Consider the following 45,689-nt stretch of genomic DNA (forward strand, 5'->3'; position numbering starts at 1 on the left):
TTCTGATAAAGCTCCACTCTCTTCATCCTTCCACCTCCGCACAAAAGCGAAGGTCTAACAGGACTGGCCCTTTTTTATCCCGGTGCTCCGGTCCGGTCCGTGGCCCCTTTTATTCCCGGTGTTCTCAGGCAGGTTCGCTGCGCCCGGAGCACCGTCGTCGTGACAGCCGGAGCAGCCGTACCAGGAGAAGTAGCGACCGCCCTGGGCAACCTGATAGAGGTTGGCCTGATAGGCCGCTATGCGGGGGTCCGCGTTTCCTGTCGGTGCCGTTTGCGGCAGGCTCGGTCCAAGGTTCCGCGCCTCCCTGCTGCAGGCGGCGAGCGCGGGGAGGCTGGCCAGCGCCAGTATCAGTATCGTTGCGCCCCTCACGCGGACGATCAGGTCTCGATGCGAACCGGCACCGCCTTGGCCGCAGGCGTCTTGGACTGCTCGTCGTGATACCACAGCGGAATGAGGGGGTTCATCTCGGGATAGTAGGCACCGATACATCCGCGTGGCAGCAGGAAAGGCGTGACGGTAAGCCCGTCGACCTTTCGATGCACGCCGTCCTGTGCATCGCTGACAAGCGCCACGACCTGTCCGTTTTCGAGACCGGCGGCGGCGATGTCCTCGGGGTTCATGAGCACGACGTCGCGCGTTCCTTCGATCCCGCGCAGCCTGTCCGAATAGCCGTAGATCGTGGTGTTGAACTGATCGTTTGAGCGCAGGGTCACGAGCCGGTAGCGTCCTTCGGCAGCCGCGAAACCCACGGACGTCATTGTTTTGGGGACGGTAAATTCCGCCTTGCCGCTTTCGGTCTTCCAGACGCGCTCGCGCGCCGAGTTGCCGCGATAGAAGCCGCCCGGGGTGAAGACCCGCGCATTGAAGTCATGGAACTGCTCCGGGTAGGTCTCCTCGATCAGATCCCGGATTTTCGCATAGTCGGCGGTCCACTCGTCCCAACGCACCTTCGGGTTCGGCGGCAGCGTGGCCTTGGCGATGCCAGCAACGATCGCCACTTCGCTTTTCAGATGCTTGGAGGCGGGCTTGTTCTTGCCAAGCGAGCCATGGATGCAGGAGAGCGAATCCTCCATCGTCACGGCCTGCGCGCCGCTTTTCTGCACATCCTCTTCGGAGCGGCCGAGACAGGGCAGCAGATAGGCCACTTCGCCGTTGATGAGGTGGCTGCGGTTCAACTTCGTCGCAATCTGAACCGTCAGGCGCATCTTCTGCCAGGCGGCTTCCATCTTCTCGCGCTCGGGTATGGCGCGGACGAAGTTGCCGCCCAGCCCGATGAAGGCCTTCACTTCGCCGGACACGATCTTCTCGCAGGCCTTGACCGTGTTCAATCCTTCCTCGCGCGGCGGCTCGAAACCGTACTGCTCGGCGATCTTGTCCAGCGGCACGAGTTCCGGCTTCTCCGCGATGCCCACCGTGCGCTGACCCTGCACGTTGGAGTGGCCGCGCACCGGCGAGATGCCGGTGCCCTCCCGGCCGACGTTGCCCTTCAGAAGCCATAGGTTGGTGAGCGCTGCCAGGTTTTCGAATCCGTGGACGTGCTGGGTCAGGCCCATGCCGTACATCGCGATCGAGCGCTTGGCCTCTACGTAGATCTGCGCAGCCTCTTCGAGATCGGCGCGGGTAAGACCGCTTTCGCGTTCGATCTCCTCCCAGCTGGTCGCCTCGGCATGGGCCTTCATCGCCTCGAAGCCGCTGGTGTGCTGCTCTATGAAGTCAACGTCGAGGACGTGGAGCTTTTCCTCGGCCCACTTTTTCTCCTCTGCGGCCAGGACATGTTTGATCAGGCCGGTGATCGCGGCGATGTCGCCGCCCGCTTTCACCTGGAGGTAGAGCGTCGAGATCTGTGTCTCCTTGGGAGTCAGCATCTCCACGGGGCTCTGCGGATTCTTGAACACCTCCAGCCCTTTTTCGCGAATGGGGTTGAAAGTGACTATCTTGCAGCCGCGCTTCACCGCCTCCTGTAGCGGATGGAGGAGGCGAGGGCTGTTCGAGCCCGTGTTCTGGCCGAAGAAGAAGATCGCGTCGCATGAGTGGAAGTCCGAAAGAACGCAGGTTCCCACGGGCGAGCCGATCAGCTTCTTCAAGGCGACCGACGTGGTCTCGTGGCACATGTTCGAACTGTCGGGCAGATTGTTGTGCCCGTAGAGCCGGGCGAACAGGGCATAGAGGTAGCTCGTCTCAAGGCTCGCGCGGCCCGAGGAATAGAAGACTGTTGCGCCGGGATCGATCGCCTTCAGTTCCCGGCCGATGGCGGCGAAGGCTTCTTCCCAGTCGCAGGCCACATACTTGTCGGAGGCGCGATCGTAACGCATCGGGTGAGTGATGCGGCCGAGTTGCTCGAGATCATGATCCTTCCAGGTCTTGAGCTCGCTGACCGTGTGCGCCGCGAGAACTTCAGGCGTACAGCGCCGAGAAGTCAGTTCCCACAATGTCGCCTTTGCACCGTTCTCGCAAAACTCAAGGGGATGAGGCTGGGCAGGTTTGGTCCATGCGCAGGACACGCACATGAATCCCTTCACCTTGTTCTGGCGGCGAAGGGTATTCAGGACAGCCGGGGTCGGCTTTTCTCGCCAGGCGATTTCCGCCATGCCGCGAACGGAGCCCCAACCACCTTCGGCCCCTTCGTAGTGGACCGTATCCTCTTCCTCAGCCATCCCGATGCGCCTCCAGTGGGATCATAGACCGCTATTCGGGCAAGATGTTGCCTTACATCCAGCCCTGAAAATTCAGGAGCTGCAGTACGGCTGATACGTGCCCGGAACACGGCCGAACTGTAATAAAGCGCCGTCCGGATCGATGTTCCTGCAGTTTCAGGAGCTGGTCGATGGCTCCCCGGTTACCGGGATGGGGAAGGCCGCGGACGAGGACTACCGCGCATCCGTTGACACGGGTTGATTGTAAAACCCGCGCAGCCGCGCACTGCGCCCGTGGCGAAGCAGTGCGCGGCCTTGGCCGGTCAACTCCTGATGAAGGCGAGCAGATCGGTGTTCACGACGTCGGGATGGGTGGTGCACAAGCCGTGCGGCAGCCCCTGATAGGTCTTCAGGGTGGCGTTCTGGAGAAGCTTGGCGGAAAGCGGCGCCGAGTCCGCATAAGGTACGATCTGGTCGTCGTCGCCGTGCATGACCAGCGTCGGCACCTCCATCCGCTTCAGGTCGTCGCTGAAGTCGGTTTCGCTGAAGGCCTTGATGCAGTCGTAATGCGCTTTTGCGCCGCCCATCATTCCCTGTCGCCACCAGTTCTGGATGACACCCTGGTCCACCTTGGCGCCCGGCCGGTTGTAGCCGTAGAACGGGCCTGAAGGCACATCCAGGAAGAACTGGGCACGGTTGGCGACCAGCGCGTCGCGGAAGCCGTCAAACACCTCCAGCGGAAGCCCGCCCGGGTTCTTCTCCGATTTCACCATGACCGGCGGCACGGCACCGATCAGCACCGCCCGGGAGACGCGGCCGGGCTTCGCGCGGGCCACATAGCGCGCGACTTCGCCGCCTCCGGTCGAATGGCCGATGTGGATCGCGTCCTTCAGATCGAGCGCATCGGTAAGCGCCGCCACGTCGGCGGCGTAGGTGTCCATCTCGTTGCCGAGGAAGGTCTGCGTGGAGCGGCCGTGACCGCGGCGGTCGTGCGCGATGACGCGGTAGCCCTTCAGCAGGAAGAACATCATCTGGTTGTCCCAGTCATCGGCACTGAGCGGCCAGCCGTGATGGAACACGATCGGGGTCGCGTCCCTTGGCCCCCAGTCCTTGTAGAAGATCCGCGTGCCGTCGCTTGTCTCGATGTAGGTCATGCTGTCAGTCCCCTGTCGTCCAGTTGCTGGGAGAAGATGAGGAGTGTTTCCGGCGGCCCCGACGAGAGCTGCGCCCGCGCTTTTCCACCCTGCGACGGAGCGGCGCTTTCTACCATTCTCCCGGCCAGCCGAGAACCGCTAAATGTGCGCTTCTGCACACGAGGGGCCATCCTTCGCCTCCACCCGAATTTCTCCGGCGCGGAATGGACGCGGGCCTGCGGCTCAGCGGTCATCCCGGTGTCATCAAGGGCAAGTAACCGCCCTCCCGCCAGAACACCAACGTGAGGGAAAACCAAGTAAAATGGCAAACAAGAACGCCGTGAAATCCGGCTTTCGTCTGACCTGCGCGGTCGCTGCGCTGCTGATACCGGCGCACGTATTCGCGCAGGACCTCGCTGCGGCCGATCCGGCTTCGGGCGAGGGCCTCGGCGATATCGTGGTGACCGCAGAGCGCCGCACCGAGAGCCTGCAGAACGTTCCTGTCTCCGTCGGAGTCGTCAGTGGTGACCAGCTGCGCGGCCTGCAGGCCGGCGGCGACGACATTCTGTCGCTCTCGGGCCGCGTCCCGGGCCTTTACGCCGAGACCACCACCGGCCGCATCTTCCCGCGCTTCTACATCCGCGGCCTCGGCAACATCGACTTCTATCTTGGCGCCTCGCAGCCGGTCTCGATCATCCACGACGATATCGTGCTCGAACACGTCGTGCTGAAGTCGAATCCGGTCTACGACATGGACCAGGTGGAAGTGCTGCGCGGGCCGCAGGGTTCGCTGTTCGGCCGCAACACCACGGCAGGCATCATCAAGGTCGACACCATCCGGCCGTCGACCGATCGCTGGGCGGGCCGTGTCAACGCCAGCTACGGCGAGTACAACTCGGTCAACGTGGACGCGGGCGTCGGCGGGCCGCTGATTCAGGACACCCTCGCGGTGCGCGTCTCTGGGCTCTACCAGCGCCGAGACGATTGGGTGGACAACCTCTATGATGGCCCCAGCGCCGATGGCACCGTCTCGCCCAAGAAGAACGCCATGGGAGGCTTCGAGGAGCGCGACGGGCGCATCCAGCTGCTGCTGGAGCCGGTGGGCAGCAATTTCTCTATGCTGACCAGCTTCCACGCGCGCAGTTACGAGGGCACTTCGACGATCTTCCACCGCAACGCGCTCAAGAAGGGCTCGAACTCGGTCGAAGCCGAACCGCGCGACAAGATCGCCCTCGACGAGGCACACAACAACCCCCAGGCCTACGACACTTACGGCGCATCGAACCGCATCGCACTGGACTTCGGCCCGGTCACGCTGACCTCGATCACAGGCTGGGAAACCACCAAGGGGTACAGCCGTGGCGACACCGACGGTGGCGCGGGTGCGGACTACCCGGTAAACGGTGTAGCCAACGGCTTCGGCCAGTCGCAAGGCAACGTGCGCGACCTCGACCAGCTCACGCAGGAACTGCGCCTGGCGAGCAGCGGTGACACCCGCTTCAAGTGGCAGGTCGGCGCGATGTGGTTCGAAGAGCGCAACATCACCGACTTCTACCAACGCGCCTACTTCCTCGAAGGCGCCGCCCGCAATCCCAACAACTGGGTGCGCCTGCGCAACGAGAACACCAGCTGGGCGCTGTTTGGTCAGGCGAGCTACGAGCTGGCACCGGGCCTGACCGTGACCGCCGGTGGCCGCTACACTAACGACACCAAGAAGACCCGCCTGCTCAAGACCGCCGACCGCCCGGACGGCACCGTCACTTACACCGGTCGCCGCTACGTCCGCCTCTCGGATGAGAAGCCCAGCTGGGACGTGAGCGTGATGTATGAAGCCAGCCCCGAGGTCAGCGTCTACGCGCGCGTTGCCGAAGGGTTCCGTGGACCCACGATCCAGGGCCGCTCCGCGGTGTTCAACTCGGACTTCACGACGGCCGATTCCGAGACGATCCTGTCAGGCGAAGCGGGCATAAAGACGACGCTGTTCGACAACAAGGTGCGCTTCAACCTGTCGGGCTTCGCCTACCGGGTGAAGGACATCCAGCTCAACGGCAACGACAGCGACGGCAACGGTGTGCTGTTCAACGCCGACAAGGCCGAGGCCTACGGTCTGGAAGCCGAGCTGGAGGCGCGTCCGATCCCCAACCTCACGCTGACGGCGGGTCTCAGCCTGCTGCACACCGAGATCAAGGATCCCGACGTCTACGCGCAGGTCTGCGCTCTCAACGGCACCGTCGTCTGCACGGTGGAGGACCCGACGCTCACCAACGCCCGCGGCGTCTTCGCCCAGATCGACGGCAACCCGCTGCCCAACGCACCGAAGTACACCGCCAACCTCACCGCGCGCTACGACGTACCGCTGGGCAACGGCGGCACGCTCTTCGCGGCGACGGACTGGATGCTGCAGGGCTACACGAACTTCGTGCTCTACAAGACCAGGGAGTTCCACTCCGACGGCGACTTCGAAGGCGGCCTGCGCATCGGCTACACCGCTCCCGGCGGCCGCTACGAGATCGCGGCCTTCGCGCGCAACATCACGAACGAGAAGAACCTCAAGGGCGTGATCGAGAACTACATGGCCGCGGTGTTCAACGAACCCCGCGTCATCGGTGGCTCCATCTCGGCCAAGTACTGAGAGTGAGGACCGGACCGGCAGGCACGATGCCCGCCGGTCCGGTCACCGACGCGCCTGCATGGCGCCGGGCTGTCTTGAGGCAACTTGCCCAGGTGACATGTCGCCTGCTCGGCGCTACTGTCCTGGGTCGATGGAGACGCTCCGCACTTTCTTCAGGCAGCACAACGCGCTGGCTTTCGCGCTCATCGCGATCGCGCTGTGCCTGAAGATCATCGTGCCAAGCGGATACATGGTGGCGCAGGACACGCGCACCATCACCGTCCAGATCTGCCATGATGCAAGCGGGGAGGGGCCCGATCTCAAGATCGCGGTGCCCATGAAGGCGTCCCAGAACGAGGTGCCGGGCAAGCCTGCGAAGGGTGAATGCCCTTACGGCGCGCTCTCGATGGTCTCTCTGGGTGGGGCGCACCCGGTTCTGCTGGCGCTCGCCATGGCGTTTATCATGGCCCTGGGCTTCGCGCCCATCCGTTTCGCGCTCGCGGAGCACATCTCCAATCTGCGCCCGCCCTTGCGCGGCCCTCCGGTACTGATCTGACACGCTGAATCGTTTGTCGGAAACGGCCGGAAGCGCTGCGACGCGCTGTCCCGGCCCCTGCCGGAGCCGTATTTCATGTTGGTTCTTGCCTTGCGCTCCCGTGAGCGCGCCGGTTCGCAGTGCGCGCTGTCGATTTCTCCCGTCCCGCCGGGGCGTGCACGGTGATGGCCCGGCCGCGCGTGTTCGTCCGTCAGGTCCATCTGTGGCTTGGCCTCAGCCTCGGGCTGATCTTCGCCGTGCTGGGGCTGACCGGGTCGGCACTGGTCTTCTATGTCGAGATCGACAAGGCTCTGCACCCGAAGATCGAGCAGGTCTCCGCGGCACGCGCTCTCGATTGGAATTCCGCCGCGTGGGACCGCGCCCTCGCAACGGGCCGGGCGCACTGGAAGGATCAACGCGGCAGATGGTCCTTCGAAGCGACCGAAGAAGCCGGCGCCATTCCCGCCCGGTTCTATCCCGCCTCCGATCACGGCGACCACCACCATGCCGATCGCGAGATGGTGTGGTTTTCCGCCGACGGCTCCCGCGTCCTGCGCGCCGAGCCCTGGGGCGGATACCTCATGAGCTGGCTGTACCAGCTCCACATGGACCTGCTTGCGGGCGATCCCGGGCGTCAGGTCGTGGGCTGGTCCGGCTATGCCGTGTTCGTCCTGCTGATGACGGGCCTTGCCGTGTGGTGGCCGCGCGCAAGCTGGGGCAAGGCGCTGGCCTTCAGGCGCGGTGCCGCACCGTTGCGCCGGTTGAGGGACCTTCACAAGCTGAGTGGTCTCTGGAGCTTCATCCTGCTCCTCATCCTGTCCGGCACCGGAGCGCTCCTTGCGCTGCCCGAGGTCCGAACCTCCCTGCTTGCCGCTGCCGTGGCCAGGCCCGACGCGATGCCGCGCCCGGTCTCAGCCAGGATGTCGGGCGAACAGATTTCCATCGCACGGGCTCTTTTGGCAGCCCACCACGCACTGCCGGATGGTCGTCTTTCCTTCGTGGACGTACCGGAACCGGGATCCGAACCGTTCCGGGTCCGCCTCCAGGTCCCGGGTGATCCGCATCGCCGCTTCCCCGGCAGCTACGTTTTCATCGACCAGCATTCAGGAGCAGTCCTTGCCGTGCACGACGTGCGGCGCGGCAACGCATCCACGACCATCATCGCGTGGATACGGGTGCTGCACGACGGCACGATCGGTGGTCTTTCCACCCGCATCCTCGCCCTGATCGTCGGCCTCGTCCCCACGGTACTTTTCGTCACCGGCATCCTTCACTGGGGCCGCCGCACGCGGGCGCGCGCCACATCACTTGCAACACGGAGCAGATCTTGAAAGCATCACTCCTCGCCCTCTTTGCCGGGTTGGCGGCTACGCCTGCGTTTGCCGACGAGGCGCCCCGCAACCCCACGATCACGGTGACCGGCCATCGCGACCAGGTGAAGCTGGAACAGCGCAGCGACGCCGGCAGCCGGCTCGATCTCACCGTGATGGAAACTCCGGCCAGCATCGAGACCCTGACCCGGGCCGATCTGGAGTTCCGTGGACTAAGGACCGCACGCGAGGCCTTCGCCGACGTCCCCGGCGTCATAGCCGGCAACGTGCCCGGCAACCCTGCCGTCGTCAGCATGCGCGGCTTTGCAGGCAATGTCGTCTCGATCCTGCAGGATGGCGTGCGCATCTCCTCCTCCACCGTGGTCCAGCGCGACACCAACACCTGGCATTTCGACCGGATCGAAGTCATCAAGGGACCGGCGTCGGTGCTGTTCGGCGAAGGGGCGCTCGGCGGCGTCATCAACAAGGTGACGCGTAAGCCAGCCTTTGACGGCAATCACCTGGATGCGCTTCTGAGCTACGGCAGCTTCGACACGCTCTCGGCGGCGGGCGGCGTCAACTACCAGCTGTCGGACACGCTCGCCCTGCGCGCAGACGCCAGCTACCTCCATTCCGACAGCCTCTATGACGTCGACAACAACGAGACGCGATCGAGCGGCCTGACCGCCAGCCTGCTGTTCCAGCCTGCGGCCGACCTCTCCGTTCTGCTGGCGGTCGATCATTACAGCGACCTTTCGGACAGCGCGTATCAGGGAGCGGTGCTCATTCCACTGGCCTTTGCCCGCGATCCGGCGAGGGCGGTGTCCACGGCCAACGGCATGGTGATCGACAACGCCACGCGCCGCCGCAACTACACACCCCATGGCGGATACTCCGGCGCGGACGACACGACCATACGCTCCCGCATCGACCTGAAGCTTGGCGCCGGCTGGTCGCTGGGTACCGATCTGCTCTGGTACACTGCGGACCGTGCCTTCGTGAACAACGGCACGCGCACCTTCATCGCGCCCAGCCTCGGCTTTCCGAACGGCAGCATCCAGCGCGTTCTTACCCGCTTCTATCATGACCACGCGTTCTGGAACGTGCGCATGGCCCTGGCCAACGAAGGCAGGATCGCGGGGCTGCGCAACCGCTTCACGATCGGCGCCGAGTACAATCACACCGACCTCTCCAGCCTGCGGGAGACGAGCACCGGCACACTGGTTCCGCAGGTCGATCCTTTCGATCCGGCCGTCGGGACGTTCCCGGTGAACGGGACGCAGTATCGCGCATCGAACGTCAACTTCGATTCACGTCTGAGGACCGCTTCGATCTTTGCCGAGAACGCCCTGAACCTGACGGGGAAGTTGCTTCTGGTCGGCGGCATCCGGTACGATCACATGGATCTCGACCGCGCCTCGACGGATTATCTCGTCACGTCCAACCCCGTCACCCGCGCCAATCCCCGGTACGACCCGATTTCCTGGCGCGTGGGCAGCAGCTATGCGGTGATGCCGGGCCTCACGCTCTACGGGCAGTACACGACCGCCGTCAGCCCGGTGTCCTCGATCCTGCTGATGCCGCTGGCCAACACCCGGTTCAAGCTGACCAAGGGCTTTTCCTATGAGGCGGGTTTCAAGCTCCTGGCCTTCGACAAGCGCCTGACGGTGACCGGCGCTGCCTACAGGATCGTTCAGGATGACATCATTACCCGCGATCCGAATGATCCCACCCTTACCGTGCAGGGCGGAAGGCAGTCTTCACAAGGCGTGGAGCTGAGTCTGGACGCCGCCATTTCCGACACACTCTCGCTCGGCGGCAGCGTCAGCTATGCCGACGCTCGGTACGACGAGCTGATCGAGGCGGGCGGTATCGACCGGTCCGGCAACCGGCCGGTCAACGTCCCTTCGACGACTGCGGCGGCCAACGTGGCTTACACGCTGCCCGGCGTGCCCGTGACGCTGAGCGGGTTCGTTCGCCATGTCTCGGGCTTCTACACCGACACCGCGAACACCATTCTGGTCAAGGGCCGAACCACCTTCGACGCGGCAGTGTCCTGGAAGATCAACGATCAGGTTATTCTGGCGCTGCGTGGGCGCAATCTCACGGACGCGTTCTACGGCGAGTATTCCGGGTATGGCTCCAACGACATCTACGTCGGCGCGCCCCGCAGCGTGGAGGTGTCGCTGGCGACGCACTTCTGATGAGCCGGGTCGGTGCAACGGTCTGCAGAGCTATTCGTCTGCCGGCCGTACAACCAGGCCCAGCGCATCCTCATCAGCGGTTGCTGCCGCCATCTCGGCGCGGGCGGCAGCGATGCGGGCGAGAGCCTCGATCAGCTTCACCTGCGCGCTGGTCGCACTCTCCTCACGCTGGTTGACCAGGAAGAAGTCGCTCGATCCAAGATCGAAGCGGCGGCGTTCCGCGTTCCCGAGCCGCTCGGCCAGTGCGGTTTCGCGCTCAGTCGTCTCCACCAGCTGCCGGGCCGTTTCTACCTCGATGCCGATGGCGGCGACTTCAGCCCGGATCTTTTCGGCGAGCAGTTGCTGCTTGATGCTCAGCTCGTCGATCTTCGCCTGCGTCTCGGCCAGCTTGCCCTTCGCCTTGCGGTTCTGCAGCGGGATCTTGAAGGTGACGCCCACGATCATCTCCAGCGGTGTGCGGCTGTACCCGCCGAGCCCTTCGGGCCCGACGTCCTTGGCGACTTCGCCACGCACGTCCAGCCGTGGCTTCATGTCGTTACGCGCGAGTGCCAGCCTGACCGTCGCCTTGTCGATCTCCTCCAGAAGGATGGCGAAGTCCGGGCGGCCTTCCAGGTTGAAGGCGGGATCGATCCTCAGCCCGCCAAGGGCGCTCGTCTCCTCAGGCAGGCGCGTGTCCTCGACGATGACCGGCAGGCCCTGTTCGTCGCGATAATAGAGCGAGAGCTTGATGGCGGCCACGCGGAGAGCCTGCTGCGCCTCCACGACGAAGGCCTGTCGCCTGACCAGATTGGCTTCGTTCTCCGTCAGCAGAATGTCGGGCCTCGCCCCCAGCGCGACCTGGCGCTCGATGCCATGCGTGCGATCCTGCGCCAGCGCCAGCAGCGCCTGATACGCCTTGAGCTTCAGTCCGGCTGCCACCCACTTCTGGTAGGCGTCAATCGCCCGGGCCTGCACGCCTATGCTGGTCGCCTTGGTCTCGAACCGGGCGATGTCAATGTCGTTGGCCGCAAGCCGGAATTCGGATCGCCGCGCGTCGATCAGACGATCGCGCAGGAGAGCATAGAGCGCGCCGACCTTCACCTCGCCCAAACGGTTCGTATAAGCCTTGTCCTCATAGACCGGGAAGTCCCCGCGCGAAACGCGGTACTGGCCGTAGATGTAGCCGCCATTGTCCGGAAACGGCTGTTCGGCCTTTCCGGCGACTTCGGTGCCGTCATAGTAGCCTTCGACCCGGCTGCGCCCCTCGACCGCGAACACCGTGTCGAACGCCCCCTGCGCCGTCAGCGCCCGCGCCTCGGCCTGGCGATTGCGGGCAAGGGCGGCGATGATGTCGGGCGCGGAGCGGGCGGACGATCGCAGCACTTCATCCAGCGTCAGTGGGCCGCTGCGGGCCGGGGTGGTCGCCGCCGTTTCGCCGCCGCTGTTCTGCACCCCTGCCTGCGCCTGAGCGGCGGCTGCCGTCGCGGACCAGAGCAGCGCTACCGCACCGATCATGATGCGCATGGTCACTTCTTTTTCTTCTCGATCGAGCTTTTCCCGGCCTCGGCGTCTTCTTTCTGCGCCACCTGATCCTGACCGAAGTTGAGCGGGAAATCGTTGAGCTGGCGCCACAGTTCATAGCCCACCGTCACGTTGTTACCCTGGATCCAGCCGAGCACCTTGCTGCCCTGGCGGACGAAGCGGCGTTCGGGCCAGGCGGGCTTGCCGGGGCGGGGCTCAACAAGCACGCGGAACAGGCCATCTGCGCGCGGGGTCGGGTCGACGGAGCGGACCTGCCCGTCATAGATCCCTGCTGCGAAGGCCGGCCAGCCGCTGAACTGAAAGGCGGGGAAGCCCTCGAACTCCAGCCGCACAGGACGGCCTTGGTCAACCAGCGGGATGTCGCGGCCATTGACGTAGAGTTCGACCGCACGCTCGATCTGCTCCGGCGCGATCATCGCCAGGACCGTGCCGGCGGAAATCAACGCACCACCCGCACCCGCATTCAGCGATTGTATGCGCCCGTCCCGGGGCGCGGTGACGACCTGCGCCGACTGGCGCCGCTGCTGCACTTCGATCTGTTTCAGCTTCGCACGCGCCTCGGCAAGCTTGGCGTTCGCGTCGGCCACCTTGATCTGAGTCTGTTCGTAGTCCCGCCGCGCGGCAAGACCTTCGGCGTAGAGCTGACGGGTGCGTCCGACGTCGATCGCGGCAACTGAGCGCGACTGCTCGATCGCGCTGATCTGTGCCTCGATCTGGGCTTTTTCGGCCGCCAACCGCTCCAGAAAGTCGGGATCCACGTCGACCACGCGGACGATCGGCTGGCCGGCCTTCACCAGCTGACCATCGCGAACGAAGAAGCGGTCCACGCGGCCTTCGACCAGAGAGGACACCTGCTGCGGCCGCTCGTCCGGGTCAAGCGCGATGACCTGGCCGCGTCCCTGCGCCGTCTGCCGCCAGGGCACGAAGAGGATGGCGACCATCAGCAGAATGCCGAGCAGGATAAGCCAGGCGACGACAACGGCCGCGCGAGGCGGTCTGAGGCGGGCGAGGGATCGGAAATGCCTCAGCTGGGCCGCCTCGATCGTCATGGCCGCGTCTCCCGCGTGGCCACGAACCGGGCGAGGGCGGCCTGATCGGCAAAGCGGTGCTGCGCGCGCGCACCAAGCCAGTAGTAGCCATCAAGGTCCAGCGCTTCGGGACGGCCGGTGAAGAGGAGCACCGTCGTCCCATGCTCCCGCAGCCTATGAAGCGTCGTGCGCAGAGCCTCGGCAGGCATCATGTCGTAAAGCTGGGACAGGAGCAGCACCTTGGGACCACTCAGTAGCGCCATGGCAAGCTTCAGCTGCATCACTTCGACGATGGAGAGGGGGGAGCCCGAACTGGCGAGCCGCGTGTCCAGACCATTGGGCAGGCTGGATATGCGCGCGGCAAGGCCAACCATGTCGAGCGTCTGCATGATCCTGGCCCCGTCGGAGACGCTGCCTGTCGCCAGATTGAGATATTCGCGGATCGTAACATCCACGATCGTCGGGCGATTGAGCACGACTACCGCCGATCGCAGCAGATACATGTCGAAGCTGCCCAGTTCGCTGCCTCCGATCGACAGCAGCCCGCGATCGGGAGTGGCATGGCGTTTCAGCAGCAACGCGATCTGGTTCTCGACACCGGGCTCGGCCACCACGATGGCCTGCTCGCCGCTGCCGATCGCGAAGTCGAAGCAGGAGCGGTTCAGCGCGACCTCGCGGAAGTGCACCGAGCCGTCAGGCGGCGCCTGCCCGCTCAGCCCCGCCGGTTCTTGCGGTATCGCGAAGATCTGCGACAGCTCCTCCGAACTCGCCACCAGGTCGTAGAAGGTGTCGAGATACCATCCGAGTTGATAGATGCCGTAGAAGACGCCGGACAGGATCAGCTCCGCCGCCACCAGCTGACCAATGGAAAGCTGCCCGGCCAGGATGAGGTTTCCGCCCAACGCCAGCAGCGCCGCCGCAGCCAGCGCATAGACCAGGAAATAGCCAAGCGCCTGCGCGAAGCTGTAGCGAAAGTAGCGGCGGTGCGCCTGGATGTAATTGGCCGTGACCGCTTCGGACCGGTCCATGGCGAAGTCGAGGTGGCGCGCTGACTTGTAGAACCCGTTGGAGGCGCCGACACTTTCGAGCCAATGGGCCGCTTCATGCTTGGCATGGGAGACGCCGACAGCGCCGGTGATCGCCCCATGGCGCCAGACCAGCCAGATCAGCAGGCACACCGCCACGAGGATAATGTTGAAGGCCAGGAAGAAGGGATGATAAAAACTGGTGAGGACCAGGCCCACGGCTCCCTGAAGAATGATCGTGAAGGCGCCGATCACCAGGCTGGGCACGGCCTTCTGGACGACCACCATGTCGAAATAGCGATTGAACAGGCTGCCGCGGCTGTCGTCGGCGAAGAACGGGTTTTGCGCATGGACGGCCCGCACCGTGACTTCGGCCACGACGCGGGCGAAGATGCGGCGCTCGAACATCGCCAGCAGATAGATGCGAAGCGCGCTCAATCCCGCGACCAGCAGGAGCAGCACCAGTAACACGCCCGACAAGATCCACAGCGGCGCCGCCAGCCCCGTACGCGCTACCGAATTGATCAGCAGCTGCACTGAAATCGGCATCGCGAGTGACAGAAGGGTGATCGCCAATGTGTAGACAATGCCGACGTTCACATAGCCTTTGTCGGGCCCAACGACTTCCGAGAGCCATGCGGCAGCGCTCCGCAGACCCAGATACTCACCAGCCAAATCGAACCTCTTGGAGACGCCTTTGGCGCTCGTATATGCAGGCGCATCGGCAAGACAAGAGCCGATGCTGCGGTGCAACATAAACTCACAAAGCCGCAATGGCTTCCCGCAGAGGCGGACTGAACGGCAGGCGTGCCCGCGCCGAACCCGTCAGCGCTGATTACGCCTCGCGTTCACAGCCGCACGCCTATCGCGCGCTCTTTGGCAAGGCATAAGCCACGATGCTGTCGCCCGCTTTCGTGCCCAGGCTGCCGTGGCCTCCGGCCGCGATCACGACGAACTGTCGCCCGCTTTCCGCCGACCAGTAGCTCATCGGAGTTGCCTGTCCACCCGCCGGCAGCCGGCCCCGCCACAGCACCTCGCCGGTGGTGACATCGTATGCGCGAAGATAGTAGTCGAGCGCGGAGCCGAGGAACGCAACGCCGCCCGCCGTGACGATCGGACCGCCCAGCGAAGGAACGCCCATCTTGAACGGCAGCGGAATCGGTGCCTGGTCGCGCGTGGTGCCATTGCGGTGCTGCCACACCTTCTTGCCCGTCACGAGGTCGATGCCGGTCACGTAGCCCCATGGCGGCGCCTGGCACGGAAGGCCGAGCGCCGAACGAAAGGCATTGAGTGCCACGGCGTAAGGCGCGCCATGGTTGGGATTGAAGCCCTTGATGTCGGACCCGGCCAGGTCGGAACCTCCGGAAGGGCCCTGCGGTTCATCCGATGCGGCGGCCGCGCGCGGATCCGTCGGATTTTCACGCGGGATGAGCCTGTCCACGAAAGCAATGTAGTTCGGGTGCGCGATGGCAATCATGCGCACCGGGTCGTAGGCCATGCCGCCCCAGTCCATGACGCCGAAGTTGCCTGGAAAGACGAGCGTTCCCTGTTCGGAGGGGGGCGTGAACGGCCCTTCGTAGCGCAGGCGCTGGAAGGCGATCCGGCAGGCAAGCTGGTCGAACATCGTCGCGCCCCACATGTCCGCTTCGGTCACGGGCTTCTCGGGCATGAGGCTGACGGAGGAGAAGGGCTGCGTCGGCGACGTGCGGTCCCCTGCCACGGCCCCGGCGGGCACCGGCCGCTCCGTTACGGGAAAGACCGGCTCACCGGTACGGCGATCAAGCACGAAGAGATTGCCGGTCTTCGTCGACTGGACAAGGGCGGGAACACGTCCCCGGTCGGGCAGGTCGAGGTCGATGAGGGCGGGCTGGGCGGGAACGTCCATGTCCCACAAGTCGTGATGGACCGTCTGGTAGACCCAGCGAACTTTGCCGGTCTTGGCATCCAGCGCCACGATCGCAGACGCGAACCGTTCTGTCTCCGGTGTCCGGCGGCCACCCCACTGGTCGATGGCGGCCATGCCAGTCGGTATGTAGACGAGGCCGAGCTGTGCATCGGCGGCAGCGATCGTCCAGCTGTTCGGGCTGGACGGGACATAGGCGCCCGCGCCCGCCTCCTTGGGTGTGGTGTCTTCCGGGTTGCCGGGATCGAAGGCCCACACCGGTTCGCCGGTCACCACGTCGTAGGCCCGGACGACGCCGGAAGGCATGAAGGTCGATTTGTTGTCGTAGACCGCGCCGCCCAGAATCGCGAGATTGTCGATGATGAGAGGGGGCGAGGTGACCTGCCACCAGCCACGCGGGTGTTCGGGGGCACCCGGCCAGAGATCGACCTGGCCATTGTCCCCGAAGCCTGGGCAAAGACGCCCCGTCCGCGCATCCAGTGCGATCAGGCGCGCATCGTTGGTGCCCATGATGATGCGGTTCCGGCAATCGCCGGTGGCGGACGTTTCGGCTCCTGGACGCGAAGCGGAGTGGTACGAGACGCCGCGACAGGTGAGATGCTGCATCTGCTTGGAGGAGCGGATGTTCGGGTCGTAGCGCCATGCCTCCTGTCCGGTCTCGGCGTCCACGGCGAAGACGATGTTGTGGGGCGAGCAGAAGTAGACGAGATCGCCGACCTTGATCGGCGTCACTTCGTAGGTAAATTCTTCAGGGTCAGTCTTGCGCTGGAGATCGCCGGTGTGAAATTCCCAGACTTTCTCCAGCTTGCCCGCGTTGGCCGGGGTGATCTGGTTCAGCGGCGACCAGCGATCGCCCCGCCAGGAGCGGCCGTAGGCGGTCCAGTCCTGCTGCGGCACGCCGGAGTAGAGATCGGCGTTGGCCTGCGCACGTGCGCCGGGCAGCTCGCCGTCCATGTTGAAGCGGTCGCTCAGCCCGGAGCCGAGCGCGATGAGGGCGGCGAGCACGAGGGAGCCAACCAGCGGCCAGGCGGGGCCCGGCCAGCGAGCAGCGCCGAGCCGCCGCACAATCCATGGCAGGACGAGCACGACACCGACTAGGACAAGGATATCACCGCGCGGCGCAAGGGACCAGAAATCAAGGCCCACTTCCCAGACCGCCCAGATCATCGTCCCGACGAGCAAGGCGGCATAGCACCACAAGGCCGCGGCCTGTCGACGGAACAGCAGTACCGCCGTCGCCAACAGAGTGAGCCCGGCTATGAGATAGTACCAGCTGCCGCCGAGCGCGATCAGCCAGATGCCGGCTGCAGCGAGGCCCAGCCCCATCAGGCCGATGAGCGCGCCAAGTAGCCTCAGCAGGATCGAGGGTTGGTGTGGGGCGTTCATTTCCGGTGCTTCCCCTTGATCGCGAGGCGTAGCCGACGGCTCAGTCGCACGAATACACCCGTAAGGAGTGGGCCGCCGCTCACTCGGATATGGCTTAAAGCACCGGCAGCCGAGTTGGTTTCCTGTGGAACAGGATCTTGCTTGCCCTTCGCAGCGCTTGGGAGCGCCATCCAGGAGCGGTTTTTCAGGTGGAGAGCAGTTTGGCTATCCACCGGCTGCGCTCGAAATGACTGCAGACAATGACGGTGGCGGCGGTCAGCGGTACGGCGATGAGCGCGCCGGCGATCCCCCAGACCCAGCTCCAGCCGGTCATGGCAATGACGATCGCGAGGGGAGAAAGCGATAGCTGTCGTCCCTGCAGCATCGGATAGACGAAGTTGCTGATGATGATCTGCAACGCCGCGAAACCGACGAACACCAGAAGCGGCATACCGTAACCGTCGAACTGCACGAAGGCATAGAGTACGGGCGGGATGATCCCGACTATGTTGCCGATGACCGGAATGAAGTTGAGCAGGAAGTTGAGCAAACCCCACACCAGCGCCAGGTCCAGGCCGGTCGCAAAAGCCCACGCGGCCGAGGCCAGGCCGGTCAGCAGACTCGTCGCCAGGGTCGTGCTGAGGTAGCGTCGCACCTGTTCCGAGATAGCCGCCGCCGTGGCGCGCAGTTCCATGCGCGCCGGCCGGTCCAGTTCCTCGCGCATCTTGACCTGCACCCTGCAGACCTCAGGCAGACCGAGAATGACCAGCAGCGCGATGAAGCTGGTGTAGGTAACGAAGCCGTAGACGCTGGAGGCCAGCATCTGGACAAACCCGATCACCCGCGCGCGGTCGGCCGCTCCGTCGAGAGGGATGCCCATCCGGGCCGCTCTTTCCGCCAACGACGTATAAAGCTGCTCGAACGTGGACCACTGCGCGCTCATCACGGCGATCACCTGGCCAAGCGAGAGGTAGATCGCGGCGCCGAAGCCTCCCATCACGGCGAACAGGGCAAGTATCGTAAGGACATAGCTGAGCCAGGCCGGCAACCACTTCTCAAGCCAGACCCTGAGCGGCCAGAGTGCTGCCACGATCACCCCGGCGAACAGGATCGGCATCGTCAGCGCGTAACTTTCCCGCAGCGCCGCAACCACGAGTATAAAGGCTATCAGCGTAAGCAGGCGGAGACGGTATCGGTCGGCTCCGGCGGACATCCTGTCCTGTCCATTCTTCAGGGCCTGCGGCATTGGCGGGGGCTCCTCAGCGGGTGAGATAATCGGCGAAGGCGATGATGTAGAGGAAGGAGGCCCAGACGAGGCCCGCGATCGCGGCCAAGCGAACCAGCCCCGCAGCCCGTTTCAGTTGCATGAACAGCAGGGCGATCAGCAGCGCCTTGGCGGCGGCTATGGCGAGGGACACCGCTAACTTGAACGGCGCGTCCGGCAGGAAGGCGTAGCCGAAGGTCATCGCCAGCAGCACCATCAGCGCGGCCCAGATTTTGAGCGGGGCGATCAGCACATGGGCGCGTTGCTCGGGCGTCATCGGCCCACCAGGTAGATGAGGGCGTAGAGGACCACCCAGACCACGTCCACAAGGTGCCAGTAGAGGGCCGAGCCCTGCGCCGTGGTCCAGCGGCTCGGCAGTTCGGCGCGCGGGATGAGCAGCATGCGGCTGACGATGCCCAGTCCGATCAGCATGTGGCAGGCGTGTACGCCGGTCGCCGTCCAGTAGAACGCCCAGAATTGGCTGGCGCCGACCTCCTCCAGCCGGAAGTGCGGACCCGGGACCAGATGCTTCTGTATGTCCGAATGGTATTCAAGGCCTTTGACGGCAAGAAAAGCGATTCCCAGCAGGAGCGTGGCGGCAAACATCCAGCGGGCAAGTGTTGCCAGACCTTCCTTCACCGCGCGTTCCGCGATGGCCATGGTCAGGCTGGATGTCATCAGCAGGACCGTGTTGATCGTGCCGAACGTGACTTCGGCCTCTTGTGCTCCGGCCGTGAAACCGGCGGGATGGCTGAAGCGGGCGACCGCGTAGAAGAGCAGCAGGCCACCGAAGAACAGAGTCTCCGTCGCAAGGAATGCCCACATGCCGAACTGAGTCGCGACCTCCTGCCGTTCCGCCGTGGCCCAGGGTTCGTTCAGCGCCACCTCGCTCATTGCGGCACCTGTGGAGCGTGGGTCTGCTCGACCTCATGCGGGGCGAAGCCTTCGGGATGGTAGCGGTACGGCTCGACCTCGACGATCGGCGGGCTGGCGAAGTTGTTCTTGGGCGGAGGCGAACTGGTCTGCCATTCGAGCCCGGTTGCGTCGTGGGGGTTGTCGCCGGCGCGTGGCCCCTTGATCAGGCTCCAGGTCAGATAGCAGAGCGGCCACACGTAGGCGAAGGCGAGCACCACCGCGCCCGTCGAGCTCATGACATGCCAGACCTGAAACTCGGGGGGATATTCGTGATACCGGCGCGGCATGCCGTTGTAGCCCATCACGAACTGCGGGAAGAACGTGAAATTGAAGCCGAAGAACATGGCCACGGCGGCAAACTTGGCGAGCGTTTCGGAATACACCCGTCCCGTGATCTTGGGCCACCAGAAGTGGAGCCCTCCGAAAAATGCCGAGACCGAGCCGCCGACCATGATGTAGTGGAAATGCGCGACGACGAAGTAGGTGTCGGTCACATGCACGTCGATCGGTACCGAGGCGAGCATCAGGCCGGTCAGCCCGCCCAGCGTGAACAGCCCGACGAAGCCGAGGGCATAGAGCATCGGCGCGGAAAACCGGATCTGGCCGCGGTAGAGCGTGCCCGTCCAGTTGAAAACCTTGATGGCGGAAGGCACCGCGACGACAAAGGACAGGAACGAGAAGACCAGATTGGCAAAGGGTGACTGACCGGACACGAACATGTGGTGTCCCCAGACCATGAAGCCGACCACGGCGATCGCCACCATCGCGTAGACCATGAAGTCATAGCCGAAGACGCGGCGCCGGGCCTCGCAGGCGATGATTTCCGAAACCACGCCGAAGGCGGGCAGCACCATAATGTAGACCGCCGGGTGGCTGTAGAACCAGAACAGGTGCTGGAACAGCAGCGGATCGCCACCGGCGCGCGGATCGAAGACCGGCAGGTCGAAGGCGCGCTCCACGAAGACCAGCAGCAGGCTCATCGCAAGGACGGGTGTCGCCAGCACCATGACCACGCTGACGGTGTACATGGCCCAGACGAATAGCGGCAGCCGCATCCACGTCATGCCTTTGGCACGCAGCAGGTGGATGGTCGCAAGGAAGTTGATGCCGGTCGCAATGGAGGAAAACCCGACGACGAACACGCCGGCCGCCGCGAGCAGCACATAGCTGTTGGAATAAAGCGTCGAGAAGGGCGTGTAGAACGTCCAGCCCGTGTCCACCCCGCCGGCCAGCAGAGACAGCAGGGTCAACAGGCCCCCGCCGACGTAAATGTACCAGCTGGCGAGGTTGAGGCGCGGGAAGGCGACCTCGCGCGCGCCGATCATGAGCGGCAGAAGGAAGTTGCCGAGCGTAGTGGGGATGGAAGGCACCAGGAAGAACCATACCATGACAACGCCGTGGAGGGTGAACGCGCGGTTGTATTCGTCAGCGGTGAGCAGGTCACCCGGCGGGGTCACCAGCTCGGCGCGCATCAGCACGGCCGCTACCCCGCCGAGGAAGAAGAAGAACGTGATGCCGGCCGCGTAGAGAAAGGCGATCCGCTTGTGATCGGTGGTCAGCAGCCACGACCGCAGCGTGGTGCCGCCTTCGGACAGGAAGCTCGTCTGGCCCGGTTCGCGGCCCAGGGCGCTGGCTTCGGCTTCGCTCATGGCGCGGGCGTGCTCCGGTCATTCGAGGCTTCGGGTGATTTGAGGTATGCGATGAGGCGGATCAGGTCGTCCTCCGACGCGATACCCTGATAGCTTGGCATGATCGGGCGATAGCCTGCCACGATGTCCTTGCGCGGCAGCAGGATGGAATCGCGCAAGTAGCCCTCGTCGGCGCGCACGAAGCCGCCGCCGTCCAGCGGCTGCATCCGGCCATGGATGCGGGCAAGATCGGGCGCGTGGACCTGCGCCGAGGGTCCGTGGCAGCCGGCGCAGCCCATTCGCTCGAACAGCAGGCGGCCCTGATCGGCGAGACTGTCGCCCTGCGGTCGCGCGGAAGACCAGCGCGCGTAATCGGCCTGGCTCATGACGGAGATGCTGCCGATCATGCGGCTGTGATCCGTGCCGCAGTACTCGGCGCAGAACAGACGGTAGGTGCCCGCGCGGTCGGGCGTGAACCCGATCTCGACGTAGCGGCCCGGCAGGACGTCGCGCTTGATCCGGAATGCGGGCACATAGAAGCTGTGGATCACGTCCTGGCTGGTCATCACCAGTCGTACAGGAACGCCGACCGGAACGTGAAGCGCGTCGATCTCGCGCGTGCCGTTGGGGTGTTCCACCTTCCACATCCACTGCTTGGCGACGACATGAATTTCCAGGGCCTCCTCGGGCACCTCGAATTGCTCGGTCCCCACGACGGCCGCGAACCAGAAGAGGAACACGAAGGCGAAAGCGGTGGCCGCGGTCCAGCCGATCTCGACCTCGCGGCTGACTTTTTCGGGAACGGCGCCCCGTTTGGCGGCGGTGCCGCGACGGTACTTGATCGCGAAGAACAGCACCAGCGAGCCGACCAGCAGCATGATCGCCAGAGAGAGGGCGCAGATGCCCCAGAACAGCAGGTCCACCCGGGAGGCGAAGGTCGAGGCCTGGGCGATCATCGCGTCACCCGCCATAGCCGGAACGCCAGCACCGCCGCGCAGAGCAGCAGGAGCACCGCAAGCCCCTGCAGGCCAAGGAGGATCGGCCGCCCGAACCGGCCGTGCGCGGCGGCGAACCCGTAGCAGACCCGCGCGACCCGCGTGATCCAGTCGCTCCTCCGCGCCGGATAGTTGCCGGTCAGCGCCGCCTTCAAGGGCTCCGCCAGGAGCCCGATCTGGGGCAGAAGCGCGATGAGCCTGCCGTCAGCCCCGAAGACGTAGACGCTGGCGTCATGCGCGTACTGGTCGGCCGCGGGATCATAGACATGGCCGTAGCCCAGCGCACGCGTGGCTGCCGTTACGGTGGCGGCGTCGCCCCGCAGAAAGCGGGTGGCGCGCGCTACCTCGGGCATGCTCCCGATGGCCTGCCCGAAGTGCAGAGCGTCGGCGCGTGTGTCCTTGGGGTCGATGCCGATCACCACCAGCCGGAACGCCTTGCCGGGCACCAGACCCGTTTCGCGCAGCCGTGCGGCAGTGAGGGTGAGGCCGGGGCTGCAGACGTTGCGGCAGGTATAGTCGGCGAAGATCAGCGCCAGGGGGGTCCCGTCCGCCAACGTCTCCAGCTTCGCAGTGTGCCCCCGCGCGTCGGAAAAGGTGAGGGCGGGCAGCCGCGCTCCGGCAGGCGACGTGGCGACCGCCTGCGCCAGCTCACGCTCGCTCAGGGCGGCAGATGCGGGCATGGGCACCAGCGCAAGAACGCTTGCGAGAAAAAGGCCCAGTCGCATCACGTTCCCGCTTCCCATCCCGGCAGTCCATCGGCCACCACTGCGCGCTTGGCGGCTTCGATCCGGGGATCGCGGTCGGGGCGGTCGGGAGCCCGATACGGATCGTCTTCTCCGTCATGGATGAAGGTATCCAGCGCAGGCGACGGGAGCGTCGCGTAAGGCCCGCTCGACTCTGGCCTCAGCGCGCGATCGTAGACGATGCCGGCGGTCACCAGAAGGAGGACCAGCGTTGCCACTGTTCCCAACGCCACGAGCACCGGCAACCGCTGGCGCACGATCCAGCCCTCGGGTGTGTCCGGGCGCTCAGACATGGTGCTCTCCCGACGGGCGGCCGCGCAGTGTGGCCGCCGTGGCCGCAGCCAGTGTCAGCAGCAGCCCGATGAGCAGGGCCGGCACCCCTCCGCCAATCCACCAGACGTTGAACAGGAACAGCGCAGCAAGGACGGCAAGACCGGCGAGACGCTGGCTCCATCGCTCCCGAGACAGCCACAGGAGAAGGATCGGCGCCGCGACGCCGACTGCCAGCGCGGCGCACACCAGCAGCCCCATCGTCGGCGAGCTGCGCACGACATAGAACCCGACGCGCGAGGGAAGGTCGCTGTACCACACGATGAGGTAGTCCATAAAGGCGAGGTAACCGAGGCCCAGTACGGCCGCGATCATCAGCCTGGCCATGTCGCTGCGGAAGCCCGGCGGCCCTATCCCGCCCGCCAGGACCACCGCGGTCCCTCCGGCAAGGCTCTGCGTCACCTGCATCATGCCGATGGCGGAAACGGGGTGCCTCGGGGCCTGGCCGAGCATCCAGTCGCTGGCGATCGGCGTGGCCAGGAGCGCGTAAAGCGTCAGGATGATCGCGGCACCGGTCACGCGGGTGCCCGCCTGGAGGCGAGACGACGCGAACGCAAGCGCGCCCGTCGTGACAAGTGCCCGCAGACCGACGCCCCACCAGCTCATCCACAGGGACAGATGTTCCGGAACGGGCATCGCGAGTGCGCACAGGCCGAGCAGAACGCCGGCTGGTACCAACCAGGGCGCCATCGCCGCCAAGGGATTCAGCGGCCGCCAGTCCGCACCCGTGACACGGCCGATGGCGAGAAGGAGTACCGCGCCGATCACCGGCGCTCCGGCCGTCAGGAAGGCGATGCGCCAGGACGCGGCGAGGACCACCGGCAGAAGGTGCAGCGCATCGCTCATCGCCGCGCGTCCGGCAGGCGCTGCAGGGCCTTCACGTAGGCAGCTATGGCCCAGCGATCGGCCGGTTCGATCCGGTCGGCGTAGGAGTACATGATGCCATGGCCGTGCGTGATCACATCGACGATGTAGCGCGGCGCAGCCGCTTTCAGTCGCGGGTCATGATAAGAGGGGGGCGGCGGGAACCCGCGTCTCACCACCGGCCCGTCGCCCTCGCCGCGTGCACCGTGACAGACGGAGCAGTAGATCGCGTAGCGCTCCTGTCCACGGTCGAGCAAGGCCGTTGTCAGCGCTGGAGGATGCCGCAGTGCGTCGTCGCGGGCCGGCTCGTCGAGCGCTACCGTGCCCGTCGGCATCGCCTGACGCGGCGGCCCACCTGGCCAAAGGGTGGCCATCTCCTGGTCGTCGGGCCGCGGCTGGTCCGCCATTGACAGGTCGCATGCGGACAGCAGCGCGGGGATGAGCAGCACCGCGGCTCTCATGGCGTCACCAGCCGGGTGTGATCGGCACCCGCATTTGCGAGTATCGCCAGCACGGTGTTGGCGTCCTCCCCGCCGTCGCAGGCGACTGCCAGCACGAAGCGGTCCTGCGAGGCGCGGGCTACTTCGGCGAATTCGAACGCGGCATCGTGCAGCCGCGTCAGGCGGCCCTCGCGAAAAAACCAGATCAAGCCACCGACAGCGGCGGTGAAGGCGCCGAACTCAACGGCGGCAGGGATGTAGGCGGGCCAGCTGAACAGGGGGCGCCCGCCGCTGTTGAAGGGGTACGCAAACGCCATGCTCCAGACGGTAAGCGCGAAAAGTCCGACGGCTCCGAGCACTCCGCTCACGATGGCGGCTGCCCGAATGCCGTGCGCGCCGGGACCGGGGCCAAGCGCTTCGGACCCATAAGGCAGCCACTCTCCGACGAGACGGTATTCGTGCGTGACCATCTCATGCCGCCCGCGCAGGTATGCGCTCTCATGAGGGAAAGTGGCCAGCGCGAGCACTGTCACTGCGCGCGTTCCTTCAGCAGCTTGCGCACTTCATGCATGGAGACGACCGGGAGCAGCCGTGCGAAGATGAGGAACAGCAGCAGGAAGGCGCCGACCGTCCCGGCCAGGATCAGGAAGTCGACAAGGGTGGGCGCGTAGAGCCGCCAGAAGCTGGGCACGTAGCCACGCGAAAGGGTGTTGGCGATGATCAGGATACGCTCCAGCCACATTCCCACCAGCACGGCGATGGACACCCCGATGAGCGCTGCGGGCGACGTGCGCAGCCGCCGGATCCAGAACAGCTGCGGCGCGGCGACGTTGCCAAGCAGCATCGCCCAGTAGAACGGCCAGTAGGCGCCGGTAAGCTCGAAGACCACGACGCGGCGGTCCGCGGCCTCTCCACCCCACCAGGCCGAGAACCACTCCGCCGCGTAGGAGGCTCCCATAACGATGGACGCGGCAAGGATGATGCGGGCCATGGCATCGAAATGATCAGGCACGATCATGCCCTCCAGCCCCATCGTCCGGCGGATCGTCAGCGCGATCAACACCACCATCGCAAAGCCGGAGAACAGCGCGCCGACGACGAAGTAGGGCGGAAAGATGCTCTCCGTCCAACCCGGCATCAGACTTGCCGCGAAGTCCAGCCCGACGATGGAATGGACCGAGCAGACGAGGGGCACGGCGATCGCGGCGAGGGTGCGGTGAAGCCGCTCCTGCGCGCGCCACTGCTCCGGCGTCCCCTGCCAGCCCATGGCGGCGACGCCGTAGAGCCGCCGCCATCCACGGCGTCCCGGCCGGTCGCGCAGTGTCGCCAGATCCGGGACCAGGCCGACATAGAAGAAGATGGCGGAGAACAGGAGGTACGAAAGGATCGCCCAGAAGTCCCACACGAGGGCGGAGCGCCATTGCGGCCACAACTGCATCGTGTTCGGGTAGGGCGCCAGCCAATAGAAATACATCGGTCGGCCCAGATGCAGGATGGGGAAGATCCCCGCTATGGAGACCGCGATCAGCGTCATGCCCTCCGCGAAGCGGTTGATTGAGGCGCGCCACTTCTGCCGCGTGAGCAGGAGCAGCGACGAGATCAGCGTCCCGGCATTGCCGATCCCGATCCACCACACGTAGTTGGCGATGGGAAAGCCCCAGACCACCGCGGTGTTGTTGCCCCACAGCCCGGGGCCGTAAGCCAGGCTGAACCCGATAGCGACCGCGCCCACTGCGGTCAGCACCAGCGCGGCGATGAAGGCGAGCCACCAGCGTCGCTTCGCCCGCACATCCATCAGGGGCGCAGCGACCGTCTCAGTGACGTCGCCCAGCGTCTGGATCGAGGGCAGTATCCACCTCTGCCCGCCCTGGCGCGCGTGCGGCTTCATGCGGGCGTGTCCCCCGGGTTGCGGCGCCGCGCGAGATAGCTTGTGCGCGGCTCCGTGCCGAGCTCTTCCAGCAGGCGATAATGGCGCGGGTCCTTGCGGGCGCCGGCGATGTCGGGGCTGTCCAGCGTTCCGAAGCGGATCGCCTGCGTGGGGCAGGCGGCGGCGCAGGCGGTCACCACCGGAGCGGGTGTCTCTCCTGGAGCGGCGGCGTGATTGGCGGCCTCGATCCGTTGTACGCAATAGGTGCATTTCTCCATGACGCCGCGCGCCCGCACGGTGACGTCCGGATTACGCTGCGCGGTGACGGACTCATGCGGCGCATCCCCCCAGACCGAGCGCTCTGCGTAATCGAGAAAGTTGAAGCGCCGAACCTTGTACGGGCAGTTCGCTTCGCAGGTGCGGGTGCCCACGCAGCGGTTGTAGACCTGCAGGTTCAGGCCCTGGCTGTCATGCACCGACGCTTCGACCGGGCAGACCGGCTCGCAGGGCGCCTTTTCGCAATGCATGCAGGGCACGGGCTGGAATCCGGCGGTTCCTTCGCTGACGTAGCGGTCGACGCGCAGCCAATGCATGTCCCGCCCCACGGCCATTTCGTCGGGACCGATGACCGGCACGTTATTCTCCGCCTGGCAGGCGATCACGCAGGCGTTGCATCCAATGCACAGGTCGGTGTCGATAGCCATGGCGTATTGCGGCGGCGCATTGCCGCGCGCCGGCGGGTTGGGCAGCAGCGAGGGCTTCGGCGTGACCGAAGGCATCGCCTCCGCCGGAGCAAGAACCGGAAAAAGCTTCTCCAGTTCGCCTTCGAGTGCGAACACCGGCTGTGTCGTCGCGACCGAGCTCCCGCCCTCCTGAGCCGCGATGCGGGGGGTGCCGTTGCCGCCCAGCGCCCAGGCGTTCGCGCCGAGGCCATCGGCAATCTGTCCAGTACCCTCGCGCCCGTATCCCGTCACCAGCGTCACCGTACCAAGCGCCTGACCGGAGACGGCCCGGACCGGCAGGATTGCCGATCCGCCCCTGTCGATGCGGATCAGGCTACCCTCTTTCAGGCCGAGCCGGGACATGTCGCCGGCATGCATCCGCGCGCTCGATCCCCAGGCTTCCTTGGTGATGGGATCGGGGCATTCCTGCGCCCAGGCATTGGTGGAGAAGCGTCCGTCATAAAGCTGGGAGGAGGGGCGCAGGTCGATGGTCAGGGTCTGAGGCGGGATCGGCGGGAGGACCAGCCCCGCGGTGCCCACACGCTCCAGGGGCGCGGCGCTGTCCGGCACCACGCCGCTCGCCACGGCCGTGCGCCAGGCGGCATCATCCAGCCCGGTCCACTGCGCCCGCACGGCATCGAAGCTGCCGGGGCGCGCCGCCGGATCGATCATCAAGTCAAGGATAGCGGCCGGTGTGCGGGTGTCGAAGAACGGGTGGACGAGCGGCTGCGCGATCGAAGCGGTGCCATCGGGTGCGCGCCAGTCGTGCCAGTCCTCCAGGAAGTGGGAGAGTGGCACGCGCCATTGCGAGGCGGCACCGGTTTCGTCGCCGAAACGGCTGGCCGCGATCGTGAGGGGGACGCGCGCCATCGCCTGCTTGAACCCGAGTGCGGGGGCGGCGGCATAGACCGGGTTGGCATCAAGCACGACGAGGGCACCGATACGGCCCGCGTGCATGTCGTCGGCCAGAGCGGCAAGGCCGCCACAGTGTGGGGACACGTCGCCGCTAACGGGGGCGATCCAGTCCTGCGGTGCGGCGAGTACGCCGTTGGCCCAGGCCGCGAAGGCATGCACGGCTTCGGGCTGCCGCTCACCGGCGATGACCAGCGCGCGCCCATGCGCGGCCTTGAGATCGCGAGCGGCGTCGCGAACGAGGCGTTCCAATTCCGGCGGCAGCGTCGGCAGCGGTCCTGACCCGCCGCCGAGCGCAGCGGCGAGAACGTGGCAGGCGGCGGCGAGATCGCGCGGGCCGGCGGGCTGTCGCCTGTCAGCCATCGAACCGCTGAGGCTGGGCGAAGCCTCGATGGAATAGAGGCGGTGCATCGGCGCCTTGCGCCGCCGGTCGCTCCAGTTGCGGGCATGGGCGATCTGCTCGGGCCCGGGGCCGAGCGGATCGGCATCGAGCAGGAGCACCACGTCGGCATCCTGCAGACGCGGCCGGGCCAGTAAGGGCCTGCCGAAAGCGGCACGGGCGGCGGCAAGCGGCGCATCGTCGTCGAACGGCTCCCAGCTGACGTGGCGCATTTCGGGCAGCGCCGTCCTGGCTGCCGCCAGCTGCGCAAGCATGGTCGGCGATGTCACCCGGCCTGTCAGTACCGCGACACCGCGCCCCCGCGTTGGAGCGAGCTGCTCCCGGAACAGGGCGGCGAGCGCGGACCAGTTCGACGGCCCTGTCGGCCCAAACGGTGCGCGCAGCCGCTGGGGATCATAGAGGTCGAGGATCGCCGCCTCGATGAACGGATCCGTCGATCCCAGGCTGGCGGGATGGGCTGCGAGGCCCTCCAGCTTGATCGGCCGCTCGTCGACAACCAGCCCCGTGACGCCCCTGCCGTATCCTGCGAGCGGAAGCGCGGTGGCGTACCGGCGCACCGTGCCGGGCAATGTACCTTCGGGCTGGTTGGCGAGCGGATGGATGTCTTCCTTCGGCCGCCCGCAGGACGCCAGCAGGGTGGCCGCGCCGGTGGCGATCAGGCGCAGTATCGCGCGGCGGTCCAGAGCGCTCACCGGTGGCATGTCGAGCAGTCCATCAGGTCTTTCCCAGAATGCGCGATCCGCATCATCGTCGCGCGGGCTGCTGCCCGATCCGCGGCCGTACGGTGCACGTAGGGAGCGCTCGCGAACTCACGCTCCGCTGCGACGATGCTGTCCTCGGGCGAGCGATGGCAATCGAGGCACCACCCCATCGTCAGCGGAGCGGCCTGGCGGGTCAGCGGCATACGGCGCACATCCCCGTGGCACGCGGCGCAGGGCACGCCACCGTTCACGTGTACGTGATGATCGAAGTAGACGTAATCGGGCAGATTGTTGACCCGTTTCCACGCAAGCGGCTGCCCGGTCGCCATGCTCTCGCGGACAGGAGCCAGCATCTCGGCGTCGGTGAAGAGTTGCGAGTGGCAGGACATGCAGGTGTGCGTCGGCGGCACGACAGCGCTGGCGGCCTTCTCCACCCCGGTGTGGCAATAGCGGCAGTCGATCCCGAGTTCACCGGCATGGTGCTGATGGCTGAACGGCACGGGCTGCTCGACGATACGGTTCTCACCGGTGGCGGTGTCGCTGCGCTGTATGATCCCCCCGATCAGCATGGCCATGAAAGGGCCGAGAACAAGGAGGGCCAGTACCACTCTCGCCCAGGTGTTCGCGCCGGGACGAAACAGTTGGGACATTCGCTCTCCTAACCAGCCGCGCGCGCGCCATCATGTGGTGTGCACGAAACCTGCCCCCTCACGACGTCCTCCATCCGGCAGTGCAATCTGCCGGACCGACGACGAGCGTTGACTTCCCAACCCCGGCAGGTGCGCCGGGCTTTGAAGCGGGAATGCATGAATGGGCCGCGAGGTTGCACGTCCCTCGCAGGCAATTTGACAGATCCCCGTTCCTCACGCTGCGTGAAATCGTTTCGTCCGCTGCCTGGTTCCCCGGCAAGCATCCGTGGACGTCTAGCGCTGCACGAGCCTCCGGCCGGCATCGAGGTGGAGGACCAGGTCTGCCCGCGCCGGCATTTCGCGAAGGGCATGGCGCGTCAGGCGTTCGTAAAACTGCACGAAGCGATCAAGGGCGGCATCGTCCATGACGCGGCTCCCTTCAGCTTCGCCGCGCCCGATCCTCTCTCGCAGGTCCTGCTCCTGCTGGCCGCGCCAGTCCCGGACCACCTTGAAATCGGGCGCGGCGAGGAGGACGAGGCGGTCGATACGGGCGAACATATCCGCATAGGGGCCTGCAAGCGCGGCGTTGACATGCCCGCGCCAGATCGCCTGCGCGTCCTCCTCTCGCTCCAGCGCGTTCAGGGGCGCAGCGAGTTGGGCAGGGGACTGAGGGCGGGCGCCCACGCACCACCCCTCGAACAGCAGCAGGTCGCATCCTGCCGGAACCGTACTGCCCATGGAGGAGCGATCGTCCCTGGCCTTGTCGAACCGGGGGAGAGTGACGGCCTCTTCTGCACGCATGCGGTCGATCAGATCGATGCCCAGTGCCACGTCATGCGTTCCGGGTACGCCCCGGGTGGCGAAGAGGGGATGGACCTGCCGGGCGAGCTGGGTTCTTTCCTGCCGGGTAAGATAAAGGTCGTCGAGCGACAGTATCGCCACCCTGCGGTGACCGGCTTCGAAATGAGCCTTGAGTGCGGCCGCCAGCGTGGACTTCCCCGATCCCTGTGCGCCGCACACCCCGACCACCAGAGGGCCGTTCCTCGGCTCGTCGAGCCAAAGTTCGACCTCGGTGGCAACGCGTTCAGCCGACGGGGTCAAGCAGCGGCTCGCCGGCAAAGAAACGGTCAAGGTTGTCGGCAACCTTCATGCCCATCGCCGTGCGCGTTTCGATCGTCGCGCTGCCAAGGTGCGGCAGGAGGACGGCATTGGGCAGATCCAGCAGGGCAGGGTGAACCTCGGGCTCCGCTTCGTACACGTCGAGCCCGGCAGCGGCGATGCGGCGCTCCTTCAACGCCAGGGCCAGCGCCGCCTCGTCGACGAGCGAGCCTCGCCCCGTGTTCACGAGCACCGCGTGAGCCGGCATCCGGGCAAGCAGCGCGGCATCCACCATGTGGCGCGTCTCGGCTCCGCCCGGTGCGTGCAGGGAGAGCACGTCCGCCTCGGCGGCCAGCGCGCCAAGATCCGCAAAGTAGGCGTGGGGCGGCATGTCAGGGGCTTCGCGACGGCTGTGGTAGGCGATCCGCATGCCGAAGGCTTCGGCGCGACGGGCGGTGGCCCGTGCGATGCGACCGAAGCCGACCAGACCGAGGGTCTTTCCGGCGAGGCCTTGCCCCAGGAAGTTCGTAGGCCCCCAACCGCCCCACTTGCCGCTACGCAGTGCGCGCTCCGCCTCTCCCGCACGGCGCATGGCCATGAGCATGAGGGTCATCGCGATGTCGGCGGTGGCCTCGGTCAGCACGTCCGGCGTGTTGCTCACGGCGATGCCGAATTCACGCGCGGCAGCCAGATCGATGTGCTCGAAACCCACGCCGAAATTCCCGATGATGCGGACACGCCGGTCAGGCACGGACAGCATCTCGCGCGTGATCGCGTCGGCGACCGTCGGACAAAGAGCGTCGTGCGTGCGGATTGCTTCCGCCAGTTGCGCCGGATCGAGGAGGATGTCCGTCTCGTTCGGTGTCACGTCGTAGCTGACGCGCAGACGGGCTTCCACGGCTTCGGGCCAGCGGCGGGTGAGGCAGATCTTTGGCCGCTTGCCACCGGGAAAATGTACCATCGCTTCTTATCCTTGCTGCCTTGACGGCATCTGTCTGCTGGAGGGGCGCTGATCCCTGACACCCGCGCCTACTGGACAGGCGTAACGGTGTCCTCTGCGTCACCCAGCAGCACCGAGCCCACGGAGGCGGTTATCACGAACGTGATGGCAAGCCACTGGATCGCGCTGAGGTGCTCTTTGAGCAGGATGACGCCTGCCACCGCCCCCACTGCCGGTTCGAGGCTCATGAGCACGCCGAACCGGTTGGCCGGAATACGCTTCAGTGCGACCATTTCCAGCGAGTAAGGCACGGCGCTGGAAAGCAGGGCCGTGACGAGGCCGATGAGGATGAGAGAGGGGGCGAGAAGCGTCGTACCCGCCTCGTAGATGCCGAGCGGCACGACAAGGAAGGCTGCTGTCAGCATGCCCAGCGCGACCGCCTGGCCGCCGGGCAGGTGTACCGTCTTCTTGCCGAAGATGATGTAGAGGCCCCAGAAAAGGCCGGCCAAAAGCGCGAAGCCGATCCCCGCCGGATCCAGCGCGTGCGGTGTATCGCGCAGGGGCAGAAGCAGGGCAAGGCCTGTCGCCGCCAGGCCGACCATCGCGAAATGGGCGGGGCGGCGGGAGTGCAGGAGCGAGACGGTGAGCGGGCCGAGGAACTCGATCGCGATGGCCAGACCCAGGGGGATCGTGCGAATCGCCATGTAGAAGCTGAGGTTCATCAGCCCCAGGACGGCCCCGTACCGCACGACCGCGAACAGATCCTGCCGGCGCAGCGAAGCACGCCAGGGGCGGAACAGCGCAAGGAGGAAGAGCGCCGAGAAGCCTACGCGGTAGGCGATGGCGCCGCTGGCCCCCACTGCGGGAAACAGCTGCTTGCCGAAGGAGGTGCCCACGCAGAACGCCGTGATCGACACGGCAAGGGCGGCGTAAGGCGTCGCACGGTGCACAGCGTGCTGCAGCGGATGGGCGGTGGCCGGAGTCATGGGAGGCTATAGCCGAAGAGTCATCGGCCGATCAGCCCCAGAGCGTGGCGTATGAACCGGTTGCGGTCCAACACCCACTCCGATCCGGGGGGGAGTTGCGGGTCGGTGTACGTCCAACTGCCGGGGGCGTAAGTCCGCTCGAACCGTCCGGTCGTCCCGTAGGCGAGCGACACGGCACGTTGCTCGCCCTGGTTGCCGTCGCCTTCGACGTGAGTGCCGTCCGCCCCGAATGAGCGGCCGCTGGTGCGCAGGGCGAAGACGAAAGGCTCGTCCCGGAAGCTTTCGACCGAGGTGTGCAGGAAAACGGAAAGGTAGACCTTGTCGAGCGCAGCCAGCGGGTTGGACGGCATCGTCCAGACCGGATCTGCAACCACGCTCCAGGGGTAATTGCCACGCTCGCCGTAGAGGATGTCGGTTCGAAGATCCACCAGCCCCTCCCGTACTGCCTGCGCGGGTTCGATCCGTCGGATGCGCAATCCATCCGCCCAGGTGAAGCCGAACGCGGAGGCATCCACCAGCGGCATCGCCGAAGGCGTGGAGCCTTGCGGTGTATTGGACACGGTGACGTTCTCGTACACGCGCAGGTAGGCCTTGTCCTTCAGCTGGTGGCCGCTGGACAGGTCCTGCCACGCGCGCTGGCCGTGGAATTCGGTGTTGCGGAAGTGCGAGACGAGCGTGCCGTTGATGTAGGCGGTATGTTCCTGATCGGTGTTGGTCCCCACATTGCCGGCGATGTCTCCATCCTCGATGTAGAGCATCGTCTGCCCGTTGGGGATGAAGATGGCGTTCTTGCCGCCGTAGACCCTCACTCGGCGCAGGACGGCGGTGAAGAGGCCGGGCCTGCGCGTGCCCGTCACCTCGAGGTGTACGGCGCCCTTGGGCTGTATGGCTCCGGGGAAGTCGAGCTCAATGTCCCGCATCTCGAAATGAACGCGCTGCTCGCCAACCTCGAACAGCCGCAGGTTGAGGGTGGCCCACTCGTCTGCTGTGCGGAAGGTGATCCGCGATCCGGGGACGGAGGAGCGGAAGATGTACTGGGTGCCCTGCAGCGCGCCGACGACCTGCGGCATCCAGGGCGAGAACGGGTAAACACAGGGGCGGCCCCGCGAATCTGTCGCTTCGTAGATGAATTCGTAGCCGCCTTCTGCCCGGCCCTGAAGCGGGTCGGCGCCGCGTCCCTCGTAGACTTCGCGTCCGGCTGCGCGGGATGCTTCGCACTTCACGCGCAGGGTCGTCGCGGGTGCGCGCAATCCCTCCATGGGCATGTAGAAGGGATAGAGCCGGTCGCTCTCCTCAGCGGAAAGGGGACTGAAGGAGGCGGGGGGCTGCGATGGTGTGGCGGCCGGGAGACGGGCGGGCGCCGCCACGTTGACAATCAGGGGAAGAGTCAGGGCGAGCAAGACTTTGGGCTTGAGGGGCAGCGGCGGTCCGATACCAAGCCTGCCGGGCGCGCGTGCTTTGCCTCGCACCGGCCTGCGCGTGTTCAGGGCGGCGAGGGGCACCTCCTTCATCCTGCGATCGCCGCGACTTCGCGCAGGATCGGGCCTGGCCGGGCGAACAGATACCCCTGTCCCAGTCGGCAGCCCATCTCGGACAGCTTGCGCCGCTGCTCCTGCGTTTCCACGCCCTCGGCGACCACCTGCTTGCCGAGGCCCTGCCCAAGGCCGATGATGGCGCGAATGATCGCCTCGCTTTGTCCGCCGTCCTGGAAGAGGCCGCGGGTGAAGGACTGGTCGATCTTGAGCATATCGAAGGGCAGATGCTTCAGGTGGATCAGCGATGCGTAGCCGGTGCCGAAATCGTCGAGCGCGACCGTCACGCCCGCTTCATGGAGAAGGGCAAGCGCATGCGTCGTTCCGTTGATGGCCCGTCCCAGAACGAAGTCCTCGATGATCTCGACGCACAGCCGTTCGGGCGCCACGCCAAAGTCGTCAAGGCGCCGCAGGAGCCAGACGGCATCTTCCGGCCCGTCCAGCTGGGCGCCGATGAGATTGATCGAGAGCTTGGGAAGCGCCTGCGGATAGTCGCGCAGGGCCGCCAGCGCCATATCGAGAACATGGTGCTGCACCATCAGGCCAAGGGTGCGCTCGTTAAGCATGTCCCCGAAGGTGGCGGGCGTCATCATGCCGTGCTGGGGGTGCTGCCAGCGTAGCAGCGCTTCGTGATAGCAGGCATGCCCCGTGTCCATATCGACGATGGGCTGGAAGTGCAGCAGGAACTCCTGCCGTTCGATTCCGTGCCGGGCTTCCTGTCCGAAGACCTGTTGCGTGTGCAGCTTCTCCCTCATGCGCGGCAAGAAGGCCTGCAGGCGGCGGCGGCCGTTCTGCTTCGCCTCGTAGAGGGCGAGGTCGGCGTTCTTCACAAGCACGTCAGGTGCGAGGGCGTCACGCGGCCACACGGCCGTGCCGATGCTGAGCGAGAGCGCCCAGGACCGGCCGCCATGCGTCAGCGTCCTGCCCTGCAGATGTTCGAGCCGCATCCGGATGCCATCGGCAGAGCCGGGCGTCCAGGGCAGCAGGATCGCGAACTCGTCGCCCCCGGTGCGCGAGACATGCGCGAGGGGACCGGCCGCTTCAGCCAGTCCTGCGCCAACCTGTCCGAGCAGGAGGTCTCCCCCATCGTGGCCAAGGCGATCGTTGATGGCCTTCAGGTGATCCACGTCGAGGAGGAGCAGCATGAAGGGGGTTCTGGAAGCATCGGCGCACATGGCGCGCAGGCGCGACTGAAAGGCGGCGCGGTTGCCAAGTCCGGTAAGATAGTCCGTCTGCGCCGCCCGGCGGAAGGTTTGGCTCTCCACCTCCATGACCTTGCGGGCCTGTTCGGCAGCATCGCGCTGGCGTCCGAGGAGGCGGAAACGGTCGGCGATGGCAAGGGCAAGGGCGGTGGACTCGAAAGCCAGGGCCGCGAAGCTTGCCATGTCGATCAGATCGTTCTGGGGAAAAAGCCCGAAGTTGCGGCTGACGCGCAGGCCGAACACCACCAGGACCGGCGTCCAGCCCGCGAGATAGAACCACACCACGCGGCTGCGGGCGCGCAGGGCGATGATGGTGCCGAGGCCGACGCACAGGGCGCTCATCACGAAAGCGATGTTGAGCCACTGATCGCTCTGTCGCGGCTCTACGAACAGGCAGAAGGCTGCGAGTACCCCGCAGACGAGGTTGAACCAGGCCAGCGATCGCCCCCACGTCATCAAGGTGCGCGGCAGTATGCCTTCCTCGATGACCGTGATGAAGAACATGTTTCCGGCCGCGATGAGACCGGAAACCAGAAGGTAATTCGCCGTGGCACTGACCGGCCCCACGTATTCCGGAAAGACGAAGGCGAACGTGTTGGTCCAGGAAAGGCCGTAGCCGAGAACCAGCGCGGACCAGACCAGATACCAGCGCTGGAAGACGAGCCTTTGGCCCGTGTAGATGAGCAGGTTGAAGGCAAAGGCCGAGCCGATCGCGCCGATGAAGATGCCTATGAGCGCGAGCCATCGCCACTCCAGCTTCAGGAGGTCGGTCGAGGTGGCAGCGTCAAGCTTGCGCATGAGCGACAGGTCGTCGAGCCTTTCAAAGCCGACGTAGATATCGCGAACCGCGGCGCCTTTCCGCGTCACCGGAAAACGCAGCATCCCGCCAAGGCTCCAGTGGTCGCCCACGGCGCCCGGCGTGACGGTGGTGGTCTCAGCCTGTCCATCCCGGTGGACGATGACCACCGTCAGGCTGGTGAACCGGGCCTGGTCGATCAGGAGGTGCCAGTTGGAGGGCATGGCGGCCACGCGTCCCGGATCGCGCACTTTCAGCCACACCCATCCACTCCCATAGGCGTCATGGGAGGGGGGACTGGAGCAGTCGAAGCGGAGGCGGGAAACGGCCTCGGCGCTTGTCGGATAATCGGCGGCAGCCGTGGCATAGCAGGTGTCCGACCGCATGCGCACAACCTCCGCACGCGCCGTCGACGTCCACGAAAGTGCGGCCAGACAAAGCCAGACCAGGACAAGAAAGTACCGACTCCGCATGCACCAACCTTACCCGGGCGGATCCTAAAGGCTGCAGGTAAACGGCAATGGTTAACGAAAATGTGCTCACGGCGGTATCTGCCGCATGACACAAGTCGTATCTCCTGCCGTTCTTTCCTGTTAGCAAAGTCGGAGCGTAGACGGAGAAAATCTTTTCATGACAAGCGCTATTGCCGTCCGCGACCTTCCCGTTGCAGTGATCGGCGGGGGTTTCAGCGGGACGCTGCTGGCTATCAATCTGTTGCGCTATGGCGTTAAGGTCATCCTGATCGAACGCAGTTCGGCACAGCTGGCGAAGGGCGTGGCATTCGGAACCCGTCGGCCGGAGCACCTCCTGAACGTACGTGCGTCCAACATGAGCGCCTTCCCGGACGATGCCGGGCACTTCCTGCGATGGATGCACTTCTCCGACGCGGACGAGGCGAACCGTTTCGTGCCGCGCCTCAGCTACGGCACTTACCTGCGCGAACTGCTGGTGCAGGCGATTGCCAAAGCCGGGAAGGACGCGCGCATCGTCGACGGAGAAGCCTGCGCGATCGAACGGGTTGACGGCCACGCACGGGTAAAACTGGCAAATGACTCCATTCTCCCCTGCCGCGCCGCCGTGCTGGCGCTCGGCAACTTCCCTCCCTTGCCTCATCCGGTGCTGGAAGGGTTGCCATCCCACCTCTACCAGGCCGACCCCTGGGATCGCACGGCTCTTGAAGGCCTGGCGGAGCTTGAAGAGGTAATGGTGGTGGGAAGCGGTCTGACGGCAGCCGATGTGGTCCTGTCGCTGGAGGCGTCCGGGTTCCGCGGTCGAGTGACGGTGCTGTCTCGCCGCGGCCTCAAGCCCCTTCCGCACGCGGAACGCGGGCCGGTGGTGACGCCCATACCCGATCCCGAACTGCGCGGTACGGCACTCGTCCGCGATGTACGGCGCCGGGCGGCGGAGGTCGGCTGGCGTAGCGCGGTCGATGCCCTGCGGCCACACACCCAGAATATCTGGCGACGCCATTCCGCAGAAGGACAGGCTACCTTCCTGCGTCACTTGCGTCCCTATTGGGATGTGCACCGCCATCGCCTCTCCCCGACCGTCGCGGCTCGGCTGACAGAGCTCGAGGAAAAGGGGCGGCTCCGTTACCTCGCCGGCAAGCTGTGTGACGCCCAAGCCATCGACCAGCGCGTGCGGATCAGCTATCGGCCCCGGGGCGCTGACCGCCAGGAAGCAGTCATCGTGGACCGCGTCTTCAACTGCGCGGGTCCGGACGGCAACCTGCATCGCCTGGCGACGCCGCTGCTGAGGCATCTGCTGGACGCCGGTCGCATCCGCAGTGATGCGCATGGCCTGGGCGTGGACGTGGACCATCTGAGCCGGGTGCGCGACCTGCAGGGCAACCCACAGGATGATCTTCTGGCCGTCGGCCCGATAACCAAGGGTGAGGCTTGGGAGATCGTGGCAGTGCCGGATATCCGGCGGCAGGTGTGGAACCTGGCCCGCTTTCTGGCGGATGAGCACTGGGTGGGCGGCGAGGGGTTGTAGAAGCGGAGCGCTGGCTTCAGAAGGTCTGGCGGGCAAGTACGGTGAACATCGCGCGGGCTTGATCCTGGCGGGCGGGGGTTTCTAGGAGAGGTCCGGTCCCGCCGGCAGGGCGCTGCCGCCTGAGCCATGGTTTTGGAGATCGTGACGTGAAGCATATCCCCTGGATTCTCCTTGCGATCGTCGGCGCGATCGGCCTGGCGGTCCTCGCCACGTCGCGTGGAGAGCCGGTCAACGCGCTGTGGATCGTGGTCGCGGCGGTCAGCTGCTTCCTCGTCGCCTACCGTTATTACGCGCTGTACATCGCCCGTAACGTCATGCGGCTGGATCCGCTTCGTGCCACGCCCGCCCATACACTCGCCGACGGTCTGGATTACGTGGCGACGGACAAGCGCGTGCTCTTCGGGCACCACTTTGCGGCGATCGCCGGGGCGGGGCCACTGGTGGGGCCTGTGCTGGCAGCACAGATGGGATACCTGCCGGGCACGCTGTGGATCATCTTCGGCGTCGTGCTCGCGGGAGCGGTGCAGGACTTCATGGTCCTGTTCATCTCCATGCGGCGGGACGGCAAGTCGCTGGGCGAACTGGTCCGCCTTGAGATGGGGCCGGTTGCGGGCACGATAGCTCTGGCCGGTGCCTTCCTGATCATGGTCATCATCCTGGCCGTGCTGGCGCTCATCGTCGTTCGCGCGCTGGCGGAAAGTCCCTGGGGCATGTTCACCGTCGCGGCGACGATCCCGCTTGCGCTGGCGATGGGCGTCTATACGCGCTGGATCCGCCCCGGCCGTATCGGCGAGGTTTCGCTGCTCGGCTTCCTAGGCCTCATCGCGGCCATCGTCTTCGGCCAGAACGTGGCCGCTTCCCCCTTTTGGGGACCGCTGTTTACATTCACGCCCGAGACGCTCTGCTGGATCCTGATCGGCTACGGTGCCCTTGCCTCGATCCTGCCGGTCTGGCTGCTGCTCGCTCCGCGCGATTACCTGTCCACCTTCCTCAAGATCGGGGCAATAACGGCGCTGGCCATCGGCATCGTCGTCATGGCGCCGGACCTGCGAATGCCCGCTCTGACCCCGTTCGTCGATGGCGGAGGCCCCGCCTGGTCGGGCTCGCTGTTCCCGTTCCTGTTCATCACGATTGCCTGCGGCGCAGTCTCCGGCTTCCATGCGCTGATCGCCAGCGGCACCACGCCAAAGCTGATCGGCAGCGAAGTCGACGCGCCCTTCATCGGCTATGGCGCGATGCTGATGGAGGCGTTTGTCGCCATCATGGCGCTGGTGGGGGCCTCTATTCTCGATCCCGGCATCTACTTCGCCATGAACAGCCCGGCTGCCGTCCTCGGCAGCGATCCGGCAAGCGCCGCACAGGCTGTCACCACAATGGGCTATCCGGTCTCCGCTGAAACCCTGGCTCAGACCGCGCGCGACGTGGGCGAGCATACGATCGTTTCCCGCACCGGCGGAGCGCCGACGCTGGCGGTCGCCATGGCCGAGATTTTCAGCCACATCCTGGGCGGAACCGCCATGAAGGCGTTCTGGTACCATTTTGCGATCCTGTTCGAGGCGCTGTTCATCCTGACCGCCGTCGACGCCGGGACGCGCGCCGGACGCTTCATGCTGCAGGACCTCATCGGCCTCGTCGTGCCGTCATTCCGGGCGGGGACGTCATGGGTGCCGGGTGTCGTCGCCACAGGCCTGTGCGTGGCCAGCTGGGGCTTCTTCCTCTATCAGGGCGTCACCGACCCGCTGGGCGGCGTCAATACCCTGTGGCCGGTGTTCGGCATCTCCAACCAGATGCTCGCGGCCGTGGCGCTGATGCTGGCGACGACGGTGCTCTTCCGCATGAAGCAGCAGCGCTATGCGTGGGTCACGGCCGTGCCTACCGTGTGGCTGCTGATCTGCACGCTCACCGCCGGCAGCCTCAAGCTCGTCTCGGCTGACCCCGCCGTCGGTTTCCTGTCCCACGCTGCACGCTTCGCGGCGGCAATCGAGGCAGGAGTGGTGCTGGCGCCTGCGAAGTCGATGGCGAAAATGCGGGCCATCGTCTTCAACGACCGTATCGATGCTGCGCTGTGTGCCGTGTTCCTGGCGGTAGTCCTGTCCCTGCTGTTCTTCACGATACGCACGTGCCTGGCGGCGTTGCGCGCTGATCGGCCGATCGTGAACGAAAGCCCGGCGCAAATGGTGCCGGCCGAATGAAAGCGCTGCGCGCCATGCTGCGCCTCATGGTGGGACAGCCTTCTTATGACGCCTATCTGGCGCACATGGCGCAGCGCCATCCGCACGCGACGCCGATGAGCCGTGTGGAGTTCTTCCGGAACCGGGAACAGGCCCGGTACGGTGGTGCGGGCGGAGGAAAGTGCTGCTGACCGTCTGGGCGGCTACGGGCGCAGCACCCAGCCGCCGTCGACGTGAATGGTCTGCCCTGTGATCCAGCGTCCCGCTTCCGAGCAGAGCAGAAGCGCCGTGCCCACCAGTTCGTCGGGTTCGCCCCGGGCGCGCAGGGCACAGGTCATGTCCAGGAAGCGGATGAAGGGGGAATCGTCAGGCACCAGCATCTTGCCCGCGTCGGACATGACGTTGCCCGGAGCGATCGCATTGCAGGTGATGCCGTCCTTGCCCAGTTGTTTGGCAAGACTCGTGGTCAGCCCCACCAGCGCCAGCTTCGAGATCCCGTAGAGGCCGGTGGCGGGAAAGGCGCCGCCGCTGGTCTGGTTGACGATGCGGCCGCCTCCGCGTTCGCGCATCGACGGGATAACGGCCCGTGCGCACAGCAGCGCACCGGTGAGGTTTACGGCAAGAGCGCGGTTCCAGGCGTCCAGGCTCACGGTTTCGCAGTTGTCGTAGCTGATATCGACCATCAGCGCCGCGTTGTTGATGAGGATGTCGACGCCTCCGAAGGCGTCTTTCGCGGCAGCCCCCATCGCGAGCGCGGAGCCTTCGTCCGCAACGTCCACCTGAAGCCCCAGCGCCCTGCCGCCCCGTTCGGTGATCTCTGCGGCGACGGCCTGGGCGCCTTCGCCGTTCAGGTCAGCCACCACAACAGTCGCGCCGGCTTGCGCAAGGCCCATGGCATAGGCTCGACCAATGGAATTGCCGCGGCCGCCGGCACCGGTCACGACGGCGACCTTGCCGTCGAGCCGGAACTGATCGAGCGAGAACGTCATCGTCGTCTCCTCAGCCTGCAGTGATGCCGGCGTCGATGGAAAGGGTCGCGCCGTGGAAACCGCGCCCGGCCTCCGAGGCGAGCAGCACAATGAGGTCGGCCACGTCCTGCACCTCAACCAGCCCGCGCATCCCGGAAAAGCGCTTGAGCAATTCGATGTCGCAGCCTTCCGGCGGCACGTAGTTCGCGGCGATGTTCGTCATCATGCCGCCAGGCGCGACCGCGTTGATGCGGATAGGCTTCTTCTGGAACTCCATGGCCATGGCCTTCGTCATTCCGACGAGGCCCCACTTGCTGGCGCAATAGGCCGCGGCATAGGCTTCGCCGATGTAGGAGGCGCAGGAGGCGACGTTGACGATGGCGCCGTTCGTTTCCAGCAGGTGCGGTATGGCGGCTTGCGAGAGGAAGAAGGGTGCGTTGAGATTGACGTCGATGGTCCGCTCATACCGGTCGCGCGGCATGTCCGGCGTGTTGGCAAGGTAGATCAGCCCGGCCACGTTGCAGAGCGCATCGAGCCGACCGTACGCCTCAACGGCGCGGGCGACCACGGCGTGACAGGCGGCGGGGTCGGACAGGTCGGCCACTTCGCTGCGGACATCGGCCGATCCGAGCTGCTCCACCGTCTCGGCAAGGCCCTCCGCCGCGACGTCGACCAGCCAGAGCCTGGCGCCTTCGGCTGCAAGCTTGATGGCGGTGGCGCGCCCCAGCCCCGATGCAGCGCCGGTGACGAGCGCGACCTTGCCGGACAGGTTCAGATTCTCGAAAATCATAACTTCTCCCTTGTCACGCCGGTCGCCTTCAGAAACGGCATGGCCGCTGTCGCAAGCGCGTTATCCTGGTGCGCGATGGCACCAAGCAGGTTCACATCCTTGAAGAGCAGACCCGCCCCGTGCGCGAACGCCGAAGGGGAGGGGAGGCGGGCGAAGACTTCGAAACCGAAGCTGCGGCCGCTCGAATGCTGGATCAGATCCGCCATCGCCGAGCGCGCGACGCCAAGGCCTTCCGCCAGCGCAAGAGCGCTGTAGGCCAGCCCCATGTTGGCGGCGAGAAGGGCGTTGTTCACGATCTTCGCGCGCTGGCCGGCGCCCGCCTCGCCAAGAAGGACGATCTTCTGGCCGAACGTCTGCAGGATGGGCAGCGCCTGATCGAAGGCAGCTGTGCTGCCACCGCACATCACCGTCAGCGTGCCGGCTTCAGCGGCAGGGCTGCCCCCGCTGACTGGCGCGTCGAGCAGGAGGACTCCGCGTTCCGCTGCGGCGTGCGCGAGATCCTCGCAGGTCTGCGGAAGGACCGTCGAATGGATCGCCAGCAGGCTGCCGCGCCGCATCGCGGGCAGGATCCGTCCGCAGACCTCCCGCACGTCCGCGTCGTTGACGACGCAGACCCCCACGTGCTCGCAGGCGGCGCCAAGCTCCTCGATCGAGGCGGCAACATCGGCACCTTTCTCCCGGAAAGGCGCTGTGGCTTCGGGGCGCCGTGCCCAGACGGTCAGGCGGTTGCCCGACATCATGCGCACGGCAATGGGCGCGCCCTGCGAACCGAGGCCGATGAACCCGACGTCAGCCATGCCAGGGCAGCCCATTTTCGACCTTGCCGATCATGTCCAGCACCACTCCGTTGATCCGCGAGGCCTTTGGCCACCCCGCGTGTGTGCCGTACTGCAGGACGAACTCGAGCATTTCCGCCGGTTCGCAGTTGCCGCTCGCCATGGCCGCGTGAATATGGCTGCGGATCGGAATGTCGGCGCCGGATTCGCACACACCCACAAGCGTGATCCATCGCCGCGAACGCTCGTCGAGACCCGGGCGCCGCCACATCTCGCCGAAGACGAAGTTGTTGATGCCTTCCAGGTACGGGTTCGAAGGCGGTCCGGGCGGGAAGGTCATGACCTTGTGGAAGGCTGCGTGTCCTTGGGCCACGCGTTCCTCCGGATCCCAGGGCGCGGAACGGATCGGCGGGACCTCGGCAGGCGCGAGCCCCTGTTCCTTGGACATCCGGGTCACGGCACGGTCCAACCGGCCCCCGTTCCCCCAGCCGGAATAGACGGCGAGGTGAAGCGCGGCCTCCCGCAGTTCAACCAGCGTCAGGGCCTCGGTCGTGAGGGCGCCGCGCACGAAGTCGTCCAGCTGCGTATCCGCGAGTCCGCAGGTGGCGGCCGATGCCATCGCGACAAGGAAGCGCGCGCGGCGCGGAAGACCGGGGCGCGCCCACACTTCCGCGAACACAAAGTCGCGCCAGGACTCCTCGAGCAGGGTGGCAGGCGCGGCGGCTGCCCGGCCGGTGACGTCCCCCTCGATGGCGAGGCCACGGGCGCTGCGGTCCCTCGGGTCGAGCAGGGTCATTGCAGGTTGATCCATACGTTGCGCACCTGCTGGAATTCGCGAAGGCCCTCGATCCCGCCGAGACGGCCATGGCCTGAATGCTTCATCCCGCCGAAAGGCACGCAGGGCGTCATTGCCTCGCCCGATCCGTTGACCTGAACCTGCCCGGCCATCATCTGACCGGCGACCCGGTGCGCGCGGGCGAGGTTGGTCGTGTGAACGTAGGCGCCGAGGCCGTAGTCGGTGCCGTTTGCCAGCGCGACGGCTTCCTCCTCGCTGTCGAACGGCGTGACCACCAGCACAGGCCCGAAGACCTCGTGGCGCGCGATTTCGCTACCGGGCGCCACGTCGGCAAGGATGGTGAGCGGGTAGAACGTGCCGCCGGCGTGATCACCGCCCATGCGCTCTCCGCCGCAGACCACGCGCCCACCTTCGGCAGCGCCGCGCCTCACCAGTCCGTGGATCCGTTCAAGCGCAGTCTCCGAGATGACCGGACCCATGACCGTGTCCATCGCGAACGGATCGCCAACCTTTACGTGACCCGCCATAGCCCCAAGCATCTGGACGTAGGGTTCGTAGATCGTGCGTTCCACGAGCAGTCGCGTGCCGTTCACACACCCCTGTCCGTTCGCGCTGACCCCGCCCGACAGCCCGCGCTTGGCCGCTGCCTGAAGGTCGGCGTCGGCAAACACGAGGACTGCGGACTTGCCCCCCAGTTCAAGGCCGACGGGCTTCAGGGCCGGCGCCGCGCTGCCCAGGATCTTGCGCGCCGTGGCACCGCTGCCGATGAATTCGATCTTGTCGATGCCCGGATGCTCGACCATCGCGGCGCCCACGTCCGGTCCGCCTGTCACCAGGTTGACGACGCCGGGGGGAAAACCGGCCTGCTGCACCAGTTCCATCAGTTTCATAAGCGACCACGGCGCCGTTTCGGGGGCCTTGAGGACCAGGCAGTTACCGGCTGCCAGGGCGGGAGCCATCACCATCGTGGCGGCGAAAAGCGGTCCGTTCCAGGGCACGATGACGCCGATCGTGCCATAAGGCTCGTAGCTGACGTAGTCATGGGCAGGCCCGCCCCAGGTCGGCACGGTGCGGCCTTCGAGCTTGTCGGCCCAGCCGCCGAAGTAGCGGAATTTTTGCGCAGCGTCGGCGCTCATGTGCGGTCCGGCCAGGAGGATGGATCCGTTCTCCGCCGTCAGCAGGGGGGACATCTCCGCCGCACGTTCCTCTATTGTGGACGCCAGCTTCAGCATGAGGTCACGCCGCTTGTCACCGGGCATGGCGCGCCACGCCGCTTGCGCCGCCTTCGCGGCGGCCACGGCCCGGTCCACGTCGGCGGCGCTTGCCAGCCTGATCTCTCGCGTTTTCTCTCCGCTTGCGGGGTAGATGTGGGCAAAGGCCTCCCCCGTGCCGCCCGCCTCGGCCTTCCCGCCGATCATGAGCGCATGTTCGGGCAGGGAAATGTCGGGCATGCGAAAGCCCATGATCCTGATCTCCTCTCCGCTGGCGGTGGACCGCCGTTCTTTGTTCGCGAGGCTATCGGCCGGAAAATAGGTGGTCAATTGACTTGAATTACACCTATTCACCCGGAATATCAGCGGAGGCAGGTAATAATAGGCATTTAATTCGAGGATGGCGTGTCGGTGAAGAAGGCCAATCTGATTGTGCGGACGACTGCTGTGCTGCGCGAGCGCATTTTCGCGGTGGCCGAGGGGGAGCGGATCGGGTCGCTTCATGAACTGGCGCGCTCGCTTGAGGTCGGTATCGTGACCCTCCAGCAGGTCGCGCGGGTGCTGGAGCACGAAGGCCTGCTGGAAGTCCGCCGTGGCCCGGGCGGCGGGTATTATGGCGCCCGCTGTCAACCGGCGCGCAAAACTGACCCCCTATCGGCGCCCAATATTGACCCCACCTTTCGGCAGCGCGGCGGTTATCCCGGTAGTCGATAGGAGGGGCCCACGGACGACGACGCGCACCGTCAGGTG

36 protein-coding genes and 1 pseudogene are annotated in these 45,689 nt (G+C 65.9%); 8 read left to right on the plus strand and 29 right to left on the minus strand.

All coding sequences use genetic code 11. From position 1 onward, the window contains the following. Positions 1 to 377 precede the first annotated feature (377 nt). On the minus strand, positions 378 to 2,654 hold the full coding sequence (locus C2R25_RS08720; protein WP_103728822.1) for an FdhF/YdeP family oxidoreductase: 2,277 nt from the start codon (positions 2,652 to 2,654) through the stop codon (positions 378 to 380). 302 nt (positions 2,655 to 2,956) lie between these two features. Continuing rightward, positions 2,957 to 3,787 carry an alpha/beta fold hydrolase gene (locus C2R25_RS08725; RefSeq protein WP_103728823.1) on the minus strand — a complete coding sequence of 277 codons (831 nt, stop codon included), beginning with the start codon at positions 3,785 to 3,787 and terminating at the stop codon, positions 2,957 to 2,959. 301 nt (positions 3,788 to 4,088) lie between these two features. On the opposite strand from C2R25_RS08725, the gene C2R25_RS08730 reads away from it, so the two are divergent. The 4 genes from C2R25_RS08730 to C2R25_RS08745 all read left to right on the plus strand — a co-directional run bounded on the left by C2R25_RS08730 (position 4,089) and on the right by C2R25_RS08745 (position 10,426). Then, positions 4,089 to 6,398: a TonB-dependent receptor gene (locus tag C2R25_RS08730; RefSeq protein ID WP_103728824.1), complete on the plus strand. Its 2,310-nt coding sequence runs from the start codon at positions 4,089 to 4,091 to the stop codon at positions 6,396 to 6,398. Positions 6,399 to 6,528: 130 nt separating this feature from the next. Continuing rightward, the gene (locus C2R25_RS08735; RefSeq protein WP_103728825.1) at positions 6,529 to 6,933 is read left to right on the plus strand and encodes a hypothetical protein; all 405 of its coding nucleotides are present in this window, start codon (positions 6,529 to 6,531) and stop codon (positions 6,931 to 6,933) included. A 119-nt stretch (positions 6,934 to 7,052) separates the two neighbouring features. Beyond that, positions 7,053 to 8,243: a PepSY domain-containing protein gene (locus C2R25_RS08740; RefSeq protein ID WP_233203854.1), complete on the plus strand. Its 1,191-nt coding sequence runs from the start codon at positions 7,053 to 7,055 to the stop codon at positions 8,241 to 8,243. Beyond that, on the plus strand, positions 8,240 to 10,426 hold the full coding sequence (locus C2R25_RS08745; RefSeq protein ID WP_233203855.1) for a TonB-dependent siderophore receptor: 2,187 nt from the start codon (positions 8,240 to 8,242) through the stop codon (positions 10,424 to 10,426). The genes C2R25_RS08740 and C2R25_RS08745 overlap by 4 nt, the downstream gene beginning before the upstream one ends. Positions 10,427 to 10,456: 30 nt before the next feature. Here C2R25_RS08745 and C2R25_RS08750 read toward each other — a convergent pair whose 3' ends face one another. The 22 genes from C2R25_RS08750 to C2R25_RS08855 all read right to left on the minus strand — a co-directional run bounded on the left by C2R25_RS08750 (position 10,457) and on the right by C2R25_RS08855 (position 36,618). Further along, positions 10,457 to 11,929, minus strand: a complete 1,473-nt coding sequence (locus C2R25_RS08750; RefSeq protein ID WP_103728827.1) for a TolC family protein — start codon at positions 11,927 to 11,929, stop codon at positions 10,457 to 10,459. Between the two features lie 2 nt (positions 11,930 to 11,931). After that, complete coding sequence (locus C2R25_RS08755) at positions 11,932 to 12,996, minus strand: efflux RND transporter periplasmic adaptor subunit (protein ID WP_103728828.1); 1,065 nt, start codon at positions 12,994 to 12,996, stop codon at positions 11,932 to 11,934. Next, the gene (locus C2R25_RS08760; RefSeq protein WP_103728855.1) at positions 12,993 to 14,675 is read right to left on the minus strand and encodes an ABC transporter ATP-binding protein; all 1,683 of its coding nucleotides are present in this window, start codon (positions 14,673 to 14,675) and stop codon (positions 12,993 to 12,995) included. Before C2R25_RS08760 ends, C2R25_RS08755 begins: the two co-directional genes overlap by 4 nt. A gap of 187 nt (positions 14,676 to 14,862) precedes the next feature. Next, a complete protein-coding gene (locus tag C2R25_RS08765) occupies positions 14,863 to 17,289 on the minus strand; it encodes a membrane-bound PQQ-dependent dehydrogenase, glucose/quinate/shikimate family (RefSeq protein ID WP_103728829.1) in 2,427 nt (808 codons plus the stop codon). A gap of 184 nt (positions 17,290 to 17,473) precedes the next feature. Then, positions 17,474 to 18,514, minus strand: a complete 1,041-nt coding sequence (locus tag C2R25_RS08770) for an AI-2E family transporter (protein ID WP_103728830.1) — start codon at positions 18,512 to 18,514, stop codon at positions 17,474 to 17,476. Positions 18,515 to 18,527: 13 nt separating this feature from the next. After that, entirely contained in the window at positions 18,528 to 18,809 is a 282-nt protein-coding gene (locus tag C2R25_RS08775; RefSeq protein WP_103728831.1) for a cytochrome C oxidase subunit IV family protein, read from the minus strand. Next, the gene (locus C2R25_RS08780) at positions 18,806 to 19,426 is read right to left on the minus strand and encodes a cytochrome c oxidase subunit 3 (RefSeq protein ID WP_103728832.1); all 621 of its coding nucleotides are present in this window, start codon (positions 19,424 to 19,426) and stop codon (positions 18,806 to 18,808) included. Before C2R25_RS08780 ends, C2R25_RS08775 begins: the two co-directional genes overlap by 4 nt. Then, entirely contained in the window at positions 19,423 to 21,096 is a 1,674-nt protein-coding gene (ctaD, locus tag C2R25_RS08785; RefSeq protein WP_103728833.1) for a cytochrome c oxidase subunit I, read from the minus strand. The genes C2R25_RS08780 and ctaD overlap by 4 nt, the downstream gene beginning before the upstream one ends. Further along, positions 21,093 to 22,046, minus strand: coding sequence for a cytochrome c oxidase subunit II (coxB, locus tag C2R25_RS08790; RefSeq protein ID WP_103728834.1), 954 nt, complete (start codon positions 22,044 to 22,046; stop codon positions 21,093 to 21,095). Before coxB ends, ctaD begins: the two co-directional genes overlap by 4 nt. Beyond that, positions 22,028 to 22,795: an SCO family protein gene (locus C2R25_RS08795; RefSeq protein ID WP_103728835.1), complete on the minus strand. Its 768-nt coding sequence runs from the start codon at positions 22,793 to 22,795 to the stop codon at positions 22,028 to 22,030. The genes coxB and C2R25_RS08795 overlap by 19 nt, the downstream gene beginning before the upstream one ends. Beyond that, positions 22,795 to 23,106: a hypothetical protein gene (locus C2R25_RS08800; protein ID WP_103728836.1), complete on the minus strand. Its 312-nt coding sequence runs from the start codon at positions 23,104 to 23,106 to the stop codon at positions 22,795 to 22,797. Before C2R25_RS08800 ends, C2R25_RS08795 begins: the two co-directional genes overlap by 1 nt. Next, positions 23,099 to 23,989: a hypothetical protein gene (locus tag C2R25_RS08805; protein WP_103728837.1), complete on the minus strand. Its 891-nt coding sequence runs from the start codon at positions 23,987 to 23,989 to the stop codon at positions 23,099 to 23,101. The genes C2R25_RS08800 and C2R25_RS08805 overlap by 8 nt, the downstream gene beginning before the upstream one ends. Beyond that, the gene (locus C2R25_RS08810) at positions 23,986 to 24,468 is read right to left on the minus strand and encodes a cytochrome c (RefSeq protein WP_103728838.1); all 483 of its coding nucleotides are present in this window, start codon (positions 24,466 to 24,468) and stop codon (positions 23,986 to 23,988) included. The genes C2R25_RS08805 and C2R25_RS08810 overlap by 4 nt, the downstream gene beginning before the upstream one ends. Further along, positions 24,465 to 24,980, minus strand: coding sequence for a quinol:electron acceptor oxidoreductase subunit ActD (locus C2R25_RS08815; protein ID WP_103728839.1), 516 nt, complete (start codon positions 24,978 to 24,980; stop codon positions 24,465 to 24,467). The genes C2R25_RS08810 and C2R25_RS08815 overlap by 4 nt, the downstream gene beginning before the upstream one ends. Continuing rightward, entirely contained in the window at positions 24,977 to 26,335 is a 1,359-nt protein-coding gene (nrfD, locus tag C2R25_RS08820) for an NrfD/PsrC family molybdoenzyme membrane anchor subunit (RefSeq protein ID WP_103728840.1), read from the minus strand. The genes C2R25_RS08815 and nrfD overlap by 4 nt, the downstream gene beginning before the upstream one ends. Then, entirely contained in the window at positions 26,332 to 29,040 is a 2,709-nt protein-coding gene (locus tag C2R25_RS08825; RefSeq protein WP_233203856.1) for a 4Fe-4S dicluster domain-containing protein, read from the minus strand. The genes nrfD and C2R25_RS08825 overlap by 4 nt, the downstream gene beginning before the upstream one ends. Continuing rightward, complete coding sequence (locus C2R25_RS08830; RefSeq protein ID WP_103728842.1) at positions 29,037 to 29,699, minus strand: cytochrome c3 family protein; 663 nt, start codon at positions 29,697 to 29,699, stop codon at positions 29,037 to 29,039. The genes C2R25_RS08825 and C2R25_RS08830 overlap by 4 nt, the downstream gene beginning before the upstream one ends. A 273-nt stretch (positions 29,700 to 29,972) precedes the next feature. Then, positions 29,973 to 30,779: a kinase gene (locus C2R25_RS08835; protein WP_103728843.1), complete on the minus strand. Its 807-nt coding sequence runs from the start codon at positions 30,777 to 30,779 to the stop codon at positions 29,973 to 29,975. Beyond that, on the minus strand, positions 30,763 to 31,737 hold the full coding sequence (locus C2R25_RS08840; RefSeq protein ID WP_103728844.1) for a D-glycerate dehydrogenase: 975 nt from the start codon (positions 31,735 to 31,737) through the stop codon (positions 30,763 to 30,765). The genes C2R25_RS08835 and C2R25_RS08840 overlap by 17 nt, the downstream gene beginning before the upstream one ends. Positions 31,738 to 31,805: 68 nt before the next feature. Beyond that, positions 31,806 to 32,702 carry a DMT family transporter gene (locus tag C2R25_RS08845; protein WP_103728845.1) on the minus strand — a complete coding sequence of 299 codons (897 nt, stop codon included), beginning with the start codon at positions 32,700 to 32,702 and terminating at the stop codon, positions 31,806 to 31,808. 20 nt (positions 32,703 to 32,722) lie between these two features. Then, positions 32,723 to 34,213: a hypothetical protein gene (locus tag C2R25_RS08850; protein WP_103728846.1), complete on the minus strand. Its 1,491-nt coding sequence runs from the start codon at positions 34,211 to 34,213 to the stop codon at positions 32,723 to 32,725. Then, positions 34,210 to 36,618 (minus strand): bifunctional diguanylate cyclase/phosphodiesterase, encoded by a 2,409-nt coding sequence (locus C2R25_RS08855; protein ID WP_233203858.1) that lies wholly within the window; start codon positions 36,616 to 36,618, stop codon positions 34,210 to 34,212. The genes C2R25_RS08850 and C2R25_RS08855 overlap by 4 nt, the downstream gene beginning before the upstream one ends. A gap of 244 nt (positions 36,619 to 36,862) precedes the next feature. Here C2R25_RS08855 and C2R25_RS08860 point away from each other — a divergent pair, with 244 nt between their 5' ends. The 3 genes from C2R25_RS08860 to C2R25_RS08870 all read left to right on the plus strand — a co-directional run bounded on the left by C2R25_RS08860 (position 36,863) and on the right by C2R25_RS08870 (position 40,589). After that, the gene (locus tag C2R25_RS08860) at positions 36,863 to 38,227 is read left to right on the plus strand and encodes an FAD/NAD(P)-binding protein (protein ID WP_103728848.1); all 1,365 of its coding nucleotides are present in this window, start codon (positions 36,863 to 36,865) and stop codon (positions 38,225 to 38,227) included. 146 nt (positions 38,228 to 38,373) lie between these two features. Continuing rightward, on the plus strand, positions 38,374 to 40,419 hold the full coding sequence (locus C2R25_RS08865; RefSeq protein WP_103728849.1) for a carbon starvation CstA family protein: 2,046 nt from the start codon (positions 38,374 to 38,376) through the stop codon (positions 40,417 to 40,419). Beyond that, entirely contained in the window at positions 40,416 to 40,589 is a 174-nt protein-coding gene (locus C2R25_RS08870; RefSeq protein WP_103728850.1) for a YbdD/YjiX family protein, read from the plus strand. Before C2R25_RS08865 ends, C2R25_RS08870 begins: the two co-directional genes overlap by 4 nt. A 12-nt stretch (positions 40,590 to 40,601) precedes the next feature. Here C2R25_RS08870 and C2R25_RS08875 read toward each other — a convergent pair whose 3' ends face one another. From C2R25_RS08875 to C2R25_RS08895, 5 genes are read right to left on the minus strand one after another with little or no spacing between them, the layout of a single operon-like run. Further along, positions 40,602 to 41,387 carry an SDR family oxidoreductase gene (locus tag C2R25_RS08875; protein ID WP_103728851.1) on the minus strand — a complete coding sequence of 262 codons (786 nt, stop codon included), beginning with the start codon at positions 41,385 to 41,387 and terminating at the stop codon, positions 40,602 to 40,604. Positions 41,388 to 41,397: 10 nt separating this feature from the next. Further along, positions 41,398 to 42,156: an SDR family NAD(P)-dependent oxidoreductase gene (locus C2R25_RS08880; protein ID WP_233203860.1), complete on the minus strand. Its 759-nt coding sequence runs from the start codon at positions 42,154 to 42,156 to the stop codon at positions 41,398 to 41,400. Then, a complete protein-coding gene (locus C2R25_RS08885) occupies positions 42,153 to 42,953 on the minus strand; it encodes an NAD(P)-dependent oxidoreductase (RefSeq protein WP_103728857.1) in 801 nt (266 codons plus the stop codon). The genes C2R25_RS08880 and C2R25_RS08885 overlap by 4 nt, the downstream gene beginning before the upstream one ends. Further along, positions 42,946 to 43,743, minus strand: coding sequence for a carboxymuconolactone decarboxylase family protein (locus tag C2R25_RS08890; RefSeq protein WP_233203863.1), 798 nt, complete (start codon positions 43,741 to 43,743; stop codon positions 42,946 to 42,948). Before C2R25_RS08890 ends, C2R25_RS08885 begins: the two co-directional genes overlap by 8 nt. Further along, on the minus strand, positions 43,725 to 45,191 hold the full coding sequence (locus C2R25_RS08895; protein ID WP_103728853.1) for an aldehyde dehydrogenase: 1,467 nt from the start codon (positions 45,189 to 45,191) through the stop codon (positions 43,725 to 43,727). Before C2R25_RS08895 ends, C2R25_RS08890 begins: the two co-directional genes overlap by 19 nt. Before the next feature lie 153 nt (positions 45,192 to 45,344). On the opposite strand from C2R25_RS08895, the pseudogene C2R25_RS08900 reads away from it, so the two are divergent. Further along, positions 45,345 to 45,563, plus strand: a pseudogene (locus C2R25_RS08900) (transcriptional regulator); the annotation flags it as partial. Positions 45,564 to 45,689 lie beyond the last annotated feature (126 nt).

The sequence above is a fragment of the Novosphingobium sp. HII-3 genome (genome assembly GCF_002916655.1).
GTDB classification, from domain to species: Bacteria; Pseudomonadota; Alphaproteobacteria; order Sphingomonadales; family Sphingomonadaceae; genus Novosphingobium; species Novosphingobium panipatense.

Excerpts from the sequence above, each read along its gene's own strand:
- C2R25_RS08805 (WP_103728837.1), bottom strand. The coding sequence starts at position 23,989 with ATGAGCGATGCGCTGCACCTTCTGCCGGTGGTCCTCGCCGCGTCCTGG.
- C2R25_RS08875 (WP_103728851.1), bottom strand. The coding sequence starts at position 41,387 with ATGACGTTCTCGCTCGATCAGTTCCGGCTCGACGGCAAGGTCGCCGTC.
- C2R25_RS08795 (WP_103728835.1), bottom strand. The coding sequence starts at position 22,795 with ATGCGACTGGGCCTTTTTCTCGCAAGCGTTCTTGCGCTGGTGCCCATG.
- nrfD (WP_103728840.1), bottom strand. The coding sequence starts at position 26,335 with ATGAAGCCGCACGCGCGCCAGGGCGGGCAGAGGTGGATACTGCCCTCG.
- C2R25_RS08870 (WP_103728850.1), top strand. The coding sequence starts at position 40,416 with ATGAAAGCGCTGCGCGCCATGCTGCGCCTCATGGTGGGACAGCCTTCT.
- C2R25_RS08810 (WP_103728838.1), bottom strand. The coding sequence starts at position 24,468 with ATGAGAGCCGCGGTGCTGCTCATCCCCGCGCTGCTGTCCGCATGCGAC.
- C2R25_RS08845 (WP_103728845.1), bottom strand. The coding sequence starts at position 32,702 with ATGACTCCGGCCACCGCCCATCCGCTGCAGCACGCTGTGCACCGTGCG.
- C2R25_RS08855 (WP_233203858.1), bottom strand. The coding sequence starts at position 36,618 with ATGCGGTCGGACACCTGCTATGCCACGGCTGCCGCCGATTATCCGACA.
- C2R25_RS08885 (WP_103728857.1), bottom strand. The coding sequence starts at position 42,953 with ATGGCTGACGTCGGGTTCATCGGCCTCGGTTCGCAGGGCGCGCCCATT.
- C2R25_RS08880 (WP_233203860.1), bottom strand. The coding sequence starts at position 42,156 with ATGATTTTCGAGAATCTGAACCTGTCCGGCAAGGTCGCGCTCGTCACC.
- C2R25_RS08780 (WP_103728832.1), bottom strand. The coding sequence starts at position 19,426 with ATGAGCGAGGTGGCGCTGAACGAACCCTGGGCCACGGCGGAACGGCAG.
- C2R25_RS08860 (WP_103728848.1), top strand. The coding sequence starts at position 36,863 with ATGACAAGCGCTATTGCCGTCCGCGACCTTCCCGTTGCAGTGATCGGC.
- C2R25_RS08720 (WP_103728822.1), bottom strand. The coding sequence starts at position 2,654 with ATGGCTGAGGAAGAGGATACGGTCCACTACGAAGGGGCCGAAGGTGGT.
- C2R25_RS08850 (WP_103728846.1), bottom strand. The coding sequence starts at position 34,213 with ATGAAGGAGGTGCCCCTCGCCGCCCTGAACACGCGCAGGCCGGTGCGA.
- ctaD (WP_103728833.1), bottom strand. The coding sequence starts at position 21,096 with ATGAGCGAAGCCGAAGCCAGCGCCCTGGGCCGCGAACCGGGCCAGACG.
- C2R25_RS08895 (WP_103728853.1), bottom strand. The coding sequence starts at position 45,191 with ATGGGCTTTCGCATGCCCGACATTTCCCTGCCCGAACATGCGCTCATG.
- C2R25_RS08775 (WP_103728831.1), bottom strand. The coding sequence starts at position 18,809 with ATGACGCCCGAGCAACGCGCCCATGTGCTGATCGCCCCGCTCAAAATC.
- C2R25_RS08830 (WP_103728842.1), bottom strand. The coding sequence starts at position 29,699 with ATGTCCCAACTGTTTCGTCCCGGCGCGAACACCTGGGCGAGAGTGGTA.
- C2R25_RS08800 (WP_103728836.1), bottom strand. The coding sequence starts at position 23,106 with ATGTCTGAGCGCCCGGACACACCCGAGGGCTGGATCGTGCGCCAGCGG.
- C2R25_RS08890 (WP_233203863.1), bottom strand. The coding sequence starts at position 43,743 with ATGGATCAACCTGCAATGACCCTGCTCGACCCGAGGGACCGCAGCGCC.
- C2R25_RS08840 (WP_103728844.1), bottom strand. The coding sequence starts at position 31,737 with ATGGTACATTTTCCCGGTGGCAAGCGGCCAAAGATCTGCCTCACCCGC.
- C2R25_RS08770 (WP_103728830.1), bottom strand. The coding sequence starts at position 18,514 with ATGCCGCAGGCCCTGAAGAATGGACAGGACAGGATGTCCGCCGGAGCC.
- C2R25_RS08750 (WP_103728827.1), bottom strand. The coding sequence starts at position 11,929 with ATGCGCATCATGATCGGTGCGGTAGCGCTGCTCTGGTCCGCGACGGCA.
- C2R25_RS08730 (WP_103728824.1), top strand. The coding sequence starts at position 4,089 with ATGGCAAACAAGAACGCCGTGAAATCCGGCTTTCGTCTGACCTGCGCG.
- C2R25_RS08765 (WP_103728829.1), bottom strand. The coding sequence starts at position 17,289 with ATGAACGCCCCACACCAACCCTCGATCCTGCTGAGGCTACTTGGCGCG.
- C2R25_RS08735 (WP_103728825.1), top strand. The coding sequence starts at position 6,529 with ATGGAGACGCTCCGCACTTTCTTCAGGCAGCACAACGCGCTGGCTTTC.
- C2R25_RS08725 (WP_103728823.1), bottom strand. The coding sequence starts at position 3,787 with ATGACCTACATCGAGACAAGCGACGGCACGCGGATCTTCTACAAGGAC.
- coxB (WP_103728834.1), bottom strand. The coding sequence starts at position 22,046 with ATGGCGGGTGACGCGATGATCGCCCAGGCCTCGACCTTCGCCTCCCGG.
- C2R25_RS08755 (WP_103728828.1), bottom strand. The coding sequence starts at position 12,996 with ATGACGATCGAGGCGGCCCAGCTGAGGCATTTCCGATCCCTCGCCCGC.